General features: G+C 64.2%; 46 protein-coding genes and 2 pseudogenes (1 of these 48 running past the window's edge). 32 read left to right on the top strand and 16 right to left on the bottom strand.

What is annotated here, in order from left to right:
- Positions 1-1,096: the 3' portion of a glycerate kinase gene (locus tag E1809_RS15555; protein WP_205754207.1), read on the top strand. 17 nt of this gene lie to the left of the window's left edge; only the last 1,096 of its 1,113 coding nucleotides appear in the window; the start codon falls outside the window, past its left edge; the stop codon is at positions 1,094-1,096.
- Between the two features lie 65 nt (positions 1,097-1,161).
- On the opposite strand, the gene E1809_RS15550 is transcribed toward E1809_RS15555, so the two are convergent.
- Both E1809_RS15550 and E1809_RS15545 read right to left on the bottom strand, forming a co-directional pair.
- Complete coding sequence (locus E1809_RS15550; protein ID WP_133205148.1) at positions 1,162-2,832, bottom strand: ABC transporter substrate-binding protein; 1,671 nt, start codon at positions 2,830-2,832, stop codon at positions 1,162-1,164.
- 329 nt (positions 2,833-3,161) lie between these two features.
- Entirely contained in the window at positions 3,162-3,941 is a 780-nt protein-coding gene (locus tag E1809_RS15545) for an alpha/beta fold hydrolase (protein WP_133205147.1), read from the bottom strand.
- Positions 3,942-4,025: 84 nt separating this feature from the next.
- On the opposite strand from E1809_RS15545, the gene E1809_RS15540 reads away from it, so the two are divergent.
- The gene (locus E1809_RS15540) at positions 4,026-5,792 is read left to right on the top strand and encodes a GNAT family N-acetyltransferase (RefSeq protein WP_133205146.1); all 1,767 of its coding nucleotides are present in this window, start codon (positions 4,026-4,028) and stop codon (positions 5,790-5,792) included.
- 223 nt (positions 5,793-6,015) lie between these two features.
- On the top strand, positions 6,016-6,594 hold the full coding sequence (locus tag E1809_RS15535) for a VanZ family protein (protein ID WP_133205145.1): 579 nt from the start codon (positions 6,016-6,018) through the stop codon (positions 6,592-6,594).
- A 217-nt stretch (positions 6,595-6,811) separates the two neighbouring features.
- On the opposite strand, the gene E1809_RS15530 is transcribed toward E1809_RS15535, so the two are convergent.
- Genes E1809_RS15530 through E1809_RS15515 form a run of 4 tightly spaced genes read right to left on the bottom strand, consistent with a single transcriptional unit; the run spans position 6,812 to position 10,577 of the window.
- Positions 6,812-7,534 carry a maleate cis-trans isomerase family protein gene (locus tag E1809_RS15530; protein WP_235835626.1) on the bottom strand — a complete coding sequence of 241 codons (723 nt, stop codon included), beginning with the start codon at positions 7,532-7,534 and terminating at the stop codon, positions 6,812-6,814.
- Between the two features lie 2 nt (positions 7,535-7,536).
- Positions 7,537-9,072, bottom strand: a complete 1,536-nt coding sequence (locus tag E1809_RS15525) for an amidohydrolase family protein (RefSeq protein WP_133205144.1) — start codon at positions 9,070-9,072, stop codon at positions 7,537-7,539.
- Positions 9,065-9,880: an aspartate/glutamate racemase family protein gene (locus E1809_RS15520; protein ID WP_133205143.1), complete on the bottom strand. Its 816-nt coding sequence runs from the start codon at positions 9,878-9,880 to the stop codon at positions 9,065-9,067. The genes E1809_RS15525 and E1809_RS15520 overlap by 8 nt, the downstream gene beginning before the upstream one ends.
- Positions 9,881-9,929: 49 nt before the next feature.
- Positions 9,930-10,577, bottom strand: a complete 648-nt coding sequence (locus tag E1809_RS15515; RefSeq protein WP_133205142.1) for a GntR family transcriptional regulator — start codon at positions 10,575-10,577, stop codon at positions 9,930-9,932.
- Between the two features lie 382 nt (positions 10,578-10,959).
- Between E1809_RS15515 and E1809_RS15510 the strand changes: the two genes are divergently transcribed.
- The 5 genes and pseudogenes from E1809_RS15510 to E1809_RS15490 all read left to right on the top strand — a co-directional run.
- Positions 10,960-12,537 carry a nucleobase:cation symporter-2 family protein gene (locus E1809_RS15510; protein ID WP_133205141.1) on the top strand — a complete coding sequence of 526 codons (1,578 nt, stop codon included), beginning with the start codon at positions 10,960-10,962 and terminating at the stop codon, positions 12,535-12,537.
- A complete protein-coding gene (locus E1809_RS15505) occupies positions 12,537-13,763 on the top strand; it encodes an MFS transporter (protein WP_133205140.1) in 1,227 nt (408 codons plus the stop codon). Before E1809_RS15510 ends, E1809_RS15505 begins: the two co-directional genes overlap by 1 nt.
- A 60-nt stretch (positions 13,764-13,823) precedes the next feature.
- The gene (locus E1809_RS15500) at positions 13,824-14,738 is read left to right on the top strand and encodes a fumarylacetoacetate hydrolase family protein (protein WP_133205139.1); all 915 of its coding nucleotides are present in this window, start codon (positions 13,824-13,826) and stop codon (positions 14,736-14,738) included.
- A gap of 31 nt (positions 14,739-14,769) precedes the next feature.
- Entirely contained in the window at positions 14,770-15,870 is a 1,101-nt protein-coding gene (gene atzD, locus E1809_RS15495; protein WP_133205138.1) for a cyanuric acid amidohydrolase, read from the top strand.
- 64 nt (positions 15,871-15,934) lie between these two features.
- Positions 15,935-16,262, top strand: a pseudogene (locus tag E1809_RS15490) (TIM barrel protein); the annotation flags it as partial.
- Between the two features lie 349 nt (positions 16,263-16,611).
- Here the strand turns inward: E1809_RS15490 and E1809_RS15485 are convergent.
- Positions 16,612-18,858, bottom strand: a complete 2,247-nt coding sequence (locus tag E1809_RS15485; RefSeq protein WP_133205137.1) for a CBM35 domain-containing protein — start codon at positions 18,856-18,858, stop codon at positions 16,612-16,614.
- Between the two features lie 237 nt (positions 18,859-19,095).
- Between E1809_RS15485 and treS the strand changes: the two genes are divergently transcribed.
- Positions 19,096-21,378, top strand: a complete 2,283-nt coding sequence (gene treS, locus E1809_RS15480) for a maltose alpha-D-glucosyltransferase (protein ID WP_133205136.1) — start codon at positions 19,096-19,098, stop codon at positions 21,376-21,378.
- A gap of 131 nt (positions 21,379-21,509) precedes the next feature.
- Here treS and E1809_RS15475 read toward each other — a convergent pair whose 3' ends face one another.
- The 6 genes from E1809_RS15475 to E1809_RS15455 form a co-directional block, all read right to left on the bottom strand.
- Entirely contained in the window at positions 21,510-22,721 is a 1,212-nt protein-coding gene (locus E1809_RS15475; RefSeq protein WP_133205135.1) for a Gfo/Idh/MocA family protein, read from the bottom strand.
- A gap of 206 nt (positions 22,722-22,927) precedes the next feature.
- The gene (locus E1809_RS15470; RefSeq protein ID WP_133205134.1) at positions 22,928-23,677 is read right to left on the bottom strand and encodes a ThuA domain-containing protein; all 750 of its coding nucleotides are present in this window, start codon (positions 23,675-23,677) and stop codon (positions 22,928-22,930) included.
- Entirely contained in the window at positions 23,677-24,795 is a 1,119-nt protein-coding gene (locus E1809_RS15465) for a Gfo/Idh/MocA family protein (RefSeq protein WP_133205133.1), read from the bottom strand. Before E1809_RS15465 ends, E1809_RS15470 begins: the two co-directional genes overlap by 1 nt.
- Positions 24,796-25,126: 331 nt before the next feature.
- A complete protein-coding gene (locus E1809_RS27750) occupies positions 25,127-25,252 on the bottom strand; it encodes a hypothetical protein (RefSeq protein ID WP_268908703.1) in 126 nt (41 codons plus the stop codon).
- 490 nt (positions 25,253-25,742) lie between these two features.
- The gene (locus E1809_RS15460) at positions 25,743-26,180 is read right to left on the bottom strand and encodes a hypothetical protein (protein WP_133205132.1); all 438 of its coding nucleotides are present in this window, start codon (positions 26,178-26,180) and stop codon (positions 25,743-25,745) included.
- A 977-nt stretch (positions 26,181-27,157) separates the two neighbouring features.
- Positions 27,158-27,385 carry a type II toxin-antitoxin system death-on-curing family toxin gene (locus tag E1809_RS15455; RefSeq protein WP_235835625.1) on the bottom strand — a complete coding sequence of 76 codons (228 nt, stop codon included), beginning with the start codon at positions 27,383-27,385 and terminating at the stop codon, positions 27,158-27,160.
- Positions 27,386-27,718: 333 nt separating this feature from the next.
- On the opposite strand from E1809_RS15455, the gene E1809_RS15450 reads away from it, so the two are divergent.
- From E1809_RS15450 to E1809_RS15440, 3 genes are all read left to right on the top strand, one after another.
- Positions 27,719-28,393, top strand: a complete 675-nt coding sequence (locus tag E1809_RS15450; protein WP_133205131.1) for a fasciclin domain-containing protein — start codon at positions 27,719-27,721, stop codon at positions 28,391-28,393.
- Between the two features lie 306 nt (positions 28,394-28,699).
- Entirely contained in the window at positions 28,700-30,286 is a 1,587-nt protein-coding gene (locus E1809_RS15445; protein WP_133205130.1) for a molybdopterin-dependent oxidoreductase, read from the top strand.
- 16 nt (positions 30,287-30,302) lie between these two features.
- Positions 30,303-30,584 carry a phosphodiester glycosidase family protein gene (locus E1809_RS15440; protein WP_133205203.1) on the top strand — a complete coding sequence of 94 codons (282 nt, stop codon included), beginning with the start codon at positions 30,303-30,305 and terminating at the stop codon, positions 30,582-30,584.
- On the opposite strand, the gene E1809_RS15435 is transcribed toward E1809_RS15440, so the two are convergent.
- A complete protein-coding gene (locus E1809_RS15435; protein WP_205754206.1) occupies positions 30,581-32,143 on the bottom strand; it encodes a CehA/McbA family metallohydrolase in 1,563 nt (520 codons plus the stop codon). The genes E1809_RS15440 and E1809_RS15435 overlap by 4 nt on opposite strands.
- A gap of 388 nt (positions 32,144-32,531) precedes the next feature.
- On the opposite strand from E1809_RS15435, the gene E1809_RS15430 reads away from it, so the two are divergent.
- Complete coding sequence (locus E1809_RS15430) at positions 32,532-32,831, top strand: hypothetical protein (RefSeq protein WP_133205129.1); 300 nt, start codon at positions 32,532-32,534, stop codon at positions 32,829-32,831.
- A 291-nt stretch (positions 32,832-33,122) separates the two neighbouring features.
- On the opposite strand, the pseudogene E1809_RS15425 reads toward E1809_RS15430, so the two are convergent.
- Positions 33,123-33,905, bottom strand: a pseudogene (locus E1809_RS15425) (serine hydrolase domain-containing protein); the annotation flags it as partial.
- 48 nt (positions 33,906-33,953) lie between these two features.
- On the opposite strand from E1809_RS15425, the gene E1809_RS15420 reads away from it, so the two are divergent.
- The 8 genes from E1809_RS15420 (at position 33,954) to E1809_RS15385 (ending at position 42,189) form a co-directional block, all read left to right on the top strand.
- Positions 33,954-34,844, top strand: coding sequence for a MurR/RpiR family transcriptional regulator (locus E1809_RS15420; protein ID WP_133205127.1), 891 nt, complete (start codon positions 33,954-33,956; stop codon positions 34,842-34,844).
- A 208-nt stretch (positions 34,845-35,052) separates the two neighbouring features.
- Complete coding sequence (locus E1809_RS15415) at positions 35,053-36,153, top strand: ABC transporter ATP-binding protein (protein WP_235835624.1); 1,101 nt, start codon at positions 35,053-35,055, stop codon at positions 36,151-36,153.
- An 82-nt stretch (positions 36,154-36,235) separates the two neighbouring features.
- Positions 36,236-37,588: an ABC transporter substrate-binding protein gene (locus E1809_RS15410; RefSeq protein WP_205754205.1), complete on the top strand. Its 1,353-nt coding sequence runs from the start codon at positions 36,236-36,238 to the stop codon at positions 37,586-37,588.
- Between the two features lie 31 nt (positions 37,589-37,619).
- Complete coding sequence (locus E1809_RS15405) at positions 37,620-38,405, top strand: tyrosine-protein phosphatase (RefSeq protein WP_165962335.1); 786 nt, start codon at positions 37,620-37,622, stop codon at positions 38,403-38,405.
- 26 nt (positions 38,406-38,431) lie between these two features.
- The gene (locus E1809_RS15400) at positions 38,432-39,379 is read left to right on the top strand and encodes a phosphodiesterase (protein WP_133205124.1); all 948 of its coding nucleotides are present in this window, start codon (positions 38,432-38,434) and stop codon (positions 39,377-39,379) included.
- 31 nt (positions 39,380-39,410) lie between these two features.
- Positions 39,411-40,367: a carbohydrate ABC transporter permease gene (locus E1809_RS15395; protein ID WP_133205123.1), complete on the top strand. Its 957-nt coding sequence runs from the start codon at positions 39,411-39,413 to the stop codon at positions 40,365-40,367.
- An 11-nt stretch (positions 40,368-40,378) separates the two neighbouring features.
- A complete protein-coding gene (locus E1809_RS15390; RefSeq protein WP_235835623.1) occupies positions 40,379-41,359 on the top strand; it encodes a carbohydrate ABC transporter permease in 981 nt (326 codons plus the stop codon).
- A gap of 194 nt (positions 41,360-41,553) precedes the next feature.
- Positions 41,554-42,189 carry a hypothetical protein gene (locus tag E1809_RS15385; RefSeq protein WP_133205122.1) on the top strand — a complete coding sequence of 212 codons (636 nt, stop codon included), beginning with the start codon at positions 41,554-41,556 and terminating at the stop codon, positions 42,187-42,189.
- Between the two features lie 201 nt (positions 42,190-42,390).
- On the opposite strand, the gene E1809_RS15380 is transcribed toward E1809_RS15385, so the two are convergent.
- The gene (locus E1809_RS15380) at positions 42,391-44,253 is read right to left on the bottom strand and encodes an ABC transporter ATP-binding protein (protein WP_133205121.1); all 1,863 of its coding nucleotides are present in this window, start codon (positions 44,251-44,253) and stop codon (positions 42,391-42,393) included.
- A gap of 121 nt (positions 44,254-44,374) precedes the next feature.
- On the opposite strand from E1809_RS15380, the gene E1809_RS15375 reads away from it, so the two are divergent.
- The 11 genes from E1809_RS15375 to E1809_RS15325 all read left to right on the top strand — a co-directional run bounded on the left by E1809_RS15375 (position 44,375) and on the right by E1809_RS15325 (position 57,098).
- Positions 44,375-44,761, top strand: coding sequence for a MarR family winged helix-turn-helix transcriptional regulator (locus tag E1809_RS15375; RefSeq protein WP_205754204.1), 387 nt, complete (start codon positions 44,375-44,377; stop codon positions 44,759-44,761).
- 216 nt (positions 44,762-44,977) lie between these two features.
- Positions 44,978-46,075, top strand: coding sequence for a LacI family DNA-binding transcriptional regulator (locus E1809_RS15370; protein WP_133205119.1), 1,098 nt, complete (start codon positions 44,978-44,980; stop codon positions 46,073-46,075).
- A gap of 160 nt (positions 46,076-46,235) precedes the next feature.
- Complete coding sequence (locus E1809_RS15365; protein WP_133205199.1) at positions 46,236-48,404, top strand: glycoside hydrolase family 36 protein; 2,169 nt, start codon at positions 46,236-46,238, stop codon at positions 48,402-48,404.
- Positions 48,405-48,445: 41 nt separating this feature from the next.
- Complete coding sequence (locus E1809_RS15360) at positions 48,446-49,714, top strand: ABC transporter substrate-binding protein (RefSeq protein ID WP_133205118.1); 1,269 nt, start codon at positions 48,446-48,448, stop codon at positions 49,712-49,714.
- A gap of 91 nt (positions 49,715-49,805) precedes the next feature.
- Positions 49,806-50,741: a carbohydrate ABC transporter permease gene (locus E1809_RS15355; RefSeq protein WP_133205117.1), complete on the top strand. Its 936-nt coding sequence runs from the start codon at positions 49,806-49,808 to the stop codon at positions 50,739-50,741.
- Positions 50,741-51,610 (top strand): carbohydrate ABC transporter permease, encoded by an 870-nt coding sequence (locus tag E1809_RS15350; protein WP_133205116.1) that lies wholly within the window; start codon positions 50,741-50,743, stop codon positions 51,608-51,610. Before E1809_RS15355 ends, E1809_RS15350 begins: the two co-directional genes overlap by 1 nt.
- Before the next feature lie 43 nt (positions 51,611-51,653).
- Positions 51,654-51,887: a GntR family transcriptional regulator gene (locus E1809_RS26720; protein ID WP_165962334.1), complete on the top strand. Its 234-nt coding sequence runs from the start codon at positions 51,654-51,656 to the stop codon at positions 51,885-51,887.
- A gap of 71 nt (positions 51,888-51,958) precedes the next feature.
- Positions 51,959-53,662 (top strand): ribulokinase, encoded by a 1,704-nt coding sequence (araB, locus tag E1809_RS15340; protein ID WP_133205114.1) that lies wholly within the window; start codon positions 51,959-51,961, stop codon positions 53,660-53,662.
- Positions 53,659-54,354, top strand: coding sequence for an L-ribulose-5-phosphate 4-epimerase (locus E1809_RS15335; protein WP_133205113.1), 696 nt, complete (start codon positions 53,659-53,661; stop codon positions 54,352-54,354). Before araB ends, E1809_RS15335 begins: the two co-directional genes overlap by 4 nt.
- Before the next feature lie 29 nt (positions 54,355-54,383).
- On the top strand, positions 54,384-55,904 hold the full coding sequence (gene araA / locus E1809_RS15330; RefSeq protein ID WP_133205112.1) for an L-arabinose isomerase: 1,521 nt from the start codon (positions 54,384-54,386) through the stop codon (positions 55,902-55,904).
- 183 nt (positions 55,905-56,087) lie between these two features.
- Positions 56,088-57,098, top strand: coding sequence for a LacI family DNA-binding transcriptional regulator (locus tag E1809_RS15325; RefSeq protein WP_133205111.1), 1,011 nt, complete (start codon positions 56,088-56,090; stop codon positions 57,096-57,098).
- Positions 57,099-57,671 lie beyond the last annotated feature (573 nt).

Here is a 57,671-nt window from a genome sequence, read left to right as displayed (position 1 = left end):
CGCGTTCAAGTCATCGCTATCGGCGGCGGAAGCCGCCCGCCACCTTGCCGCAGGCGTGGCCGGGGCAGGGGCGGACTGCACAACGGTCCAATGTCCCATCGCCGACGGCGGCGAGGGCACCATCGCTGTCCTGGAAAGCCTGGGCGCCGACATACGGCGCACCGTAGTCAACGGTGCGCTGGGGCACCCGGTCCCGGCGTCCTGGGCTGCATTTGACGGAACCGCGTACATCGAGGTGGCCCAGGGGGCGGGCGCGCACCATGTACCCGTCCGCACCGCGCAGACCTGCCTGAGGGCGGCGAGCACCGGCGTCGGGCAGCTGATCTCCGCGGCCCTTGACGCCGGGCACCGCAAAATCGTCCTGACCACGGGCGGCAGTGCCGTGAGTGACGGAGGAGCCGGCATGCTCCACGCCCTCGGCGCGGAATTCTCCCCTGATGACGCGGGCAGCGCCGGCGGAGGGGCGCTCTCCTGGATCTGCGGCGTGGACCTGTCGACCCTGGATCCGCGGCTGCAGGAAGCGGACATCACCGTGGCCGTGGACGTGAACAATCCGCTCCTCGGGGACGCGGGAGCAGCGAAGACGTTCGCCCCGCAGAAGGGGGCAGGACCCCGGGAAATCGAACTCCTCGAGGCAGGTCTGGCCCACTGGGCGGATCTCATCGACCGTGACGGCAGCAACCGGTCCCGGGAGCCAGGCTCGGGAGCCAGTGGCGGCATCGGTTTCGCGGCGATGTCGGCTTTGGGGGCCAGGCGCGTTTCCGGCGCCGATATGGTGCTGGACCTTCTGCGGATCGACGCACTGCTGGGCGAAGCCGACCTCCTCGTTACCGGCGAAGGTTCGCTCGACAGCCAGAGCCTCTTCGGCAAGGCCCCCCTGTCCCTGGCGGCCCGGGCCGCAGCACATCGTGTCCCGGTCGTGGTCGTCGCAGGCCGTGTGGAACTGCCACCGTCGGAGCTACTGGCATACGGCATCAGCGCCTCCTGGAGTCTGGTCGAACTGGCTGGCTCGACAGCAGCCGCGCTTGAGGATCCTTGTCGATGGCTTCAGGAGGCGGGCCGCCTCGTCGCCGCGCAGGCGTCGCAGCTGGCCTGACCGTCCGGGCATGCGTCGGCGGCCGGACGAAGGAACCCCGTCCGGCCGCCGGTCCGCCCTCCTTATCAGTGATGGGCGGGGGCCAGCCGTGCCGCGATGTCGACCACGGAAGGCTTGTTCGCCGTCGGGAGCCCGTACGGATCCTGCTCCGAGGGCCAACCGGTGAACGCGGCGGTCCTCCAGACGCCTGCCGCGGCGGGGTTGCCGAGCGGAATCACCGGTGCCTCGTCGACGAGGATCGACTGGAGGCCATCCAGGGCCTGCTTGAACGCCGGGCTCGAACTATCCGAGGAAGCCATGGCGTTCAGGAGCTCCCCTGCCTTGGGGTTGCTGTAGCGCTCCCAGTTGACCACCGCCTGCTTCCCCGCGGTAGGGACAGGCTGGGAAACCAGCCTGCTGAGGTTGTCGTAAAGAGAGCCGGCGCCGCCGGCAGCCCGCATCGACAACTGGAAATTGCCCAAGGCCACATCCGAACGCCAGGACTGCTGCGATTCAGGCTTGACGGTCAGCTTGATCCCCGCCGCCTTGAGGCTCTCGGTCATCAGGGTCCCTGCCCGGACCCAGTCCCCGTACGGATTTGTCGTGGGAACGGTCAGCGTCAGGGCGAGCTGCTTGCCGTCCGGCGAGACAAAGTAGCCGTCCGAACCCATGGTGTAGCCGGCCCCCTGAAGGGTCTGCTTCGATGCCGAGGCATCTCCGGTGCCCAGCGAAAGGTTCTTGTACTGGTCCGCAATCATGTCCGTGGCCCCCGCACCGTCGAGCCCCGTCGGGGACTGGACAGGCTGTGCACCCGGCCCGAAGGCCAGCTTCGCCAGGTTCGGCCGGTCGATCGCCTGGCTGATCGCTTTCCGGACCGCCGCGTCATTGGTCGGAGCCATGGTCGCGTTCGGCAAGAGGTAGATGGAAACCCCGAACGTTGATGCCCATGAGGCTAGGGTCGACGGCGAGTGCTGCGTGATCTGCGTGGGATCGGTGTTCGATGACACGATCCAGTCCACCTGGCCGCCCTGCATGGCGGCTACCATGCTGCTTTCGGAGTCGTAAGCAAGGTACTGGATGCTGTCCACCGCGGGTTTGCCGGCATCCCAGTAACCCGGGTTCTTGTCGAGGGTAATCACCTGCGGCGTGAAACTCTTGAGCATGAAAGGCCCGGTGCCGACAGGCTTCGGATTCGCGTAGGTCACCGGATCCGCCACCGAGGACCATTGCTTCTTCTGGACCGGCTCGGTCACGTACCAAAGAGTCTGGAACGCCGGAGCGGTGAAGGACACAACAACCTGGGTCGGGCTGGCCGCCGTGGCGGACTTGATTGGCAAGCCGTTGAAATTCAGCGCTTTGAACTTGGTCATCAACTCAAAGGTGAAGGCCACATCATCGGCCGTGAACGCAGTGCCGTCTGACCATTTCACCCCCGGACGCAGATCGATCGTCAGCTGCGTGCCGTCCTGGTTCCACTTGGAACTCTGTGCCAACCACGGCTTGGTGGTGTCCTTGACATAGTCGACGAGCATCAACGGCTCATAGATCACGAGCCCCGAATAGCCGCTCGAGCTCCCGGACGCCTGCAGGAACGGATTGAACTGGGACGTGAACGGCCCCGTCGCACCCGCAGCCATTCTCAAGGTGTGCGTGCTACCGCCCTGGCCCGAACTTCCCCCACCACAGGCGCTCAGAGCCAGCAGCAAGAACATGCAAACGCCGACAACGAACTTCTTGGACAGCTTCATCAATCTCATCGCGCACCCCGTCGTGGCTTGGGCCGCATCCCCACAGCGACCCTCAGTCAGAATCGTCAATCACAAAATGTATCAACTGTTAGATTTGAGAGTATCAATCGCCTGCCAATCTGGTCAACGGACAACAACATGCAATCGGACAGTTCTGGGTACTGGCACCGCGCCAGCGTGCAGCACACAGGCAGTCGCGGCCGCCGGCGGCCTCGGCATGCTGCCGATGGGGCTCGGCCTGCCGTCCCATCCCGGGGGCGCCCTGGGCATGGGGCATCCGCCTCGAACAATGACATGCTGGCAGGGTTCCGCTTATCCGTGAGCAGGCGAATTGTCGCCTAGCCCCGACGAGTGACATCCTGGCTCAGAATGCCCGGCCAGGTTTCGACATCTTCCGGGGTGCGGGCGACCGTTAGTGTTGCCTGCGGGAGCAGTGCGGCAAGGGAGTCCGCGGTTGAGAGCGGATGACCGGGATCATCGATCCACGCCAGGATTGTTGTCGGCACGTCGATCCGCGCGATGGACTCAGGCGCAGGCAGATCGCTCAGTGCTGCGCCTCGAAATAACGAGGGCAAAAGGGCGACGGCGACGTCGGGCACCGTCTCCGGCGCGCCGATGGTGGCCGGTGGCGGTGTTGCCTGGCGGGTGGTGGCGAGGAATGCCTCGATCCCGGCAGATTCGATAAGCTCCGCGGCAACCCGGTAGTTTCCGGCCTGGGCAGCCCGGGTTTCCCACGCGGTAGGTGGCACCATCAGCGTGAGCCCGGTAAAGCGGTCCGGCTCGCGGGAAGCTGCGTGCAAGAGTGTACCGGCACCCATGGAGGGACCGACTCCGTGCACACGTTCGCCTGGGAACCAGTGATCGAGCACCCGAAGGAGGTCCTCGGCGAGGCTTTGCCATTGATAGTCTCCGGGGACTTTCCGCCCCGTCGACCGGCCATGGCCTCGCGCGTCGTACCGCAGCAGCCGGGTTCCGCTGAGCCCCCGACCGAGGTCGAGGTTGAGCACCCGGTCGCGCGCGCGGCTTGAGGTGAGGCCGTGCAGCTGGACAACCGGGTGTCCACCTTCGTCGCTCAAAGAAACCGCAAGCTCGGCTCCGGGAACCTCAAATACGGGCATCAGGCTCCTCGTTTCGTCACTGACCGCCTCACCTCGAGCGGCTGCGTTGGGCGTTCAACCTATCTGGGACGATAGGATACCGCCATGCGGCTGACCAACGTCTCGCACCTGCGCCTACCGTTCGGACGACTTTGGGGCTACGACGTCAGTGTGTCTGCGCCCAAGCGTCGTCTTCCAGTGTCCTTTGACCAACGGCTCCATGTGAGGGCAGGCGAACGCCCCGGCTCCTGGATGGCGTTGTCTTTTCGGCTGCCTGCACCAACCCGTCGTGAGTCAATTGCCGACGCCTGGCTGGCGGTCATCGCCCGTCATGGCACTCTGCGGACGGCATTCGTCGCCGGTGCTGATGGTGAGCCGGAGCTTCACGAAATCGAGATTGGTCCGGGAACATGGGTTGAGCATCAGATCTCTCCCGGTCAGGCCGTCAATGACGCGGCGCGGGACATTCTCGACGCGGCATGTTCCCCCTACGCACAGCCCTCCCACCGGCTGTGCGTATTGGAGACTGCCGCTGGACTCACCGTCGTGATTGCGGCCGACCACGCCCACGTCGATATGTGGTCCATGTTGGTGATCGCGCGCGACCTGCTGTCGGCGCTCGATGCCGGGAAGGCGGGCCGCGAACCGTTGCCCGGGCAAGTGTCGGCATTCGAAGAACACACGCAAGCACTGCTGGATCGCAATGCGGCGCCGGACGACGTCCGTCAACGCTGGAAAGACATCATCGGTGACAGCGGCGGCGTCATGCCGCAGTTCCCGTTGCCCCTAGGCGCGCCCGCTCCGCATCGCGAGCGTGTGGAAGTGCGCGATGTGTTCGATCTCGACGACGGTGCCGCCTTTGCTGCGCAGGCCCGCGACGACGGTGTCTCGACGCTCGCCCTCGCAGTTGTTGCTATGACTGCGGTAACCCGCGAGTTGGCGGGGAGCCCGCTACGGGCAGTCTTTCCCGTGCACAGCCGCTTCGAGGACAAATGGCATGACTCGGTCGGCTGGTTCATCACCAATTCGGTACTTGAGTCGGCGGTCGCTGAGCCGCGCGCCGCGGCGGCTGCTGTAAAAGAAGCTGTGCGGCTTGGCTCGTGGCCGCTCGCTGACGTGCTGGCTCCATGGGGCGGCATGCCCGTGGCTCCCGGCATGTTCGCGATCTCCTGGCTGGACCTGCGCAGGCTGCCGGTACGGATCGATTCCATCGGACTCGACGCGCAATACGTGAGCGCGGCAATCGACACCGACGGCGTGATGCTTTGGTTCATCCTGGACGAGTCCGGTCTTCACTTGAGATGCCGCTATCCCGACACCCTTGAGGCTCGAGCCAACGTCGGCGGATGGCTCGACCTGCTGGTCGCTCGTTTGCAGGCGGATGCACGATCCTCGGTCCGAGGACTGCTGAGGGTGGCGGGCCGGACCTTCAGGCTGGAACGGGCGAGCCGCGATGACGTTGGAGCCATCGCCGGGCTGCTATCCGATGATCAGTTCGGTCCCGATCGTGAGTGCGTCGAGCTCGAACGCTACGAGGCGGCCTATGACGCGGTTGTCCGCGACAAGTCCAACTATCTGGGGGTTGTCCGCAATGGTGCCGACCGCATCGTCGCCACGATGCAGTTGACCATCATTCCGGGTCTTTCCCGGGGCGGTTCTTCCCGGCTGCAGATCGAGGGGCTTCGGGTCGCGGCCGCGGAACGTTCACGTGGCCTGGGCACCGCGATGCTTGAGTGGGCACACGATTTCGGGCGTGCCCGCGGAGCACAACTGGCACAAGTGACCACCGACGAAGCACGGGAACGGGCCCGGGCCTTCTACACCCGGCTCGGATATCGGACTGCCCACGTCGGGCTGAAACGGAGCATTTAAGCAGTTCAAACCCCGGGCCGGACGCGGGTCTGGTTGAATCGGTGTATCCATCGTCAGCATTGAAGCGAGTGCAACGACCCACGGAGTGTTGCTAAACCCGGTATCGTCGCGGTGGCTTTCGTGGGACAAGGATCCACGGTCGGCAGCGTTGCGCTCTTCGGCGTCGGTTGTCGAGTCCAGGTCTCACAGGAGCACGACAGGTTCCCTCTGTACCGTCCTGGGGATGGGTGTACAACCGAAACCCGCCGCGGTCGCAGATGATGTGCCGAGTCGGCGACCCGCCACGAAGCGGGCGAAAGCGGAGACCGTCGCGATCGTCGCCGTCTTCGCCCTCTACGCGGCTTTCCTGCTGAGGCTGCTTCTCTTCTCCCGTGCACCGGGTTCGGAGAGATCGATCAATCTCATCCCGTTCGCAAGCATCGCCGAATATGCGTTCAGCCACTCGCCAGGGACCGCGAGAGTGGCGTTCGCCAACGTCGTCGGGAACATCCTGATCTTCATCCCGCTCGGAGCCTACGCATCGTGGCTCCGACACCGGGCGGCCGCATGGCTGACCATGCTCACGGTCGCCTCGGTCAGCGTCGCCGTAGAGATCATCCAGGGCGTGTTCGCGGTTGGAGCATCGGACATCGACGACGTGATCCTGAACAGCGTCGGAGGACTCATCGGAATGCTCGTATTCCGGCTGCTCTCAGCGATCCTGCGCAAGCCATCCCGGGTACGGACTGCAATGGCCGGGTTGTCACTGCTTTCGATGCCCGTCTGGTGCTACTTCCTGTTCATCATCCGACTACACATGTGAACACAATCCCCACCCCGCAGCCTCCCGGCAGAGCGGCCTCCATCCGGAACGGCATAGACGACGTCGATGCCCACATTTCGTAGGTGCTATGTCATTGATCGCCACGACGGTAGGAGGTGCCGCCGTCGTTATTGCGCTCTGGCGCTGAGGTCTGATCCCCCTGCTCCGGTCCCGGCACGCCACTTCGGGCCGTTGCCTGAGGGTGCAGCTGGTCCGGTCACGTGAGCAACTTGCCCCAGCGCGGAGATAGCAGCGGAGCGCCGGCGATCTGGAGGCAGCGCCAGAGTGTGACGGCTACCGAGTCGAGGGCCGGGATATGCGCCTGATTTTCAATGTCCGCGACAATGGGTGCTGCGTACAGGTTCGTGCAGAGGTACACCAGAGCGTCCGGGCTCTGTGCAGCGAGTTCCAGGGAGGGGCCCACAAGGTCGGAAGGTGCGACGCGTGCGAATGACTCGTTGTCGATGAGACCGAGTGCGTGGTGGCCGGTGACTTGCACCCCTGCTTCCTTGTATCGCTCGATCACCTGGAGGTTGACGTCGGCCGTATACGGTGTCACCAGGCCGATTGTCTTGATGCCGGAAGCTTCGAAGGCGTCGAGGTAGGCCAAGGTGGATGTCGTGGCGGGGATGTCTGTGGCAGCCGTGATCTCTGCGACGATTTCACGGTCGTGTTCGGGCCCGAGCCACGAACCCGAGGTGCCGTTCCAGGCAATGACATCGACATCGGCGGTTGCGAGCATCTCGGCGGCGTTCCGCATGCCCTTTACGTCGAACTGCTGGTCCGAGCCGGAGTCGAGCGCTATGCGGGTCACAGGGATGCGTGTTGAGTGGATGGTGACGTCTTCTCGGTCGCCTAGGAGCCTGTAGCTCATCGGTTCGAGGCATGTGTTCGATGACGGGACGATCATGCCGATCCGTGTCGGGCGGGCGGTTGCCATGATCATTTCGCCTTTGCGCCGACGTTCGGTCGGGCGCTGTGGGCTGCGGCCTGCAGCCCTGGAAGGAGTGGCGCCGACGCGTCCATGGTCCCTGGGTGCGTGGCGGTCTCGCGGTAGCCGAGGCGGGACAGGAAGCGTCCCACCGGTCCGGGGTCGTGGAAGCCTGCTTCGTCGAGGACAACGGTTCCCGCGGCGACGACGACTTGGGGCCATCCGTGTAGCACTTTCCCGTCAAATGGGGAGAAGTCCGTTCCCATGTGCAGGGAGGATGCTACGACAGTTCGGGCTTCGCCGGGATCGAAGATCACGAAGTCGGCGTCGTAACCGGGGGCGATAACCCCTTTTCCGGGAATGGCATTAATGCGGGCCGGGGCCGTTGAAAACATCTCGACAAAGCGGCAGAGCAGGGCTTCGTTGTCCATGGTGGCTGCAGTGCCTGGCGCGGTTTCAACGCCTGTTCTGCTCTCAAGGAATGCCTCGCTGAGGGCGGTGAAGGCGACTGGCATCCGCGTTTCGACGCCGGGGAGGCCGTGTGGCATTTGGCGGATGTCGTCCGTGCGTTCGCGCTTTTGGGTGAGGTCGTAGCAGGAGTGGTCGCTTGAGATCGTGTGGATTGAGCCGTCTGCGAAGCGGCCGCGCAGGGCCGAGACGGTCTTCCGGGAACGCATTGGCGGGCAGCAAGCGAACCATTCGGGGAAGCGGGAGGCATAGACGCCGTCGTCGAGCACGAGGTAATGCGGGCACGTCTCGGAGTGGGCATCAAGGCCACGTGCCCGGGCGTCGGTGACGAGATCGACTGCGCCCGGCGTGGACTGGTGTACGAAGTACACGGGCGCTCCGGTGTATTCGGCCATCGCGAGGACTTCGCGAACGGATGCTTCTTCGGTCAGCTCAGGCCGGGTCTCGTGGAGGTGCTCGATACCGATCCGGTCAGCCTCGGCGTGCTCCCGGGTGCAGTGGACGATCATCGCGTCGTGCTCGGCGTGAATGTAGGTGAGGCCGTCGAGCCGGACCATCTCTTTCATGACTTTCAGGACCGTGTCGTTGTCCGCCATGGTCGAGCCGCGGTTGGTCATGTACATCTTCACGGAGCGGATGCCGAGCGCGGCGAGCTCCTCGAGCTGCGCGGGGACGGTATCGTCCCACGAGACGACGGAGCCGTGCAGGGCGACGTCGCAGCGGGACTCCTTCGCGAGTGCGAGTTTATTCCGTGCGGCCTGGAGGGGGGTTTCGGAGTCGTCCCGCGGGATGCCGAAGTCGACGATGGTCGTTGTGCCGCCCCACAACGCGGCGGTTGAGGTGATGGCGAAATCGTCGAGCGTTCGGTAGCGTCCCGTGACCTGGGCAACGTGGCAGTGCCCGTCGACGCCTCCGGGGATGACGGCCCGACCGTCGGCATTGATCACCCGGTCTGCAGCCGGAACGGGCTCGGTGGCGTCAAGGATAGCCGCAATGCGGCCGTTCTCGACCACTACGTGCGCCCTCCGGGCGCCGGAAGCGTTGACGACAAGACCGTCGGCGATCACCAGATCAGCCATGGGATGGTACCCCTTTCGATGTAAGAGCCTGAGCCAGGCTCGGTGTGCTGAATTCGTCCGCGGCCCGGCTGACGCCAGGTACGGCATTGATGGCCGGGCTGGGTCCAACCCTGCGTTTGGGCGGCGAAGCGGTGAACGATCCTGCGCGGCGGGATCCGGAGTGCAGCCCGACGATCGCTTCCGCGAATCTGATTCCGGCTCCTACCCCGTCCACCACGGGTACCTCGATTTCCGGCCGGATGTCCCTGGCGAGCCCGGCCAGAGGCGCCCCGGCCAGGATGACGACGTCGGCGCCGTCCTCGGTCACGGCCAGACGGGCCAGCTCGACGAGGGTCGGCCTGAAGTGCTCCTGTACTTTGCCCATGCCGCGGAGGGGTTCCCTTATTCCACGGATCGAGGCCAGCCGACGGCTGAAGCCGAAGTACTCGACGCTGTCCCGGTAGCGCGCCGTGAGACGCTCCGAGACGGTGACGATGGAGATCCTGCGGCCCTGAAGGGCCGCAGCGCAAAGCGCGGCCTCCGTCATACCCAGCACAGGAACATCGATGAGTTCCTGCAGTTCGGGGATCCAGGTGTCGCCGAAGGAAGCGACCAAGACGCCGTCCACGTTGCCGCGCTGCGCTGAAATGAGTTCCGCGACAGCTACTGCTGCCGCGAGTGATCCAAAACCGGTCTCGATGTTCCCCGGGCTGCGCGTGGCCGCACGCAACGTCAGTGCAGTGGTGGGTGCTTTGGATCTTTCAGCCTCGACGCGGACTAGTTCCGCCACCTCGTGGCATGCGTTCGGGCTGACGACAAGGAGCCTCATGTTCGGTTCTCCTTGGCAGGTGAGGTTGGCTGCGCACCGGCGGGCATCGTCAGACCGTATCCGGATACTGTTCGAGGTACTTCTGAATGTGCAGGGCCGATTGCTTCGCGGCACGGTCCGCGTCCCCGCTTGCGATGGCAGTAAGCAGGTCGCGGTGCTCCTGTACGAGTTCAGGCAGGTCGGTGACATGCCTGAAGATCCAGTGCATGCGCCCCTGCAGCGGTTCCAGGGCCGTCCGCAGGAAGCCGTTATCGGCGATGCGGGTGACTTCGTCATGGAATTCGCTGTTTGCACGGTGCGCTTCGTTGATGCTGCCTCGAGCCAGCGCATCCGAGGCGCGGGCGAGGAGCGAGTCGAGCCGGGCGATGTCGGTCGGTGTCGCACGTTGGGCGGCCAGCCGGCACGCCAGCACCTCCAGTGAAAGGCGCACATCGAACAAATCTGCGACATCCTTATCGCTCAGACCCGCGACCACTGAACCGCGCGGGGCCCGTTCGGCGAGGATGCCCTCCTGGATCAGCATCCGCAGCGCCTCCCGGACCGGGAGCCGCGACACACCGAACTCCGCCGCCAGATCCCGTTCAACAAGGCGCGTCCCCGCTGCATAATGTCCCTCGAAGACCCGGGTCCGGAGGGTATCGCGGATCGTCTCGCGCAGTGGTCGTTCACGCTGTGTTTCCTCGAGCTGCTGGGCCATGTGTCCCCCTTGAGAGTCGGATTCAGAAGCTCATAGTTGTCAGAGCCCGGATCTCAATTGGGATCCCAAAAATGAGCTTAAGTCGGCGACGCTAAATGAGTCAATAGTCCCGCGAATCCGGATTTTTAAAGTTCTCCAGACCTCTTGACTCGTGTGCCATCTCACATTTACCTTGATCTTGGGATCCCAAATTGGGATACCATCCTTGCTTCGATTGCATATTGCCGGCATCAGGCTGAGAACACTGATCTGTTCGCCTCGGGCCGGATTTCACACACCAGAAACTCAAGACTCAGGGATTCGCGGTAATACCCCGGCGCCGTGTCGGTCCGGTCCTGATCCGTTTGGCCCTCAAAACGTCTCTACCAAGAAGGAGAGCACCATGATGAGTCGTCTCAAGACGCTCAGGAGCCGCATGAACAGCGGCCCGGAAACGCACCCGGTCGATGAACTGTTGCCCCCGGGCAAGCTGTTCACCCTGGGAGCACAGCACATGCTGGCGGCCTACGCGGGCATCATCGCCCCGCCATTCATCATCGGAACGGCGCTTCACCTCCCACTCAGTGACCTGATCTTCCTGATCAGCGCGAGCCTGCTGGCCTCCGGGCTGACCACCTTGCTTCAGACTTTGGGGATCTGGAAGGTCGGGGTTCGCCTGCCGCTTGTCCAGGGCGTTTCCTTCTCAGGAATCGCATCAATGATTGCCATCGGCAAAAACCATCCTGACGGAGCGGTCGCCATGCAGGTGATCGTCGGCGCGGTGATAGTGGCGGCTGCCGTGATGTTCTTCCTGGCGCCTGTCTACAGCAAGCTGCTGAAGTTCTTTCCCCCGCTCGTGATGGGCTCCGTGGTGACCGTCATCGGTCTGAGCTTGATACCGATCTCGATCGGGTGGATGCAGGGAACGCCGGGAACCCCCGACTTCGGTTCCATGAAGAACGTCTTCGTCGGGATTGTCACCCTGGTGCTGACCCTGTTGATCGTGAAGTATGTGCCCGGTTTCACGAAGCGGGTGGGCATGCTGGTCGCGATGGTGCTGGGGACGCTGATCTCAATCCCGCTCGGGCTCACGGACTTCAGCCAGATCGGCACGGCAAAGGTCTTTGAAGTGCCCAGCCTCTTCCACTTTGGCGCCCCGAAATTCGACGTGGCCGCCATTATCTCGATGCTGATCGTCATGCTGGTGATCATGACCGAGGCCACAGCCGATATGCTCGCGATCGGAGACATCGTCGAGCGGCCCGTCACCGCCAAGGATGTCGCCAACGGGCTGCGGGCGGACTGCCTCGGCTCCGTGGTCAGCGGCGGTCTGAACGGGTTCCAGGCCAGCGCCTACGGGCAGAACATCGGGCTGCTCATCATGAGCAGGGTCAAGAGCCGTTACGCCGTGGCCGCCTGCGGGATCATCCTTATTGTGCTCGCGCTGTTCCCGATCACGGCCGCTGTCGTTGCCACCGTGCCGCTGCCCGTCCTCGGCGGTGCCGGTATCGCCATCTTCGGCCTCGTCGCAGTCAACGGCGTGCACACGCTGAGCAAGGTCGACTTCCACGACAGCGAGCAGGGGGCAGTCAACGCCCTGATCGTCGCGGCTACGCTGACCATGGGGATTCTGCCCATCGCGGCCCCGAACTTCTACGCCCAATTCCCCTCGGAGGTGCAGACCGTTTTCAGCTCGGGCATCGCCTCAGGCGCAATCACCGCCATCGTACTGAACATTCTGCTGAACGAGCTGAGGATCGGCCGCCGCCGCCGGCCAAAGAACGGCGCCGAAGCCGGGACAGCAGAGCCGCTGATGGCCCCGACCATCGCCGCACCCCGCGACCTGCCTGGAATCTCAATCGCACACACCGACGAGAATCAGGTGGGGATGACCGGAAGCGCTGAAACCTTCTCGAACGCGGCCGGGAGCGCCGCGGCCAACGGCGCCTACACCGGACCCCAGGCAGAATACCCGTCCTGATGAACAAGCCGGTCGAACGTGTCGAGCCAGTCGAGGAGCAGGGCAGGACTGGCACAGTATCCACTGCCCTGCTCCTCACCGGTGTGCTGCTGCTGGCTGCGAACCTTCGGCCGTCCATTGCCGTGCTGGGCCCCGTTCTTGGTCAGGTTCGGCTTGCCCTGAACCTGACAGGCGGGGAAACCTCTCTCCTGGCTGCGTTGCCCGTCCTGATCTTCGGGGCCTTCGCCCCGGCCGGGCCGATCCTGATCCGGCGCATGGGAACTCATTCCACCGTCTTGACGGCCTTGTCCGTCATGACCCTGGGAGCGGTTGTTCGTCTTGCGCCGGGATGGCCGGCGCTGCTTGCAGGCACTTGCATTCTGAGCGCAGGGATCGCCGTAGGGAACGTTCTCTTGCCCGTGTTGGCGAAGACCCACTTCGCCGCCCGGATCGGAACCGTGACGGGCCTGTCCACGATGAGTCTGAATGTCGCCGCAGCGGCTGCCGCAGCCACCATCGTCCCGCTGACACTCCTCGCTGGAGGCGATTGGCGCGAGGGATTGCTGGTGTGGGCGGCCCCCATCGTGGCGGCACTGCTTTGCTGGAGCATCATCCTCACCCGGCCCCGCGCCGGCATCGTCCGTGGGGATGCAGGTTTGGGCAACGGCGGCATGGCAATACTCCGCGGGCGCCGCCTGCCGGTCCGTGACATCGTGATCTTCACCGCATCACAGTCGGTGATTTACTACTGCATGCTCTCGTGGTTGCCGTCGATTTTTCAAAGCCATGGAGAACCCGCCGCATACGCAGGGCTCCTGCTCTCAGTCGCGACGGTTGTCGGTGCACCCATCGCCCTCGTCGTGCCGGCCTTGGCGGCCCGGATGGAGGACCAGCGGATCCTGGTCCTGGGCGCTGTCGCCTGCGCCGCCACCGGACTCTTGGGTTTGCTCTTTGACCCTGTCGGGGCGCCTATGCTGTGGGCGGTCCTGCTGGGGATCGGCCAAGGGGCAGCGTTCGCCCTCGCCTTGGCATTCTTCGCGCTGAAGACCACCAGCAGCGCCCAGACCGCGAGCTTGTCCACGGTGGCACAGACGGTCGCCTACCTTGTTGCTGCGCTTGGCCCCTTCTGCCTTGGCCTTCTGCACGATGGCTCGGGAACCTGGGCGCCGGGCATAGCCCTGCTGCTGGGTTGCCTGGTTGCCGAATGCATTGCGGGGCTGAGAGCCGCCCGGGCGCGCTCGGCCTGACATTTGTCCAAGCACCTTTCAACCACAAACCATTCCCTATAACGAAAGGCAACCTTCCTCATGAAATTCGTGACCTTCGCCCATATCGATTCCGGGCCCCGGCTCGGTGTCCTCGCCCCTGGTGACGCGGTCCTGGACCTGTCCGGAATCTCGGGAGAGAATCCGGTGTTCAGTTCGATGCTCCAGTTGATCGACGGCGGCGAGCCTGCACTCAAACAAGCAAAGCTCTGGGCCGATCAGGCAACCTCCGGCGAGGATTCAGCAGCACGGCACCTCATCCAGAGCAGCACAGCCAGGTTCCTGGCTCCCATTCCACGGCCACGCAAGAACGTGTACTGCGTGGGACTGAACTATCTTTCGCATGTCGAACAGAACGCGACCGCCCTGGGGCAGGAGATCGAGATCCCCGAAGTCCCGCTCTTCTTCTCCAAACCCGTCACGGCAGTGATCGGGCCGGACGAACCGATCCTTCTGGATCCGAGACTAACAAGCCAGCTCGACTACGAGATCGAACTTGCACTGGTCATCGGCCGCCGCGGCAAATGGATCAGCCCCGAAGATGCGATGGACCACGTCTTTGGCTACACGATCGCCAACGATGTGAGCGCGCGGGACCTCCAATTCCGCACCAGCCAGTTCCTGTACGGCAAGGGACAGGACTCTTACTGCCCGGTGGGTCCCCTCATCGCAACAAAGGACGAAATCGAAGACCTGAACCAGGTGACGCTCGAGCTACTGGTCAATGGAGAACTGCGCCAACGGGAGTCCGCAGGCAACATGCTCTTCTGGCCCGCTGAAGTCATCAGCTGGCTCTCCCAGGGCATCACCCTGGAACCCGGGGACGTCATCACCCTCGGAACACCCGGTGGCTGCGGATACCAGCTCACGCCGCCCGCATTCCTTCAAGCCGGGGACACCGTCGAATGCCGCGCCACCGGGCTCGGGAGCCTCATCAACCCCGTAATAGCTGTCTGACTTTCAGAAGTCAGCGAAAGGAGAAAAAACAATGCGCGTAGAAGTGCACCGGCTATCCATGGCCCACCCCGGCGACGTGAGCGGCCTGCAGGAACTGGTATCAACGGGCCAAATCGAACCCACAAAAATTGTTGCCACCATCGGCAAAACCGAAGGCAATGGAGGCGCCAACGATTTCACACGGGCCCTGGCCACCACGAGCTTTGCCAACTACCTCGCCAAGGTCCGTGATCAAACGCCTGAAGAGGTTACCGAACAAATCGCTTTCGTCTGGTCCGGCGGCTGCGAAGGCGTCCTCTCACCGCATGTGACTGTCTTCACGCGCGATGACGGCGCGCCGGGGTCACCGGACGGGCAAAAGAGACTCGCAATATCGGTGCAGCGTACCCGGGATTTCCTGCCCGAAGAGGTCGGCCGGATGGCCGAAGTCAACGAAGTGGCCGATGCGGTCCGCCGCGCCCTCGACGATCTGGGCTCGGAGACCGAAGACGTCCACTACGTACAGGTCAAGGGGCCCCTGCTCACCCCGTCCGGAATCGCTGACGCACGGGCCCGAGGAGTCGATGTCGTGACAACCGACCCCAACAGGTCCAAGGCCTATGCACGCGGAGCCACGGCTCTTGGCGTCGCCATCGCCCTCGGCGAGGTCAGCGCCGATCAGGTCAAAGACGAAATCATTGCCAACGACATGACGCTCTACTCCAATGTCGCGTCCACGTCCGCCGGTGGAGAGCTCACAAGCTGTGAAGTCATCGTCTTTGCCAACTCCCTGCATGCCTCAAGCGACTACCGGATCGGCCATGCAACCCTCCAGGATCCGATTGACATCGACGGTGTCCGCTCGGCGCTCCGGAACGCCGGTCTACAGATCGAATGCGATCCGAAGCCTGCCGAGAAGGAGCGCATCGCCGCGGTATTTGCCAAGGCCGAGGCACCACTAGGCGGTGTCCTCCGCGGAGCCCGGACTACGATGCTCTCCGATGCCGATATCAACTACGAACGACATGGCCGTGCCGCCGTGGGAGCGGTGATCGCAAGCCAAACCGGCGATCCCCGCATCTTCGTCTCGGGTGGAACGGAGCACCAGAGCCCTCCCGCCCAGGCCCCCATCTCAGCCATCGCTCGTATCTGACCGACCCCGCGCTTGAGTGTGCCCGACGAGGCAGGGCACACTCAAGCCCCGCAGGAAGTCCGCGCGTGGCCTGGTGACCTGGCCCGCACTCTCCGCTGAGTTCCAGGACAACATCGATGTTGTCGCGGGCATCGGTCAGCGGCGCACCGAAGTACCCGCTCCTCACCGCCGAGGACGCGCTGAAGGTCATTGCCCGCGTCAAGGCCGAGTCCGGCGTCTCGAATGTGAAGCTCCTCGCGGACTTCTACCACCTGGCGGTCAACGGCGACGACGTCGAATCGGTCATCGAAAACCACGCCAAGGACTTTGGCCACATCCAGATTGCCGACAACCCCGGCCGCGGCGCCCCCGGAACCGGCACCCTTCCCCTCGGCGAATGGATCGCCCGCAGCCCCAGCCCGCCCATCTAAATGCCTCTCAGCGCTCCTGACCTAAGCAACGCATGGACCTGCACCTCGCTCACGTTCAGTCCCCTTCGGGAGATCAGCATCCTTCCCGCACCATTCGTGGCGATACCGGGGATTCCGCTTGCTTGCTTCACGCGCTGAGTTCCAGAGTGCCGAGCTGGGCTCAGGGATGCGTTCGGCGTCTTTCTCCTTCCCATATGCCCCGGACGCTGCGTCGGCAGTGTTCGGGCGGGTGTCGGGGCGCATTTTCCGATTGATGGTGGCACACACATGCCCGCTCCGGCCGCGGCGGCGGTCGGAGCGGGCTCCGGTGTGCGCGTTTTCCTGGCGTCTCCTAGCTTCCCGGTGCGATTGTCGGCGTTCCTGCGACGAACTTCGCCAGGGCGACGTTGTTGATGTCGGGCGTGAATGCGGTGGGGTTTCCCAGGACGAGAGTTCCGCCAGATGTTGCCAGGCTGAGCGGGATGGTTTTGTCCCAGAAGCTGTTCCACGCGTAGTTGTGGCGGAAGGACGCCGTGGTGGTGCCGGCACCGGTCTCGGTGATGTTGAGGAAGCGGCTGATGACCTGGGGGTTGTAGTTGATCGAGTTGGATTTGTCGGCGTTCGCTGCTGCGATGACGAGTTGGTAGTCTCCGGCTCCGAACCCGGTTGGGCGCGGGATGCTGAGGGTGTTGCCCGCGCCGTTGCCGATGAATCCGACGTCCTTGACGGTGCCGGAGGTATCCGGCGAGCCGTTGGAGCCTGCTGCAACAGTCTGCACGACGGCGGTGCCGGCCAGCGGAAGCGTGTCGGCCAGTGCGCGGTACACATTGGTTGTGTCGGCGTCGGAGGCCTTCTGGGCGGCTCCGCGGATCGTGGTGATTGAGGTTGCGGCCGCCCCGTTCGGTGCGGTGACCACCAATTCGTTGACGCCTTGGGGAAGGAAAACGCGTGCGGTTGCATTCCACGTGCCCGCTGTGGTGGCTGCGGGGAGTTGGACGCTGCGGCCGTTGACCGAAAGGCCAAGCGTGGAGGCTCCGGTGGTCTGGAACTGCGTGGTGACGTCGTAGTAGCCCGTCTCTGCTGCACTGGCGAAGAAGGTCGCGCCGGCCGATCCCGAAAGGGATGCCGCGCCTGTCGTGGAGATCGTCGCTCCGCCGGTGAGGCGGGCGTCGATGGCCGGGTAGGTGGCCTGCTCGCCGTTCGTGATGTTGTAGAGGTCGAAGCGGTCTAGGGTGATGTCCGCGCCGGGGAGCACGGTGGTGCAGTCTTGGCTGGCCCGGACCGAGAGGGTGTGGGTGCCGGCGGTGAGGTTCACGGTGGCGTCGGTGGTGCCGCGGTAGGTCCAGTTCAGGTCGGCGGAGTACTTGAGGAGCTGGTTGAAAGCTCCGTCGACGAAGAGGGCGTGCTGGCCGGGGTTCTGGTTGGCGCCTGCCAGGACGCTGAGCCGGTAGGTTCCGGTGGCGGGAACGTTCACCGTCCAGGTCGCGGCGGAGTCGGCTTTGTTGAAGGCACCTACGTCTTTCCCGCCGGATGCCATGGTGTTCCAGGCCCGTAAGGGGTCCTGGGTATAGACGGTCGCGTCGGTGAGGGTGGTGTTCTCGGCCTCTGTGGTGTTGACGAGATCGGTCGCGGCGGTTTGGGCAGCCATGGTGGCTGGGGTGATCTCGACCTGGTAGGCGGAGTAGCGGTCGCTGTTGGGGACCGTGACTGAGATTTGCCCGCCGACGACGGTTGCCGTAGTCGAGAGGACTACGGGTGGCTGGAGGGAGGCGCCTTCCGTGCCGTTGAGGCGGTCCTGCCGGACCTGGACGTTGACGCTGGTGCCGAACGTGGCGGTGCTGATGCCTGCAACGTTCAGAGCGATGTTGTTGGAGCCTCCGCCGAGCAGGACGGTGGCCTTCTTCTTGGCGGTGTCGACGCCGGCCATTCCTTGAAGGGTGTCGGTGACGTTCAGGTGGGGCGGGGTGACCTTGGCGGTCTGGGAGCCGGCGAGGTCTCCGTACCATTTGTACATCCACCAGCCGCCGTTGGCGCCGTTGTTCCGGGAGGTGTTGTCGTTGAGGTTGCCGGCGTAGTTCCAGTACGCGGTCTGGGCGTCGACTTTCTCGTCTTCGAACATCGACAGCCACTGCACCAGCTGGCCGGGGACGCCCATGTCACGCAGCATCCCGTACTCGGTGATGTCGACGGAGATGTCTGCGATACCGAGGTTCTGCAGGATTTGCCGGTATTGGGTGACGTTGCCGCGGAAGGTGCCGAGGTTGCTGGTGCCGAGCTCGTGCCAGATGAAGACGTCAGGTAGCTGGTTGTTGGCCTTGGCATAGGTCAGCAGGTCGGTGGTGCGGTCGGCGTGCCAGGTGGAGTCGCCGGGGCCGCCGATTTTCGCGTGGCCGAGACCGTGCGAGGCGTATACCTGCTGGATCGTGTTGTACGCGGCGCTCCAGTCGGCCAGGAATTGTGCCTTCTGGGTGCTCCAGTTCGGGTACCAATTGCCGCCGTCGGGCTCGTTGAACGGAATGAAGATGTAGTCCTCGGGGTGCGCCGATGTCGTGGCGATCTTGTCCACGGCGGCCTGGAGGATCGGCAGGTAGTTCCACACCCCGTTGGTGGTGCCGGGGCGGGCGCCGCCGTTGTAGGGCCAGTCCGGGTATTCGTCCTGGACGTAGACCGAGTTCCACCGCCTCGGCGTCCGCCCGGGTAATGACGTCCGCTTGTAGCCTCAAACGTGAGGGGTTTCTCGAATACTCCGAACGGCTCGGGGTACGGTGAAACTGTGCGCAAGGTGTCCTTGAGCATTATCTCAAGGGCATGGAACCAACCTTCGGGAAGAGGAACCATGAGCGAATCGATCACCAGCGAGGGGATTTTTGCAGCGGACGCCCTCCACGGCAACGACGTCCGGGAAGAGGTCACAGCGTCCGATTCTGCTGCCGAGGCGGAAATCAGCTATGACGAACAGTTCTATCCTGCACGACCCAAGGCCCTAAGGCCCGTCGCCCGGCGTCGCCAGTACCTTGGCACCCGGCCGTCCTTCGAGTTCGACGGGCGCAACGCGGCGTACGTGGACTGGCTGCGCAACCAGGCGATGCTCGGCGACGCCACCAGCCTTGCCCGGCAGCTCTCGGGCCAAGCCAGCATGTGGCAAAACTCGTACGCACACCCAAACCCGCGCGCCGCCGTCGAACGGGCCGCGGTCTGGTTCACTGCCTATCCCCTGTCCTTCATCACCCGCCCCGGCCAGTCCTTCCTCGGCGCCCTGGGCGACGAAACCATGTGGGAGGCGTTCCGGGAGATCGGCATCCGCGCCATCCACACCGGCCCCGTCAAACTGGCGGGTGGCATCAGCGGATGGATGCAGACCCCCAGTGTCGACGGCCATTTCGACAGAATCAGCATGGCCATCGACCCGGTATTCGGCGATGAAGACGAGTTCCGCCGCATGTGCCAGGTCGCCACGGACCACGGCGGAACGATCATCGATGACATTGTTCCCGGCCACACCGGCAAGGGCGCAGACTTCCGCCTGGCCGAAATGAACTACCGGGATTATCCAGGGATCTACCACATGGTCGACATCCCCGAAGAGGACTGGCACCTCTTGCCGGACGTCCCGGACGGCACGGACTCCGTAAACCTGAGCCCCGACGCCGAACAGGCACTGCAGAAAGCCGGCTACATCATTGGCCGGCTGCAGCGGGTCATCTTCTACGAGCCCGGAGTCAAGGAAACCAACTGGAGCGCCACACGGGCCATCGTGGACACCACGGGAAAGGCCCGCCGCTGGGTCTATCTTCACTATTTCAAGGCCGGCCAACCATCGATCAACTGGCTGGATCCCACCTTCGCCGGCATGCGACTCGTGGTCGGTGACGCCCTGCACTCACTGCTGGACCTCGGCACTGGAGCCCTTCGGCTCGACGCCAACGGTTTCCTCGGCGTAGAGAAAAGCGCTGAAGAGCAGCCCGGTTGGTCTGAAGGCCACCCACTGTCCGAGGCTGCCAACCAGCTCATCGGGTCCATGATCCGCAAGGTGGGTGGGTTCTCCTTCCAGGAACTGAACCTTACGATCGACGACATCAAAGCGACCTCGGAGTCCGGCCCCGACCTCTCCTACGACTTCATTACCCGCCCCGCATACCACTTCGCACTGACGACAGCGGATACCGAATTCCTGCGGCTCACACTCCGCCTCTCGCAGGAGATCGGCGTAGATCAAGCCTCTCTCGTCCACGCCCTGCAGAACCACGACGAACTCACCTACGAACTGATGCACTTTGCCGCAGGGCACCGGGACGACGCGTTTGAACTCAACGGCCAGAACATGACCGGCTCCCAACTCGCCGAACACGTTCAACAGACCATGCGCGAACGGCTCACCGGGGAAAACGCCCCCTACAACTCCGCGTTCACAACGAACGGCATCGCGTGCACGACCGTGAGCTTCATCATGGCCGCATTGGGGATCCAGGACCCAGAAGCAACGACTCCGGAGCAGGAAGCACAGATCCTGGACGCCCACATTCTGCTGGCCATGTACAACGCGCTGCAGCCTGGCGTTTTCGCACTGTCCGGCTGGGACCTGACCGGCGCCACGGTGCTGGACCGCGGCAGCGTCGCAGAACTCATAGCCCAAGGCGACACTCGCTGGATCAACCGCGGCGCCCACGACATCATGGGCACAAGTCCCGACGCGAAGACCTCCTCTGCCGGGATGCCCCGCGCCCGAAGCCTGTACGGGCCCCTCCCCGAGCAACTCAACAACGAAAATTCCTTTGCCCGCCGGATACAGCGCATCCTGGCCGTGCGGGAAGAGAACGGCATCGCCACCGGAACCCTCCTTGATGTGCCCGACGTTTCCCACCGTGGACTCCTCGTCATGGTCAACAGGCTGCCCGGCGGGAAGCTGGAGATCACCGTGCTGAACTTCTCCGGCCAAGACATCTCCGGCAGCATCCGATCCACACACCTTCCACCGGGCGCCGCCGTGCACGACCTGTTCAGCGGCGAAACAGTCGGCCAAGTCGATGACCTGCACAGCTTTTTCCTTGACTTGTCCGCCTATCAGGGCACGGCACTGCTACTGGAGGTAAAAGACACAGGCGATCAGGGCCGCCACTAGGAGGCCCGTCCGCGCGCAGCCCCCTCACGTCGATGACTATTTCGGGGGCGGGCAGGAACATGGCGATCGCGAGCTTGGACTCGAGGAAGCCTGGTTCGTCCCAGCGCCAGGAGCGTACGGGCGGGGCACGATCAGACACCTGCCTTTAGCGACGGGGCAGATGCCGCGGACGACGATGAAAGGGCGGTGAGGGTGCTGCGGTTGTTCGCCGAGGTCTCGATCGCGGCAAGGACGCGCTGGATCTCTAGACCGTCCTCGAACGAGGGCACCGGCGCGGTTCCGTCCTGGATGGCGGTGAGGAAGTCGCGGATCTGGTGGGTGAAGGTGTGTTCCCATCCGATGATATGGCCCTGAGGCCACCACACGTCCATATAGGGGTGTTCGGGTTCGTTGACAAGGATCCGGCGGAAACCCTGCTCCCGGACAGGGGCACTGGCATCCATGAAGTTCAACTCATTCAGGTTTTCCAGATCAAACAAGAGGGTTCCCTTGGAGCCATAGACCTCAATCTGGAGCCGGTTCTTCTGCCCCATTGCCATACGGGAGGCTTCCACGGAAGCCCCGATCCCGCCGGTCAATCCCAAAGTCGCCCACGCCGCATCATCGACCGTGACCTCCTCCAGACCGGCCGGCCCCGGACGCTCCGATACAAAGGTCCGCAACGTCCCGGTGACTTCCGTGACCGACTCGCCGGTGAGGTACTGGATCTGGTCGATCGCGTGGGAGGCGATGTCGCCCAGGGCGCCGGAGCCGGCAGTTTCCTTGCGCAGCCGCCAGGTCATCGGGGATTCGGCGTCCGAAAGCCAGTCCTGCATGTACGCGGCGCGCACGTGCCGGATCGTCCCGAGGCGGCCTTCGGCGATGAGCTCGCGGGCCAACGCAAGGGCCGGGACGCGGCGGTAGTTGAAGCCGATCATGGACTGGATGCCGCGCGCGCGGGCTTTGACTGCCGCAGCGGTCATAAGTTCGGCTTCGGCCACGGTGTTGGCCAGGGGTTTTTCGACCAGGACGTGTTTGCCCGCTTCGAGGGCCGCGATGGCGATTTCGGCGTGCATCCAGCCCGGCGCGCAGATGTCCACGATATGGATGTCATCGCGGGCGATCACGGCGCGCCAGTCCGTGGCGTACTCCGCCCACCCGTACCTGGCGGCGGCTTCGGCCACTTGCTCCGGGTCCCGGCCCACGAGCACTTTCTGCTCGAAGGCCGGGACGTCGAAGAAGCTGGCCACGTTCCGCCACGCGTTCGAGTGGGCTTTGCCCATGAACGCGTAACCGATCGCGGCAACACCCAGGGGACCTTGCCTCGAAGCGGGGCTCTGGTCAGTCTTGGCGGGGGTGCTCATGATGTATTTCCTCGCTGCTTCTAGAGAGTAGCTATCTGGGGTGTCCAGCCCTCAGGGTCTGTCTCCGAGGCGGGTGGATTGCTTGTGATGTCCAGAAAGAATTCGGATTCCACGTGCTTGGCGGTTGAGACCATCGCGTACAGCACGTGGGAGGGGATGCCTCCCCGTCGGATTGATCACACGCTATCCCCGGAAACCACTCGGCCTCAGTGTTTTTCGAAGTACTCGCGGGCAGGGTTTGATACCCCTGGGGCTTCGCGGAACTGTTCTGGCTGTGCCACCCAGCCCACGCCGTTGGCGATGACCTTCTGGATCTGCGGCTGATGGTACACCGGGTATTCCTGGTCGCCGGGGCTGAAGTAGAAGATCCGGCCTTTGCCGCGCGAGAAGGTCACGCCAGAGCGGAACACCTCGCCGCCTTCGAAGGCGCTGATGAAGATGAGGTCATCGGGCTCCGGGATGTCGAACAGTTCGCCGTACATCTCCTGCTTGGGGATGACGATGGGGCTTTCGACCCCGGCGGCGATCGGATGAGAGGGCTTGACCGTCCACACCAGTTCGCGTTCGCCGTCGTTGCGCCACTTCAAGGAGCAGGTAGTGCCAAGGAGACGGGTGAAGACCTTAGCGAAGTGCCCGGAGTGCAGCACCACCAGACCCATACCGCCCAGCACATGCCGCTGCACCCGATCCACGACGTCCTCGCTGACCTCGCCGTGGGCGATGTGGCCCCACCACAACAGCACGTCCGTGCGGGCGAGCACCTCCTCGGACAGGCCGTGTCCGGAGTCGGCGAGGGTCGCCGTCGTGATGTCCGCGTCCGGATAGTAGGACCGCAGTCCGCTGGCGATGGCCCCGTGCATGCCTTCCGGATACATTTCGGCCATGGTGACGGGATCGTTGTTGGCCTCGTGGACGCCTTCGTTCCAGACGACGATGTTCAGCTTCCGGTCGGACATCAGAGAAGTACCTCCCGGCCCTCGAGGGCTGACCGGTAGCAGGCGTCGATGACCAATGCACGGTTCAGGGCAAGCGAGCCGTCGTGCCGGGCCCATTCCGCTTCACCGCCGCGCACCGCGGCCACGAAGTCCTCCACCACCTGCTGGTGCATGCCGTTGCTGCCGATCACCGGAACGTAGTCGGCGTTGTCCACGCCGTTGTCCTTGAACACGTGGAGCTGGTTCTTCTCCAGCCCCCCGTTGCCGGTCACCTTGAGTTCGGCGCCGCCGTCGGTGCCGTAGACGAGGAAGCTGATTTCGTCCTCCGGGTTCCGGTAGCTGGCCCAACCTGCCTCGATCACCAGCGTGGCGCCGCCATCGAGGCGCAGGAACGCGGAGGAGAAGTCCTCCACTTCGAACTTATTGGAGGTAGAAGACGCCTTGTATCCCACCATGCCGCCCAGGCCGCGCGGGCCCAGCTCGGCGTGCGTGCTGGCCGAAACCGCCAGCACCTTGGGCTCGCCGAGCAGGTGAAGGGCGTAATCGAGCACGTGCACGCCGATGTCGGCTAGCGGGCCGCCGCCGGCCAGTTCCGGGTTGGTGAACCAGCTGCCGAGCGTGGGGATGCCCCGGCGGCGCAGCCACGCGGCCTTGGCGTAGTACGGACGTCCGAGTTCGCCTTGGTCGATCACGGACTTAAGAGCCTGGATGTCGCCGCGGCGGCGGTGGTTGAAGGCCACCTCCAGCACGCGGCCGGCCTTGCGGGCCGCATCGACCATGGCCTGGCCTTCGACGCCGTTCCGCGCGATTGGCTTCTCACTCAGGACGTGGATGCCCTTCTCCAGCGCAGCGATCGCGATCGGTGCGTGCAGGAAGGTGGGAACCGCGACACTGATGGCGTCCAGACCGTCCAGCTCGATCATGTCTTCCCAGTGTGCGAAGGTATGCGGGATGCCGTACTGCTCCTTCATCGCAGCCATTAGCTCTTCCTCCATACCCGCAGCGGCCACGATCTCGACGCCGCTGATCCTGCTGTAGGCCTCAAGATGCTGCTGACCGGCCCAACCGATGCCGACGACGCCTACTTTCAGGCTCACGGACCTAGCGTTCTTAGTGCTCACGGCTTCCTGTTCTTTCATCTTGACTCTCATTGGTCGTTACGGTGATCCGGTCTGGCCGTCAGCCGCTGCCGGCTTTCGGCGATCAAGCTTCGTCTACGCACTTGATTTAGAATCTAAATTTAGATCCTAATTCATTAGAAGTCATCACGTACAGTCGTACTTATGCCGTACTTTGGCAGGGCTGCGATCACATCGAGGAAAGCCACTGGGTCACCGGGCTCTGATCCCAGCGTTTCAGCAGCCGTGTCGACGAACGCTCTCATAGTCGGCCTATTGCGAGAGACCGTGACCGCAGCAACCAGAACCGGAAATCGCGTTGCAGCCTTCAGCTGGGACTGCTCGGCAGCGGCTAGGGACCGCCCACGAGATTGCACGTGTAGGTGGTCCTGTCTGTCTTGATCACGATCCAAGTCGCGGTGCCGTTTCCCGGTGCGATCGCGTAGATATCAGCTCCGCCGGCTGTTTTGCTCTGCACGGTCAAGCCGTCGAAAGAACGGGTGAATGGTACCGGGTTCGGCCCGCATTGGTAATCACGACTGGCGAACGGGACCTTGGAGGGAACCGCCTTGGGCCAAAGCAGCCAATCAGAGGTTAGCTGATGCACGTTCCAGAGCTGAACCCCTACTGAAATGAGAACGACAACAAGCAAGGCGCCCAGCACTCCACCAGCAATCCGATTCCTCCGCCTCCCCATGCCGCAACTATCGCACGGCTGCATCCGCCAGGCTCAGCCGCCGGCCTCCGAAGACAAGCAAAGTGCCGAAGCCTCCGGCAGGCGCCGTTAAGTTCCGTCATCGAAGGACGAGGGGCTCCAACAGGATGTCCTCAAAGCAGCCGCCATCGTCGCTCAACTGGATCCCCAATCGGAAGGCACCCCAACAGCTGCGCGTGCAGGTCCGATCGATGTTCATCACCTGACTGTCAATACAATCCCACGCCGCTTTGACCGACATGGACCACTCGCCCTACCTGGCTTGATACGAATTCACTGCCCGTTCCAGGACTGGAGCATAAAGAGGCCAAGATTCGGCGGGGGCCGCCGCTATCAGGACGCTGCCGCCCCGGCTTCCCACCACAAAGCAGGCGATCTCACGGTAGCGGTTGTTGCCGATGTGAGTCACATAGCTGTCGTCCACGCACGAACCCGTCCCTCCGCGGAAAGCCATTCCGGTACGGGCACTGAACTTGGTCGGCGATGAGGAGTTCTCATCCGTCAGGTGGTCGAGCCGGAAGGTGTTCCAGTTGTCCAGCGACTCATCGCCCTGCTGCGGGGTGGCATTGAGGTATATCCGCAGTTCGCCAGTGGAGGATATGACGGTTGCGGATACGCTCCCGGGGTCGTTTTCCGCTGCCCTGGCATCGGGTGGGATTGAAAGGACTCCGTTGCCGTCTGCAAGATCCATGGTTTTCCACCCCGTCGGTGCCGGGGACGCGCTGAACCACGCAAAAGGGATATCCGTGGACCGGGAAGTCGGCGGCGGGGTCCGGGCAGCGGAACTGCACCCGGCGATTGCCATGATCCCGGCCGCAGACATCACAAACAGCCGCGCGGATAGCGTTGACCTCAGCCGAACCCAGGCGTTACCTGTTACCATCGCCGTCCTCCGGTCCACCGTTATCGTCACCGTCATGGTCGCCGCCATTGGGGTGCCGCGGGGGCGGCGGAACCATACGGGGCGGGGCGGGCGCCGGGACCCGCACCATGGGCGGGGGCGCCTGCACGGGGGGTACCTGTACCGGGGGCGGAACAACGGCTGGCGGGACTGTGGCCGATGGGACTGCCGGCGGTGCGACCGGCGTCGACGGCGTGGGCGGAGTCCCGGTGGTGACGTTAGGCGAAGGTGACACTGGGATTGGAGCGCGTGTGGTGCTCACCGGGGACGTGGGGGGCGCCGGAGCGGCGGGCTGTCCGCCGAAGCAGGCTCCGAGCAATAAGGTGGTGCCCAGCGCTGCCACGGCAAGCGCGGGGCGAGGAATTTTCACTGTAACCATCCTCAAGAAAGGGCACACGCGGAGTGCGGGCTTGCAACTAAGGACGATTGCGGCATGCTCCTGGTTCAATCCAATCCCGGGCTGGCGAAGCCGACGTCGTCGAGGTACGTCGGGGTCCTCGGCGGAGCGCGGTGGTGCCCGAAGGGCAACGTTGGATGTCCCGGTCGCCGGTAGGGCCATAGTCCGTGCCGGGCTGCTGGCACGAAGGCTTCGTTGCTCTTCCGGCACCCCGACACGAATGGTTGCCGCAGGGACTTCACGCAGCTGGGCAACGGCATAGTCCCTCAGGGAACATGCAAATTTTGGGGGTGCGCGTGGACGCGTCTTTGAGATTGTCAGCGTGGCTGGCGTGGGTGGAGATGCTTTGAAATCGCCGCGGCGGATTCACTCAGGTCAATGTCGCCGGCGGCCACCCCACCACGAGGCCGAAGCCTTCCTCGGTCGTGAAGTCGTGGCGGTATCCATTGATCCACAACAGCAAGACCATCAACGTCCAGGCGGTGCGCTTGTTGCCGTCGATAAGCGGACGGAATCGTGCCACCGATTCAAGGAGGGCAGCCGCCTTCACCGCCAGACCGGAGTAGGCTTCCTCCCCCATGACTGTGACGGGTTGCATTCCAAGCCGGACGCATCCTCGGAAACCAGACGGCTGACGTCCCCCGGGCAAAGCACTCAGCAAATGCCTCTTGAGTGCTCCCCCTCGCACGGCACACGGAAAGACCAACGAGCGACAACCACCCTTCACGCCGGCAGAGCACGGGTGCTGGGACCGCCTGCGCCGCAGATCGCATTGGCCCGCGAAGTTTCTTTGGCCGTGACCCATCCACCTCCTTGCCTGGGCCGAATAGCGAGTAAGGCACCGGACACGGCTGGGGTTGTGACGAACCTGCGAAAGCAGGCACCTGGATCCGGTCCGGCGCAGCACCCGACTATTTCAAGGAGAACTCAGATGCGGACCATCAAGCGCACTACCCTCACTGTTACGGGCATCGCAGCCGCCGCGCTGCTCAGCCTGACCGCCTGCGGCGGATCGGCGACGACCGCTAATTCCTCTGCTCCGGCTGCTTCCAGCCCAGCACCGACCATGTCAGCGAGCAGCTCAGCCAGCGCGTCAGCCGGCAGCATGGACCCGGCGGCGAATCTGGTCGGTCCCGGGTGCGCCGCTTATGCCCAGCAGGTCCCCACCGGCGCAGGCTCGGTGGCAGGCATGGCCTTGGACCCGGTGGCTGTCGCAGCATCCAACAACCCTCTCCTGACCACGCTCACTTCGGCTGTGTCGGGCAAGCTCAACCCGAAGGTCAACCTGGTCGACACCCTCAACGGCGGTGAATTCACCGTCTTCGCACCGGTTGATGACGCCTTCAAGAAAGTGGACCCGGCCACCCTTGCGAGTCTTAAGACCGACGACGCGCTGCTGAGCAAGATCCTGACCTACCACGTGGTCCCCGGCCAGATCACTCCGGACAAGATCGCCGGCACCCACACCACCGTGGAAGGCGGCTCCGTCACGGTCACCGGCAGTGGAGACAACCTCAAGGTCGACAACGCCAACGTCATCTGCGGCGGGGTCAAGACCAAGAACGCCACCGTCTACCTGGTCGACTCGGTCCTTATGCCCAAGTAATCGGCCGGGCTAAGCCCGTCACCACCGGAAAGACACTGGCTGGTCCCGCGAAATATCGACCAAGTCAGGACCAACAAAAGCCTCTGGGCCTGAGCACGGTACCGCACCGCTCTCAGGCCTCGGGGCTTTTAAGGATTTTGTCGCAAATGCGCCGTTTTGAATTGCACAGGCGGTGGCATTGGCTCCTCGTTCTGTCCCGCAGCCAGGAGCAGGCTGTTCCACGCATCAGGTCCCGGTCGGACAGGTCACTGTGTTTTCGTCGCCCGGCCCGTCAATCCCCACAGCCTGTGGCTCCGAATCACCGGCATGACAAAACTTCGAGGCCGGTCCACAGGACCCGACGGTTTGGCCGCATTGGCAGGCGTGGTGTCAGCCGCCGTCGTGCTTTCCGTTGCGGAACTGATCGGCGCATTCTTCACTTCCAGGGCGACCCCGCTGTTCGCGCTGGGGTCCACGTTCATCGACTTCACGCCGCCCTGGATGAAGGACTTTGCGGTCACCACGTTCGGCACGAACGACAAGGCTGCACTGTTTGCGGGCATGGGACTGACCATCGCCGTGCTGGCCTGCGTGCTGGGCGTGGTGGCTTACCGGAACTGGGCCCTGGGTGTGCTGGGAGTGTTGTTCATGGGAGCCGTGATTGTGGCCTGCGTCGTGACCCGTGCCGGGGTGGGATCCGCCGATGCCATCCCTTCAGTGCTGGGAACCCTCGCCGGCCTCGTGGTCCTGCGCCGCCTCGTGGTGCTGTTGTGGAGACTGAAGGCGCGGCCGGAAGCTCCCGCAGGCACCGACGCCGACCCCAACAACCAAGGCCAGAGCGTCGGCACCAGCCGCCGTCGTTTTTTCGCTGCTGCCGGGATCACTGCAGTAGCTGCCGCGGTCACCGCAGCGGGCGGGCGGCTGCTCAGTGCCGCGCGCAGCAATGTCAGCCAGGCGCGTCAGGCACTGCGCCTGCCGTCGCCGGCGAAGGCCGCAGCCCCGGTGCCGCCCGGAGTCCAATCGTCCGTGCCGGGCGTCACGCCGTGGCTGACGCCCAACAACGCGTTTTACCGGATCGACACCGCCCTGAGCGTGCCGGAAATCAACGTCAATGACTGGAAGCTGCGCGTCCACGGGATGGTGGAACAGGAAGTAACCCTCACCTTCGAGGACCTGCTTGACGCCGGCCTGATCGAATCGCACATTACCCTTACCTGTGTGTCCAACCCGGTCGGCGGTGACCTTGTCGGAAACGCCACATGGCTTGGCCTGCCCCTCCGCGACGTCCTTGCCCGGGCCAAGCCCACAGGTGGGGCAGACATGGTGCTCTCCACCTCCGTCGACGGCTTCAGCGCCTCCACTCCCCTGGAGGTCCTGCAGGACGGCCGTGACGCGATGCTGGCCATCGGTATGAACGGGGAGCCGCTCCCGCTCGAGCACGGCTACCCCGTGCGGATGGTGGTCCCGGGCCTCTACGGGTTTGTCTCGGCCACCAAGTGGGTGGTGGACCTGGAAGTAACCCGCTTCGCCGACAATAAAGCGTACTGGACCACCCGTGGGTGGTCCGAGCACGGCCCCATCAAAACCATGGCCCGCGTGGAAGTGCCCAAGTCCTTCGCGAAAGTGCCCGCCGGGAAAGTCGCCGTCGGCGGGACAGCATGGGCCCAGACGCGGGGCATCAGCAAAGTGGAAATCCAGATCGACAACGGCCCGTGGGCCGAAGCCACCCTTTCCGCCGAAGCCTCCACCCTCACCTGGCGGCAGTGGTCCTACGAATGGGACGCCACCCCCGGCCCGCACTACATCAAGGTCCGGGCCACTGACGGCACCGGGCAACTCCAGACCGAACAGCGCGCCGATCCGGTGCCCGACGGAGCCTCCGGGTGGCAGTCGGTGATGGTCACCGTGCAGTAACGGCCACGGTCCAGTAATTGCCAGCGGAACCCCATGGAACCTTCCCCCACCGAAGCAGCGCAATCCGTGCACCATCGCCGACATCGACGCCCCGGGCCGCACACCGATCGTCACTGCCGACGACCGTCAGACAGCGTTGCCGGGCCTGAGCATCAAGGAGGCAGCCGATGTCGCCCGTTCACTGGGCATGGTCAGTGTCATCAACCTCGACGGCGGATCCACCAAGATGGCCCAAAAACAAAACCGGCGCTGGCTCTCACGAGATCCCAGCGCCGGTTTCAGCGGATCAGGTTGCTAGTTTTTCCCGAGGAAGATCGGATTGGTGAGGGCGGCCATCGGGCCCAGGAGAAGTGTTGTGCCCATGTTGGTGCCGTTGCTGGGGGATCCGTCGGGCATCGGGTGGCGGACCTCGACGCGCACGTACGCCGAGAGCTGCGCGGTCGTGACCCAGGCGTGGGTGCCCTGGCCGGAGGCCGGAAGCGTGACTTGCTGGGTCTGGCCTTCATCGGTGATGACCCGCAGGACGCCGTTCGGGACGCCCGCGACGTCGACCTTCACCGTGACGGGCACGTCCGGGGCGACGTCCAGCCGGTCCCCGACACCGGCTTTCCGTCCGCCGGCGGCAACGGTGAGGTCGAGCGAAATGTCAGCGGATTCGGCGATCCAGCTGCGTCCGTTGCGGATACCTTCCAGCAGGGCGTCCCGGGACAGTGCTGCCGCGTTGACCACGTTGTGCGGCAAGCCGATGACCTGCGGCGCGCTGTGCGCGTCGCTGTTGCCCATGGCCGGAACCCAACGGCCGCCGGTGCGGACGGAATGGGCGAGCATGGAGTCCCAGGTGTTGATCGCGTACTCGTCGTCGGCGGTCCACGGTCCGGTCCACACTTCGACGGCGTCGGCGTCGTCGTAGCCGAACTTCCAGCGGCACGCGACGTACGGGCAGTAAGGATGGGCCGGCACGACGAGCCCTCCGGAGGCGTGGATGTGCTGTGCTTCCTGTTCGAAGCCCTTGTCGCGGGCCCGGTAGCGCCAGTCGATCCAGTCCCCCGGTTCGATCCCCAACGCGAGGTAGTGGCCGTTGCGGGTGGTGACTTCTTCGCCCGTGAGGATGAGCAGGTCATCCCCCGCCAACGGGCCCCACACCCCGTGGGAGGCAGGGGTGTTGTGATCGGTGCTGATCATGAAATCCAGCTTCGCCGCTCGTGCGCCGGCCGCTACCTCGGCCGGGGTGCGCTTGCCGTCGGAGTAGACGGTGTGCAGGTGCGCGTCGCCCCGGTACCAGCCCGCTCCCCGGCCATTGACCTGCGTCGGCGGGTATTGCGGACGGAAGGCCGCACCGTCCGGCCCGTAGTCGAGGGTCACGTTCACGGTGTAGTCCATGCCTTGCTCGGCGACCTGATAGGGGCCCAAGGCGATGTTCCAGGTGCCTTTGCCGACCGGACCCGGGAGGTATCCCGGGGTGGCCTCGGCGGCGCTGATGAAGAACTCGGTCCGGAAGCCGCCGGACCAGCCGCGGAAGCCCTTGCCGGCAAGGTCGGTGCCCTTTTCGTCAAAGACACCGATATCGCAGGAGTTGGACAGCAGCCCCGAAGCAACCTGGGGCTTGCTGTAGGTGTAGGAGACGCTGATCTTATTGACCCCGGCGGGAACCTGGACCGGCAGGTACACGAAGTCCGCAGCACCGGGATCCAAATGCCCGGTGATGGTCTGGGTCTGGCTCGTGCCCGTGTCCGCGGCCGCGAAGGACATCGGCGACAGGGTCACTGCCGCACCGGTCAGCGCGGCGGCCAGGAAACCACGGCGGGAAGGAGACAGGGAAACACTTTCGGCCTCGTGGGCCTTACATGGTGAAGTCACCGATAGAGTCTCACGATGCGGACTTAACCCGGGGCGGCAGGGCAATGAACGGAGCCTGAACCGAAATGATTAATTGAGAGCCGCCTAGCAATTAAGGTCAACGGCGCCGTTCCCTGCGCTCATCACGCCACGGCAGCGGCACTTTCGGAACATTCCGGCGTTTCCACTTGCGCTCGTCGCAGACGTTCCGCCAGACTGTCCTTGGATCCACGAGACAATCATTTCTCCGGTCCCGCCCGCCTGATATTCACGGCCGGCCACCGCCCCATCATCGAATGCCGGGCACACTCACGAACTCCAAGTATTTCCGCCTCCCTTGCCCAGCCGTGCGCGGAGCGACCACCTTTGACTTTCCCGACGCGGCCCGAGCCTCGAAAGTGAGAACACCATGATCAAGCACCTCCCCGACCTCGTTCTGGAGATCACCGCCCGCGAACCTGGCATCATCGAAACCGAACTGAACACCGCCGTCGAGACCGTCCTCCAGCAGGCCCTGCGGGAACGCTCGTGCGGCATCCTGGTCACCCAGCACGGATATGACCGCTACACCGTTGCCCTCAGCCCCGATGTCCCCTACGGCGAGACCCGCGAACGCCGAAAATGGGATACCCCTGCCAACACCCCGAACCATGCCGATACCCCGCAGGTCGAGGCCTCGGCACGCCAACCCATACAGCGCGCCGCATAGGCCACCGGGTGGGCACTGCCGCGAAACCGGCAGCGTCCCCAGGTTGCGATACGAGCTGATCGATCAGATTCATGATGGTGAATAACCTATGGTGGGCTCTTGTCGATGACCCCCGTGTAAGCGCCGGGTCGGAAGTTCGGGCTGGAACAGTACCTCAATGACCGGTCACGGACCTTCGTCGACGCCTTCAAAGCCTTGAAGTGAGGATGGAAGGACGTGCCCACCAGCTGCGTGCCTCATTTCCGTCCGGTGTCACGGCCCGGTCCTTCGCCGGACGCCCAGATGTCGGGCCTAGAGTTTGTGCGCCCAGTGCTCAAGTTGGGCGGCGATCTGGGGTTCGGTGGCGAGGTTTTCGTAGCCGGAGTCGCCGAGCCGGACGATGACGGTGTCTGTGGCGGGGTCGGCGATCATGACTTCGCCGTGGTAACCGAGGGCGGCGTAGGCGGGTTGGTCGGTGTCGTGGAGGATCCAGAGTCCGTTGCCGTACCCCATCGGTACGCTGCCGTACCCGGGCGGAGCGCCCGGGCCGAGCGAGACGACCGGGGTGCTGAGCGCAGCAGCGCTGCGGCGGGTGAAGTCGCTTGCCGGGCTGTCGAGGAGAAGCTGTCCGATCCGGGCGATGTCGCTGGCGGAGGCGACGAAGCCGCTCTCCTGCCACGGGAAGCCGTACGCGTCGACGAGCCAGTGCGCCGGGGTCTGCGCGCCGAGGTCCGACCACAGGGCAGCTGTGGCAGGACCACTCATGAGGTGTCCGGTGGCGCGTTGGTAGGCGATGCCGAGCAGGTTGGGTGCCCAGTCGTTGTAGGTGAACGGGCCCGGCATTGACTCGATCTGCGGGTACTTCAGTGTCGCCGCTTCCAGATCGCTGGCGTAGTAGACGCGGGGGGCGCCCTGGTCGAACCACGGAAACGACGCTGACACTTGGAACTCGATCCCGGACCGCATGTCCACCAACTCGCCGAGCGTGATGTGCGTGAAGCGCGGATCGCGCCGGGCGAGTTCCGGAATCCATTTCGTGATCGGGTCGTTCCAGGACATCATCCCGGCCTCGATGGCGCGGGAGACGATCAGGGCGGTGACGGTCTTGGCCGGCTATTCAAGTGGATCTGGTATGAAGGGCCAATGACCCCGTACAAGTCCGAGCCGCCTTTGGGTGGTTCGCGTGCCCATATCAAGTCAATGTTCCCGTCGCTGGTTCGAAGCGAACAGCGGGTGGCACAGTTGTGCCTTGATTCGCCGGAGACCGTGGCGAGAATGTCGGTCGCGGATCTGGTCGCACGGACCGGGACTTCGCCAGCGACGATTGTGCGGGCCTGCAAGAACATGGGTTTTGACGGGTTCCAGCACTTGCGCCAGGTCCTGCTGCGCGACCTTGGGGCGGCGGCCCGGGACGGCCTCCATGACGGGGAGATGGGGGCGACGGGTGAGCCCGGGTCCTCCGAGCATCTGGTGACCGGGATTTTCTCCCGGGCGGCACACGATATCCGCGGGTCTTTGGGGTCCCTGGACTTCGCGGCGTTCGATGCCGCCGTGAAGGCGATCCGGACCGGGGGGCGCCTGGTGGTGGTCGCCAATGGGGCGTCCTTGTTTCCCGCGCAGTCCCTGGCGCTGCGCTTCCTCGCCTCGGGGGTGGGGTGCGAGGCGCCGTCGGACATCGTGTCGCAGCACATCACCGCGAAACTCCTCTCGGAGCGGGATGTCTGCATCGCGATCAGTGACAGCGGCATGAACTCTTTCACGATCGGTTCGGCGCGGATCGCAGCCGAACGCAAGGCCACGGTGATCGGGGTGACCAGTTACGCCAAATCCGAGCTCGCGGACCTGGCGACCCATACCCTGGTCGCCGGGGCGGAATTCCATTCCTGGAACGACCAACTCCCGATCGGCAACATCGTCCAGATGCTCGTGCTGACCGCCCTGCATGCGGCCGTGACAGCCGATTCCCTCGACGTCGAACGGGCCCGCTCGGCCGTTTTCGAAGAAGTCCTGCACATGGTGGAAAACCCGGAATAACTGCCTCAGACCGGGGATGGCTTCAACTGTTTCCAGTCCACCCACGGGGAGTTCACGCGCCGCCCACCGCCTGTTCATCATCGGCCACGACCCTTCAAGGGTAAGACGTTTCCTAAATGATCAGAGTTAGGAAAAATCGTTTCCCCCGGAGGTGCTCGTGGGCCGACTTGTGCTCAACCAGCTGTCGCGTTCGTTCAAGAACGTGCCAGTGGTAAAGAACGTATCGCTCACCGTTGAAGACGGTGATTTCCTGGTCCTGCTCGGCCCCAGCGGCTGCGGCAAGACCACCCTGCTGCGCATGATCGCGGGTCTGCTGGAACCCACGTCGGGCTCGCTGGAACTGGACGGGGTGGACATCACCACCGCTCCGTCCAAGAAACGCGACCTGGCCATGGTCTTCCAGAGCTACGCCTTGTACCCGCACCTGAGCGTCGCGAAGAACCTGGCCTTCCCGCTGAAGGTGCGCCGCGCCGCCAAGCAGGACATCACAAAACGCGTCGAAACTGTGGCTGGAATGGTCGAGATCGGCCACCTGTTGGAGCGCAAACCCAAGGAATTGTCCGGTGGCCAGCGCCAGCGTGTCGCCGTGGCCCGTGCCCTGGTGCGCGAGCCGAAGGCCTTCCTGATGGACGAGCCTCTGTCCAACCTCGATGCCAAGCTCCGCACGGCGACCCGGCAGGAACTGGCTGCCCTGCACCAACGCCTCGGCGCAACGTTCATCTATGTCACGCACGACCAAGTCGAGGCCATGACCATGGCCACCAAGATCGCGCTGCTCAACGGCGGCCAGCTCGAGCAACTCGGCACTCCCGAAGAGCTCTACGACACGCCCGCGTCCGTGTTCGCTGCGGGGTTCCTTGGCTCACCGGCCACCAACCTGATCGACGCGGAGCTTTCCACCAGCGGCGGCTCCATCACGGTCATGGCCCCGTCAGTCGAGGCAGTGCTATGGACCGGCGAAACACCCCGGCGCGACGTCGTGCTTGGGATCCGACCCGAGCACCTGAACCTTCACGCAGCCGGGTCGTCCGCGGCCGCGCCCAGTGCCGGAGCGGCCCTCCGGGGCACCGTTGAGCTCTCCGAGAACCTCGGCAGCGAACAGGTGATCTACTGCCGCATCGGGGAAAAACGCGTCGCCGTGCGCGCCCCGCGGAACCAACGCTGGGAGACGGGAACCGCCGTCGTACTCAGCGCCGACACACCCCACCTGCACCTCTTCGACCGCGCAAGCGGCCGGCGCCTCGAGTGGCAGCCCGACGCGACACCGGCGCACACAACCGCCCCGGCACAGCCCGCAGCGGCCCTCTAGCTCCTCCCCCGGTTCCGGACCCCACCCGAAACCGGGCTCCCCCAGCCCAGTCACCATTCCACCCCTGAACCCAAGGAAAAACGTGCGCCCTCTCCGTTCACTTGCACTGACCCTCGCGGCCGGCATGGCCGCCGTGGCACTCGCCGGGTGCTCCGGCACCTCCCAGGCCAGCACCGTGGCCAAACAGATCCCCGAACTGTCCCCGGACCAACAAGTCAACATCACGTTCGAAAGCTACAACCTGGCCCAGGCCGGTGTCTGGACGGACACCGTCAAGGGCCTCGTGGCCGACTTTGAAAAGGCCCATCCGAACATCCACGTCACCTCACAGGCACCGCAAGGAGGCGGCGCCGTCGGGTCCAACACCGTCAGCAGCGTCCAGACCCAGCTGCTCGCCGGCCACGCCCCCGACGTCGCCCAACTGACCTTCGATTCCCTCGACTTCGCCGCCACCCAGCTCGGCGCCCAGCCCATCAGCGACCTCGTCGGCCAAAAAGCCGTGGACGACGCCCTCGGCGGAGCCCACCCGTTCCACCCCAACGCCAAGCACCTGACCGACTGGAACGGCAAGACCTACGGCATCCCCTACGTCTTCTCCACCCCCGTCCTGTTCTACAACGCCACCAAACTCGCCGAAGCCGGAGTGACCAACCCCGACTTGTCCACCTGGGACAAAGTCGAAGCCGCGGCGAAGGCCGTGTCCGCGAAAACCGGAAAACCTTCCCTGGACATCTCCTGCACCAGCATCGGCGGGAACTGGTGCATGCAGGGCATGTTCAAGTCCAACGGCGCCCAAGTCCTCTCCGATGACCGCAAAACCATCGGTTTCGGCTCCGACGCCGCCGTCGACACCGTCACGAAACTCGCGCAGCTGACCAAGGACGGGGTGCTGCGCAACGCCGACTCCAGCGCCCAGTCCGAAGGACTGGCAAAGGGCGACACCGCGTTCATCCTCACCACCTCGGCGCTGCAGGGATCGTTCATGGCCGCCGCGACCAAGGGAGGCTGGGACCTCAAAGCCGCCGGAATGCCCTCCTTCGGCGACAAGCCTGCCGTGCCCACCAACTCGGGCTCGGCCCTGTTCGTCCTGTCCCAGGACCCCGCGAAACAACGCGCCGGATGGGAACTGATCAAGTTCATGACCAGCGACCACGCCTACGAACAGATCTCCACCAAGATCGGCTACCTGCCGCTGCGCACCTCCCTGACCGCGCCCGGCGGCTCCCTGCACGACTGGGCCCAGAAGAACCCCCTCCTGGCCCCTAACCTCGCCCAACTGGACCGCCTCCAGCCCTGGGTTTCCTACCCCGGCAACAGCTACGTGCAGATCGACGACATCCTCGGCAAGGCCGTCGAGAACGTCGTCTACTACGGCAAAGACCCCAAAACCACCATGGCCGACGCCCAGAAGCGCGCCCAGGACCTGATCCCCTAACACCCTGACCCATCCGGAAGGACCCGACCCCGTGACAAGCACCGCCGAAGACGCCGTCTTCGGAACCCGCAACCGCCCCTACCCGATCGAGGGCACCTACAACTTCCGCAGCACAGCCGGCCATTCCCCGACCGCCGCCGGGACCCCCGCCCGGGCCCTCCGCGACGGCAAGCTCTACCGTTCGGACGCGCTCCACGCACTCACCGACGCCGGACGCCGCCAGGTCTCCGAACTCCGCATCCGCCTGGTCATCGACCTGCGCGACCACACGGAACTGGCGAGCTCGCCCAGCAGGCTCTACGGACTCGGCATCACCACCCACCACCATCCGGTCTTCGAGCAAGGCAACGTCCCCGGCGCCGCGGCTATCACTACCCTGCCGGAGATCTACCGCCTCATGATCACCCGCCACGCCCGGCGCCTCGCCGACGCCGTCCGCCTCATCGCCGACTCCGGAACCGACCCCGTCCTGGTCCACTGCACCGCAGGCAAAGACCGCACCGGCCTCGTCGTCGCCCTCGCCCTCCTCGGCGCAGGAATCGACCGCGACCACGTAATCCTGGACTACACCGCCAGCGAAGAAAACCTCGCCGGCGAATGGGCCGAAACCATGATTACCGCCATGGCCGGACACCCCGGCCTCGGCACCGGTGAGGAACTGCGCCAAATCATCACCGCGAGCCCGGCCACCGTCCTGGCGACCACCCTGGACCTCGTGGACGAACTGTACGGCGGCGCCGCCGGACTGCTGAAGGCCCACGGCTTCAGCGACGCCGATCTCGCGCGGCTCACCGACGTCCTGACCACCACCCGCTAACTCCCTCAACTGTCAAGGAGACACCCATGAACACCGAAGCCCAGCACCCCGCCCCCGAACACTTCATCCTGCACATCAGCGACACCCATTTTGTCGCCGACAACGACCTCCTCCACGGCAGCGTGGACAGCGACGAAAACCTCCGCCAGCTCTTCCACGACTTCGCCAAAGCCCAGGTCAAGCCCGAAGCCATAGTGTTCACCGGAGACCTCGCCGACACCGGACGCCCGGACGCCTACGTCCGCCTGCGCAACATGGTCGAACCCGTGGCAGAAGAACTCGGAGCCAAGATCATCTGGGTCATGGGCAACCACGACGAGCGCGCAGCCTTCCGCACCGGCCTGCTCGACTCCGACGCCGGCCAGGAATCCGTGGACATCGTCCACGACATCAACGGCCTGCGCATCATCGCCCTGGATTCCACCGTCCCAGGCAAGCACCACGGTGAAATCACCGACGAGCAACTCACTTGGCTTCAAGACATCCTGGCCACTCCGGCACCGCACGGCACGCTCATCGCCCTGCACCACCCGCCCGTCCCCAGCCCGCTTCCCATCATGGCGAAGTTCGAACTGCGCGAACAGAGCCGTTTCGAAAAGATCATCGAGGGTACGGATGTCCGCGGCATCCTGGCCGGCCACCTGCACTACTCCACGTTCAGCACCTTCGCCGGCGCACCCGTGACGGTCGCCTCCGCCACGTGCTACACCCAAGACCTGAACGTTCCGGAAAACTCGATGCGCGGACAAGACGGCGCCCAGGCATTCAACCTGATCCACCTCTACCAGGACCGGATGCTCAGCTCCGTCGTCCCAATCGGTGAATTCTCCACCGTCTACACCGTCACCGCGGAGCAAATGGCAGCGTTCGAGAAGATGAGCCTCGAAGAGGCCACCGCCGCGATGACCGCCCCCGGTGAAGAGTCCGACGGCGAAGCCTCCACCGGCGTCGAACTCACCGGAAGCGTCCGCTAACCCGGGCGGCATCGGAAGGAAACCACACAGCATGTTCATCGAAACGGCCGGGCCGGCAGCAGGGATCACCCCTGCCGGCCCGGCCGGGCGCCCGGAACCGCAACGAAAGCCCCGGCGCGCCCTGAGCCCTTACCTCTACATCCTGCCCGCCGTCATCCTGCTGCTCGTCTGGACCTACTGGCCGTTGGGGCAGACCGTGAACCTGTCCTTCAACGACTGGAACCTGATCCCCACCCGGCCCAAACAGTACGTCGACGTACAAAAATACGCGAAGGTCCTCAGCCGGCCCGAACTACACCAGGCACTGGTTAACACCGGCCTGTACATCCTCGCGTTTCTGGGCATCTCCGTTGCCCTGCCGCTCGTGTTCGCCCTGCTCTCCCGCAAGGTCCAAGGCAAAGCCCGCACTGCCTACCAGGCACTGATCTTCGTTCCCTTCCTCATCACTCCCGTGGCCAGCAGCGCGATCTGGCGCTGGCTTTTCGCCCCCGACGGCGGAACCATCCCGGCCATCGCCGCCGCCCTCGGCGCCCCGATGGGCAACGTGTTCCGCGACCCGGGTGGATCCATGACCGCCGTGATCGTCATCGTCGGCTGGCAAATGCTCGGTTTCGGCGTCCTCGTCGTGTCCGCCGGCCTGGCCGGCATCAGCCCCGACTACGCCGCCGCCGCATCGATCGACGGCGCCAGCGGAACCCAGATCACCTGGCGGATCATCATCCCCCTGCTCTCTCCGAGCCTGGTGTTCCTCTCCCTCATGACCATCCTGCTCTCAGCACAGTGGACCTACCCGATCATCGACCTTGTCACCCAAGGCGGGCCGGGGAATTCCTCCACCAACATCTACTACCTGCTCTACCAGTTCGGCTTCAGGAATTTCGACGCCGGCCTGTCCTCCGCAGCCGGCACCCTGTTCTTCCTCGGCTTCGGACTCATCGCCCTGGTCTTCGTGGAACTCTCGGAACGACTCAGCTTCTACGACAACTAGAAAGAACCACCATGGCCTTCATCACCATCGCCCCACCATCCCAACCCGTCACCCCGGACACTCCCAGGGCCCCGGAACCGTCAGGCGTCTCCGGACAGCCCGGCCTCGCCGGTCCGCCGCTTCGTGCGGGGATGACGACGGCGGACCCCACCAACGCCGGGCGCCCGCGGACCGGACCCGCTTGGACTCTTAAGCTTCGCACCGTCCCCAGCCACGTCCTGCTGATCGCCCTGGCGGTCGCTTCGATTTTCCCGGTCTACTGGATGTTCGTCACAGCCTTCCGGCCCTCCTCGGGCGCTCTTTCCGTCAACCCGCTGCCCGGCCCTCTGAGCCTGGAAAACTTCCAGTATGTCCTCACCACCATCCCCATCGCCGGGATGCTCGCGAACACCTTCGGAATGTCCCTGACCCTGGCAGCGTCCCAACTGCTCGTGGCCATCCTGGCCTCCTACGGCTTCGCCCGCTGGGACTTCGCCGGGAAAAAGGCGCTCTACCTGCTGTTCGTCGGCTCGTGGCTCGTCCCGTTCCAAGTCACCATGATTCCCAACTACCTGCTCATCTCCCAGCTGGGACTGCTCAACACGATCACCGGGGTCGTGCTTCCCCAACTGTGCTCCGCGTTCGCCGTCATGATGCTGCGCCAACACCTCGAGGCCTTCCCCCAGGACCTCCTGGACGCGGCCCAGATGGACGGACGTTCCTCCTGGAGGAGCCTCTGGGAAGTCGTGGTGCCCAATCTGCGCCCTGCCCTGGCCGCCCTGGGCATCATGCTGTTCATCAGCGCCTGGAACGAATACCTGTGGCCCTCCCTGATCATGCAGAAATCCGACGCCCTCATCCAGGTCGGCATCCGCGCGTTCCTCGGCGCCGAAGGAAACAACTGGGGCGCCATCATGGCAGCATCATCCTTGGCATGCCTGCCGATCTTCCTGATCTACATCTTCCTGCAACGCTACGTCGTGGACGCCTTCATCCGATCCGGACTTAAATAGGGCGCCAACCTCCGGGCCCCCTCGCCGGGAACCGCCGCCCGGGACCTTGCCCGACGCGGCCGCAGCAACAACCCCGGGCCTCAAAACGCAGACCCTGACATGAATCTTGCGCGGGCTCTGGACACTGTGGCTGGGTGTGGTTTCATTCTGGTGGGAGGGCTCCCGGGGCGGGGTCCGGAATCAAGGGGGTGGCCATGAACCTCTGGGGAACTTTCCGGCGGATCATCACACGGCCGAACACCTCCAGGACTGCGGAGTCCGGTCGTCGCGAATCTCCCGGACGGCTCCGGGCCGTCGTCGAGCCCGCAGTGGCTGGACTCGTCGGCGCCGTCGTGGCCGAACTCAGGGCCCAAGGCCGGACACCGCTGCCGGTCACGGACCCGGCCGGGCGGCACTGGGCCCCGGCCTACGTGCTGGGCACACTTCACGTCCCGGCCCGCCATGACGGGCACGCCGTGGCCGAACTTGTCATCGACGGTTCCGGACGGATGGTGCTGGACCACCCGGTCGTGGTCACCGGATCCAGGACGCATCCGTTGCCCGTCAACTGCCCCAGCCTGGCCGACGCGTACGAGCACCTCATCACCCGGATCACCCCGGGCCACGACCCGGCCCACGGTCCGGTGTTCCTGACCACCGGGGGCACCCTCATGATCGACGCCCCGGTTTCAGGGAGCATCCCCCTGGCCGACTACCTCAACGCCCTCATCCAACCACCCGTCCTCTTCCCGGACGACGCACCCTTCCCGGGTCCGGACACCGATAGCGAGGTGTCCGGATCTGCCCGCCCCGACGGCGGGGACGGGGCCGGTGTACATTCGGGGGCGTGACCGACCCGCCCGCCACGATGGACGTCCCGTACAACTCGCGTCCGCGAAGAACTTCGCCGCACTCATGCGCGATCATCGGCGTCGCCGATCGATATTCTGCCGCTGGGGATGCTGCCCTTCCACGGAACACTTCCCGCCTTTCCGGTGAGGGCGGTTCGGCTTGGGCCAAAAGATGCACGGTCGCTTGGGACTCGGCCCAGCCTATTTACGTGCGGCGGGTTGGGGCGCCCGGCGCACGAGCGCCGCATAGAGTCCGTCCTTGCGGAGCAACTCGTCATGCGTTCCTAGCTCCGCCACGCGTCCGCGGGCCAGGACCGCAATTTGATCGGCATTGCGCACCGTTGAAAGCCGGTGCGCGATCATGATCGTTGTGCGCCCTTCAGCCAGTCGCTCGAGCGCTGCTTGGACCTGCGACTCGGTGTTGTTGTCGAGGGCGCTTGTGGCTTCATCCAGCACCAGGACGCGGGGGTTGCGCAGCAGCGTACGTGCGATTGCCAGGCGCTGCTGTTCGCCTCCGGAGAAGCGATACCCACGACTGCCCACGACCGTGTCATAGCCGTCCGGCAGTGAAATGATGAGGTCGTGGATCTGAGCGGCCCGTGCTGCCGCGATAAGTTCAGAATCGTTGGCGTCGGGTTTTGCATAACGCAGATTTTCACGCACTGTCGCGTGAACGAGGTACGTCTCCTGGGTGACAACGCCGACGGCGGAGGCAACGTCGGCCAGTGAAAGGTCGCGCAGATCGACGTCGTCCAGCAGGATCCGTCCGGCCGTCGGGTCGTAGAGCCGTGCGACAAGACCCGCAAGGGTCGATTTACCGCTTCCGGTGGCGCCGACCAGGGCGAGGCTTGTTCCGGCCGGTATCGACAGATCGATTGCGTCAAGGACGGTTTGCTTGTCGTAGGCGAAGCTGACTCCCTCGAAGCGGATGTTCCCCTGCACTTTTTCAGGATGCCGCGCCTCAGCCGGGTCTGCGATATCAACCGGCAGGTCGAGATATTCAAACACGCGGCTAAAAAGCGCAAGGCTTGAGTTGACATCGATGCCGACGTTCAGAAGGCCAATGAGCGGGCGAAAAAGGGAAGCCTGAAGCCCCACGAAGGCTACGAGAGTGCCAATCGTTATGCCGCCGCCCGTCACTGGGACACCAGCTGAGAGGTAAAGAACCGCAGGAACGGCTGCGAACATCACCTGCATGGTAGCCATCCGCCAGCGTCCAGCCAGCTGGGAACGGACCTCAAGATCGATCAGTTCGTGGCTCGTGTCCTCAAACCTTCGGCTCAACGCAGGGCCAGCGTGGAGCGTCTTACTCAGCCGGACAGCACTGATGCTCAGTCCCTCCTCGATCTGCACGTGCAGATCCGCGAGCTTGGCTTGGCGCAGACCGGTGATCGCGTGGCGCACGCGAGCGACAGCACGCGTTGTCACGGCAGCCGGTGGAAGTACCAGCAGGCTGACAACGGCCATCCGCCAATCGAGGGTAAACATCGCCGCAACCGCACCAACGACAACGGTCACGTTTGCAGCGATGCCAGTGGCCGTGCTCGTCACAACGGACTGCATGGCCCCGATGTCGTTGACGATGCGCGATTGGATCTCTCCCCCGCGGGTTCGGACAAAGAACCGCATGGACTGACGCTGAAGATGTCCGAAAACATCGCTACGGAGCCGGTGCATGACCTCTTGGCCCACTCGCGTCGCCACGAGGGTCTGCCCCACTCCCAAAGCTGCAGTCAGTGCGGCAACGGCAACCATTCCGCCAGCACAGATCAGCAGGAGACCCAGGTTCCGGTCGGGAAGAGCCCGGTCGATGATAAGGCGAACGAGGAAAGGCTGCGTCAGTCCGGTAAAGGAACTTGCGGCCACGAGAAACAGGACAAAGGCAACTTTCGCGATGTGAGGACGAAAGAGCCGCCCGACGCGACGGAATTCAACCGGGTGCTCCGCCAATTGACGCTTGTCGGCCTCCGCGGCGCGCGTCCCACGGCTGCTCGCACTGCCGGGGCCACCGGGAGCACGGCCGCCCTGAGGTCCTCCCCCGAACGGTGTCAACAGACTGGTCATGGTCTCCTTGCATCAATGTCGACTCTCAGTGTCAGAAACACGTTAAACTGAGGTTACCTCACTATGAGGAAAATGACATACCGGTAGAATGAGTCAGGTGGAAAGCACAGGAGAACTTCTTATGAACGCAGCCAAAGGGTTGCGGCGCAGCTATGCCCGTGTCCTGGCGGAGTGGGACGTTACCCTGGGGCAGGGCCGGGCGCTGCGTGTTGTCAGTACGACGCCCGGGGTAAGAATCTCTTCCGTCGCCGATGTCCTGGGCATAGCTCCGCGCTCTGCCACTGAGGTGATCGATGGTCTTGAGGCGCGGGGGCTCGTGAGCCGTGCAGCCGATCCCCATGATAGACGCGCTACGTCTGTCCTGCCGACTCAGGAAGGACTGCGGGTGCACAGGCTCATTGCCGAGGCCCGTGAGCGGGCAACGGTTGAGTACCTCTCCCGCCTCGTTCCGGAGGACCACGAAGAATTGAGGCGCCTGCTCGGCCTCCTCGTCCACGATGGGGCTTAACGGGCAGGATCGACCTCACCTTCGCCGAACGGTTGCGCGAACAAATCCTCGACGACGGCAACTACACCGCCGGAGTCCGCGCACATTCAAAATGCGGCAGCTGAATCTGGTGGGGCGACTATTGGTACTGTGGATGATCAACGTATTCATGGCGTGTTCCGGTGCCAAATATTGAACGGACATGCTTGTAAAACATCTGGAAGGCGGGGTCCTTAGATGCTCGGGATACCGGAAGGCGACGTGCCCGCGGCAAGCGGGACGGCAAGTGCAGTGCACGGCAGCCCACTGGGGTCAATCGCGCATGGTGAGCGCAGGAGGCCGCCGACGATTGCTGATGTCGCGCGCGTTGCCGGTGTTTCGCAGCCGACCGTTTCCCGAGTGTTGACCGGAAATATTCCGGTGCGTGAGGTAACGAAGGATCGGGTCCGGGCTGCCATGAAGAGTTTGGGTTACCGGCCGAACGGAGCAGCGCGCGCGCTGGTTCAGGGGCGCCAGCCCATCGTCGGGGTCATTACGCGGGATACCTCGCTGCACGGCTACAGCCGGATGCTGGCCAATATCGAAAGCCGGGCTCGTCAGGCTGGCTATCTCGTTGCCATAGTCGCCCTTGACCCGGCCGACTTGCAAACGTCAATGTCGGCGCTCGACGTGCTGTTGGGACAACCGATCATCGGGGTCGTAGTCCTTGACTACACCACATACGACGTTCGCCTGAAAGACAGCCTGGGAAACCTGCCCATCTCCACCGTGATCCACGGCGATTTGACCGACATCGACGTGCCCCATGTACGGGTCGATGACAGGAAAGCTGCGTACGAAGTCACCAACCATTTACTCTCCCTCGGCCATCGGACCGTACACCACGTCGCCGCCCCAAGCCGTAACGGCGAACCGCATATCCGTGAAGCAGCCTGGCGCCAGGCCCTCCTCGATGCCGGCGCGCCCGTCCCGGAAGCGCTTCGAACGGATTGGTCCATCGCCGCCGCCCGTGAAGCTGGAACCGCCTTGGCCCGCGACCCCGGGGTCACTGCGATCTTCTGCGCCAATGACGAGATTGCGTTTGCTGTCATGCGCAGCATCCATGAAGCAGGAAAACGTGTCCCCCAAGACATCAGCGTCGCCGGCATCGACGACGAACCCCTGGCGGCCACGTGGGTTCCGGGCTTGACCACCTACCGGCTCGATTTTGACTGGGCAGGAGCGGCAGCCCTGGAACTGCTGATGGAGCCCGACGAGCCCGTCAGCACTGCCGGCACGCCCTCGTACGGTCTTGTTACCCGGGAAAGCACCGCCCCTCCGCCCGCCACGGAATAAGCGGCCCGCAAGGTGCGGAGAAGGCCCGGAATGACTTCTCCAACTTAAAAATGATCAACGCTTGCATGCGGTCATGTCAGGACATATGCTTTTCTTCAAGCAATTCTGATCAACGCTATCATTTGGCGGACCGACGCAAAGGAGCATCGTTTTGGACAACATGCAGTCCACTCCCGGCAACACAGTTGTGGAGCAAGACGCGGAAGAATCCGCAGCCGCGGGGCCCTTCCGCTTCGAGTGGAATACCGGCAGATTGCGTCTGAATTTCATCGCCGATGCCGACCTCCCGGTAGTTCTCAGCGGCATCAGCGATTCCGGTTCTGCCTGGACGAATACAAGACAGCCGATTGTTGAACTCATGGCAACCGGCGATGGGCGGGCCCGGACAACAACGCGTTTCACCAATACCGGAGTCGGTGCTCGACTCCGCTATGAAGGCCATTCCACGCGGATCGAGGACGGGACTGCGCGGCTGGATGTTGTCCAGCGGGATCCCCTGACGGGACTCGAAGTGACGACATTTTTCAGCGCGTCCCCGGAACTGGCCGCATCCCGCGTGACGACTACCGTGATGAACACCTCCGGTACTCCGGTGATCCTTGAAGCGGTCAGTTCCTTTTCGGCGGGGGCATTCGTCTACCCCGGGGAATCAACGAAAGACTTGCTGCTGCACTCGGGCACCGGAGAGCAACTGGCGGAATTCCGATGGACGACCGAGGCCCTATGGAGCCAGGACAACCTCGCCGACTTCAACTCCGCGAACATGAACCAACCCGGTCGCGGCGGGGTTGAGAAGATCGGCACATCCACCTGGTCGACAGCCCGCGCCCTCCCGACCGGTGCCCTTGAGAACAAGGTCACCGGCCGCTCGTTTGCTTGGCAGATCGAACACAACGGCGGATGGCGCTGGGAAGTCGACAACATCCGCGAAGACGAAGACTCTGTGGCTCTCGTTCTCCTGGGTCCCGAGGACCTCGACCACCACTGGTCGCACAAGCTTGAACCGGGCGAATCATTCATGTCCGTGCCAGTGTCCTTTGCAGTCAGCGGTGCCGGGTTCGAGGGTGTCATAGCGGAGCTGACCCGCCACCGCCGGTGGTTGCGCCGCCGCAGGCATGCCGACGCCGGTTCGGTGCTGGTGTTCAACGACTACATGAACACCATCAATGGTGACCCGACGACCGAGAAGCTACTCCCCCTCATCGAGCAGGCAGCGGCCGCTGGTGCAGAGTGCTTCTGCATTGACGCGGGCTGGTACGACGACACGGTGGCCGGCGATTGGTGGCCCTCGGTCGGCGAATGGGTCCCTTCCGTCCGGCGTTTCCCTGACGGCGGACTGGCGCGGGTGGTTTCGGCGATCAGGGAAGCCGGCATGGGAGTCGGAATCTGGCTTGAGCCTGAGGTCATCGGCGTCGACAGCCCTCTGGCCAAGCAACTCCCGGACGGTGCCTTCCTGCAGCGCCACGGCCAGCGCGTCACCGAGCACCAGCGCTACTTCCTCGACCTGCGGCACCCCGCGGCCCGCGCACACCTGGATGCAACCTTCGACCGGCTCATCGCGACGTTCGGCATCGACTTCTTCAAGCTGGACTACAACGTGACCCCCGGGCCGGGAACCGACTTCGAAGCCTTCTCCGTCGGCGCCGGCCTGCTCGGCCACAACCGGGCCCACCTTGAATGGTTCACCGAGCTGCGCCGGCGCCACCCGAACGTGATCTTCGAGAACTGCAGTTCCGGTGCCATGCGCGCCGACTTCGCCATGCTGGAACTGTTCGATTTCCAGTCGACCTCCGACCAGGAAGATTTCCGCCTCTACCCGGCGATCGCCGCCGGCGCCCCTGTGCAGATGCTTCCCGAGCAGGCAGGAAACTGGGCGTATCCACAGTCATGGATGACCCAGGAGGAAATCGCCTACACGATGGTCACCGGCCTCAGCGGCCGCCTCTATGCTTCCGGCTACCTCAACCGGATGAACCCGGATCAGCTTGAGCTTGTGCACGATGCCTACCGGCAGTTCAAAGCGATCCGTAACAACATCGCCGCGTCCACTCCGAGCTGGCCTGCGGGCCTTCCCCAGTGGTACGCCGACACAATCGCGCTGGTGCTCTCGGGGCCTGAGGCCGACCTCCTCTACGTCTGGAACCGCGGCGATGAAACCACCGAGATCTCGCTGGGCCTCGGCACCGGCGTCACGGCCGCGAACCTGGTTGAAATCTATCCCCGGACACTTGCCCGGTGGGACGTCACCGACAGCCCCGGGAACACGGTTCTCCTGCGACCCGGAACCAGCGGCCCGACCGCCAGGGTCTACGCGATCCAGCGCGGCTAACTCCAACTCATCTGCAGCAACCCACCTATGAAGGACAAGCAATGAAGCTTTCTCGGAACACGACACGGGCGGCAATCGCGGCTTTCGGTGTCGCCGCTCTCCTGATCAGCGCAACCGGATGCGACCGCGGAACCTCCGCGTCCAGCAGCAGCGAGGTCCAGTTCTTCCTCAACGGCGGCCCCGACACTCCTCAGTACAAGGAGATGACGGATCTCATCGCCAAGTTCAAGGCAGAGAAGGGCATCACGGTCAACATGACGGCGGCGTCCACGGACTACGAAGACCAGATGAAGGTCAAGCTCGCCTCCGGTGACATCCCCGATGTCTTCACCACCCACGGCTGGTCGCTGCTGCGCTACAGCAAATTCCTCGAGCCTCTGACCAACCGGTCCTGGGCATCGAAAGTCAACCCGGGCCTGAACTCCGCCATGCGGGACAGCGACGGCAATATCTATGCCTTCCCCGGCGCGTTCGACACCGCCGGGATCGCCTACAACAAAGACGTCCTCGACAAGGCCGGCATCGACCCGGCCACGATCACCACCTGGGATGCCTTCAACAACGCAGCGGCAGCGGTAGCTGCCAAGGGAAGCACGCCGATCTTCTCCAGCGGCAAGGCCCAAGGCCCGGCAGGCCACATCGCCGACTACCTCGCCGCAGACACCTTCACGGACTCCCAACTCACCCAGATGAAGCAGGGCACCTTCGTCGACTCCGCCTACGCCAAGGTCCTGGACCGGGTGAAGTCCTGGCAGAGCAAGGGTTGGTTCAACAAGGACTACTCCTCGGCCTCCGAAGATGACATGGCCCACGCCCTCGCCAACGGAACCGCCGCCTTCGAAATCTACAACAACAGCATCCTCGCCTCGGCTAGGACGTACAACCCTAATGCCAACGTCGGATTCATCCCGCTCCCGCCCACCAACGGCTCCACCCCGTACCTGATCGGCGGTGAAGGCGTCGACTCGTTCGGCGTCTCCAAGACCAGCAAGCACAAGGACGACGCCCTGGCGTTCCTCGACTTCCTCGCCCAGCCGGACAACGCCGCGGCCCTCGCCGAAGCCAACGGCGCGGCAGCCGGCCTCGTGAATGTCAAGGTCGACTTCGGCAAACTCACCTCCAGCTTCGACAAGTACGTCACAAGCGGATCGACCCCGGTCAAGCCATATTTCGACCGCGTATACCTACCCAACGGGTCATGGAACACCATGGTCGCGACCACGGACTCCGTGATCTCCGGACAGTCGGACGTGGCCGGCGCGGTTGCCCAAATGAAGAACCAATTCGCCACGCTGTACGGCCAAAAGTAACACGAGGGGGGCCTGCCCCCGGCCAGGAGGCAGGCCCCTATCCGCACCACCCTTCGGCATTGCCGATCCAAAACCTCGCGAAAGCAATGACATGAGCCAACAAATCACCCTCCCCCAAACCACCAAGGGGGTCGAAGCCCCAACGGAACGCCGACCGCGGCGTCGCCGTGGCGGATCAATGAATCTGATGTACGTGCCTGCGATCGCCATGGTCGCGATCTTCATGATCTACCCGCTCGTGCAAGGGGTCGGACTCGCGTTCACGAACTGGGACGGATACTCTCCGACCAAGGCCTTCGTCGGATTCGACAATTTCGCGAGGCTCTTCAACGACAAGACGTTCCTGACCGCGCTGATCAACACCCTCATCTACGGCGTCGGCTGCACCGTGCTGCAGCAGATCATCGGCCTCGCGCTGGCTGTCGCCCTCGACGGCGCCGGCCGGAGCAAGGCCTTTGCCCGGGCGTTGATCTACCTCCCTGTGCTGGTCTCGCCCGTCGTGATGAGCATGATGTACTACTTCCTCTTCCAATACGACCGCGGCGCCCTGAACGACATCCTCGTCGCGCTCGGATTTGACCGGATCGCCTGGCTTTCCACCGGCCCCGGAACAGTCACCATCGTCGTGCTCATCAACACCCTTCAATTCGTCGGCATCTCGATGGTCATCTACCTCGCCGGCCTCCAGGGCATCGGCCAGGAAATCAACGAGGCCGCCGAAGTCGATGGCGCCCGGGGGCTCCGCCTCTTCCGTTCGATCACCCTGCCCCTGCTGCGCCCGGCCATCATTTCCAGCATGATCATCAACCTCATCGGCGGACTCAAGCTCTACGACGTCGTTCAGGTCCTCACCGGCGGCGGCCCCGGCTACTCCTCGCATTCGGTCTCAACCCTGATCGCACGAAGCTACTTCGGCCAGCAAGCCGCAGGATACGCCTCAGCCATGGGCGTCGCGCTTTTCGTCCTGATCGCAGTAGTCTCAATTTTCCTCGTCACACGTATGGACCGCACCGGAAAGGACATCTGATGGCCACCACAATCGCACCCCAACGAACCACCTCTGCACGCGTCAGGCGAACTTCCCGCATCGGACAACTCGGACGCTGGACCTTCATCGCCATCGCCGTCATCACCCAGGTGACCCCGTTCTATCTGGCCCTGACAACAGCCTTCAAACCCATCACCGACACCACCTCGCTATGGCTACCGCCCCTCAGTGGCGGAACGCTGGACAACTTCTCCACCGCCTGGAACTCAGGACACCTCGAATGGGCCCTGGAGAACGGCCTGATCGTCACCGTGGTGAGCACCGCGCTCACCTGCATTGTCGGCGCCATGGCCGCATACCCCCTCGCGCGGCGCAGCACGAAGCTGAACCGCTTCGTCTCACTGCTTATCCTAGGGATGCTCATGGTTCCGCCACTGAGCATCCTCGTTCCCCTCTACACCATGCTCGCCCAGCTCGGCCTGCTGAACACCTACATCAGCCTCAGCCTGGTGCTCACAACCATCCAGCTCCCCCTCGCGGTATTCCTCTTCACCCAGTTCATGCGCACCCTGCCCCTCTCACTCGAAGAAGCAGCAGCAATCGACGGCGCCGGACTCACCACCACCTTCCTGCGCATCGTGCTGCCCTCGCTCAAGCCCGTCATCGCAACAGTCGTGATCCTTACCTCGACCAACGTCTGGAACGAGTTCGCGATGAGCTCCTACATCCTGAACCAACCAGAAGTCCGCACCCTCGCGCCCGCCGCAGCCAGCTTCTTCGGATCGCAGGGAAACAACATCGGTGCCGCGGCCGCCGCCGCGCTCATCGGGCTGCTCCCCATCCTCATCGCCTACCTCTTCCTCCAGAAATACTTCGTCAAAGGCGCCCTCGCCGGAGCCGAAAAATAACCCGCCACACGAGCTGCAGGCAGCGAAAGGAACACGGCCGGCGGTGAATATTCAACTCGTCAGGAACTCGCCGGTGCCGTTGTATTTCCAGATCGCCGAAGGGATCCGCGCAGACCTGCGGCGAAACAACATCCCCGCAGGTTCCAAACTCACAACCGAGGGCCATTTGGCCCGGGAATTGAACGTCGCCCCAGGAACCGTGCGCCAAGCCATGCAGTTCCTGGCCAAGAACCAGATCGTGGTCCGGGTCCAAGGATCCGGAACCTACGTCGCCTGACACGAAGGCTTCCTCATCATTATTGTTAGCGCTAACATAGCTCTATTACCGTTCCGAATGGAGAAATACACATGACGGCAATACTGGATCCGTCCGATAGCTGTGTCATCGGCGTGGACTACGGCACCCTGTCCGGCAGGGCGGTGGTGGTAAGGGTTTCCGACGGCAAGGAACTGGGCAGCGCGGTGCACGAATACCCTCACGCCGTCGTCACCGACGCCGTTCCAAGCGCACCGGAGATAAGGCTTCCGGCCGACTGGGCGCTTCAGGTGCCGGAGGACTACCGGGAAGTGCTGCGCCGCGCGGTGCCCGCCGCAGTTGCCGCTGCGGGGATCGATCCGGCCCGGGTGGTGGGTATCGCGACGGATTTCACGGCTTGCACGATGGTTCCGGTGAAGGCGGACGGGACCCCGCTCAACGAGGTCCCCGGCTTCGCGGACCGCCCGCACGCGTATGTAAAGCTGTGGCGCCACCACGCCGCGCAGCCCCAGGCGGACCGCATCAACGCCCTCGCCGTAGAACGCGGTGAGGCATGGCTTCCCCGTTATGGCGGCCTGATCTCCTCGGAGTGGGAATTCGCCAAGGCCTTGCAGCTGCTGGAGGACGACCCGGAAGTCTATACGGTGATGGACCGTTGGGTGGAGGCCGCGGACTGGATCGTGTGGCAGTTGTGCGGGAACTACATCCGCAACGCCTGCACGGCCGGGTACAAGGGCATCTACCAGGACGGCACCTATCCGTCGGAGGATTTCCTGGCCTCACTGAACCCGGACTTCAAGGGCTTCGTCAGCACCAAGCTCGATCACATCATCGGCCGGCTCGGCGACGCCGCCGGGTACCTCACCAAAGAGGCTGCAGCGTGGACCGGTTTGCCTGAAGGCATCGCGGTCGCGGTGGGCAATGTGGACGCGCACGTCACCGCCCCGGCAGCCAACGCTGTGGAACCGGGCCAGCTCGTGGCCATCATGGGCACCTCGACCTGCCACGTCATGAACAGCGACGTGCTCCGTGAGGTCCCGGGGATGTGCGGTGTCGTCGGCGGCGGGATCGTGGACGGGCTGTGGGGATACGAAGCCGGCCAATCCGGCGTCGGGGACATCTTCGCCTGGTTCACCAAGAATGGCGTACCGCCGGAGTACCACCACGCTGCAGCGGAAAAGGGCGTAGGGATCCACGAATACCTCACCGAACTCGCCTCCACCCAGGAGATCGGTGAACACGGACTCATCGCCCTGGACTGGCACTCGGGCAACCGTTCCGTGCTCGTGGACCACGAACTCTCCGGCGTCATCGTCGGCCAGACCCTGGCCACGAAACCCGAAGACACTTACCGGGCATTGCTGGAGGCCACGGCGTTCGGCACCCGCACCATCGTGGACGCCTTCCGGGACTCCGGGGTGCCGGTGACGGAGTTCATCGTAGCGGGCGGGCTGCTGAAGAATAAACTCCTCATGCAGATCTACGCCGACGTCACCGGACTGCGCCTCTCCACGATCGGCTCCACCCAAGCCCCGGCCCTCGGCTCGGCGATCCACGCCGCGGTCGCCGCCGGCAAATACCACGACATCAGGGAAGCAGCGGCCGCCATGGCTTCGGCACCCGGCGCGGTCTACACCCCCATCCCGGAGAACGTCGCCGCATACGACGAACTCTTCGCCGAGTACCGGACCCTGCACGACTACTTCGGCCGGGGAACAAACGACGTCATGCACCGGCTCAAAGCCATCCAACGCAATGCCACCGCGCCGCGACTCGCAGCAGGGGTTTCCGCATGAGCGCCCTCCTGGACACGGTCGCCAGGATCCGGGCCGAGGTCTGCGCCCTGCACTCCGAACTCACCCGCTACGGGCTGGTGGTCTGGACCGCCGGCAACGTGTCCGCCCGCGTCCCTGGCCACGACCTCATGGTCATCAAACCCTCGGGTGTCTCCTACGACGCTTTGGCCCCCGGCCTCATGGTCGTCACCGACCTCCATGGCGTTCCGGTCAGCGGGGACGAAACGGCCGGCGAGTGGGGCAACCCGGACCTCTCGCCGTCGTCGGACACCGCCGCGCACGCTTATGTTTACCGGAACATGCCCGACGTCGGCGGGGTCGTCCACACGCACTCCACCTACGCGACGGCGTGGGCAGCCCGCGGCGAAGAAATCCCGTGCGTGCTGACCATGATGGGCGACGAATTCGGCGGCACCATCCCCATCGGGCCCTTCGCCCTCATCGGCGACGACTCTATCGGCCAGGGCATCGTCGAAACGCTGAAGAACTCGAATTCCCCCGCCGTGCTGATGCAGAACCACGGCCCGTTCACGATCGGCAAGAACCCCCGCGAAGCCGTCAAAGCCGCCGTGATGTGCGAGGAAGTCGCCCGCACCGTCCACATCGCACGCCAGCTGGGCGAACCGCTGCCCATCGACCAGGCCAAGATCGACTCCCTCCACGACCGCTACCAAAACGTCTACGGACGCTAACCCACTTTCCAACGAATCCAGGAGCAACGATGCCCAACGCCCACGCCACCACCCTTGACCACTACGAGGTCTGGTTCCTCACCGGCAGCCAGCACCTCTACGGCGAAGACGTCCTCAAACAAGTCGCCGCCCAATCCCAGGACATCGCCGCAGCCCTCAATGCCTCTTCCGACGTCCCCGTCAAGCTCGTGTGGAAACCGGTCCTCACCGATGCCGAGGCGATTCGCCGCACCGCCCTGGACGCCAACACGGACGACGCCGTGATCGGGGTCACTGCCTGGATGCACACCTTCTCCCCGGCCAAGATGTGGATCCAGGGCCTGGACCTGCTCCGCAAACCCCTCCTGCACCTGCACACCCAGGCCAACCGCGAGCTGCCCTGGGCGGACATCGACTTCGACTTCATGAACCTGAACCAGGCAGCCCACGGCGACCGCGAATTCGGCTACATCCAATCCCGCCTCGGCGTGCCCCGCAAAACCGTCGTCGGACACGTCACCAACCCCGACGTCGCCCGCCAGGTGGGCGCCTGGCAGCGCGCCTCCGCGGGCTGGGCCGCCGTCAGGGCCCTGAAGCTGACCCGCTTCGGGGACAACATGCGCAACGTCGCCGTCACCGAAGGGGACAAGACCGAAGCCGAGCTGCGCTTCGGCGTCTCGGTCAACACCTGGTCCGTCAACGAAATCGCCGACGCCGTCCACGGCGCGCCGGAGTCCGACGTCGACGCCCTCGTCGCCGAATACGAGCGCCTCTACGAGGTGGCACCGGAACTAAAGACCGGCGGTGCCCGGCACGAGTCCCTGCGCTACAGCGCCCGGATCGAACTGGGTCTGCGGTCCTTCCTGGAGGCGAACGGCTCGGCCGCGTTCACGACGTCGTTCGAGGACCTGGGCGCGTTGCGGCAGCTTCCCGGCATGGCCGTCCAGCGACTCATGGCCGAGGGCTACGGATTCGGCGCCGAAGGCGACTGGAAAACCGCGATCCTCGTCCGCGCCGCGAAAGTCATGGGCGCCGGACTGCCCGGCGGGGCCTCCCTCATGGAGGACTACACCTACCACCTGGAACCGGGCGCAGAGAAGATCCTGGGCGCGCACATGCTCGAGGTCTGCCCGTCGCTGACCGCCACGAAGCCGCGGGTGGAGATCCACCCGCTGGGCATCGGCGGCAAGGAAGACCCCGTCCGCATGGTCTTCGATACCGACCCGGGTGCCGGGGTCGTCGTCGCGCTCTCGGACATGCGCGACCGCTTCCGCCTCGTCGCGAACGCCGTCGACGTCGTCGATCTCCCCGAACCGCTGCCCAACCTCCCGGTCGCCCGGGCATTGTGGTCACCGAAGCCGGACTTCGCGACCGCCGCCGCCGCCTGGCTCACCGCCGGCGCCGCGCACCACACCGTGCTCTCCACCCAGGTAGGCATGGACGTCTTCGAAGACTTCGCCGAAATCGCACGGACCGAACTGCTCACCATCGACGAGACCACCACCATCAGGCAATTCAAAAAGGAACTCGCCTGGAACGCCGCGTACTACAAACTCGCCAGCGGGATCTAGTCCACGGTTGAGCGTCGAGACGGGGTGTTCCAGTGATCCACCCGACACCCTTTCTCCCATTGCGGATTGGACTATGCAGCTCGATCCGGTTCGTTATTCGTCCAGCGCGTACCTCGATACTGAGACTTGTGCTTTCAGGCGCGTAATTGGTTACCACCCCTCCAGGTCGACGAAAATGGTCCCATGAAAAGTAGCAGCGGGCGCCTGCCGACGCTTGAGGATGTAGCAGAGCGAGCAGGAGTCTCCCATCAGACGGTCTCCCGGGTGATCAACAACCACCCCAACGTCAGCGAGGGAACCCGTGAACGCGTCGAGGCCGCCATTGCCGAGCTGGGATACCGCCGCAACACTGCGGCGAGAAGTCTTGTCACCCGGCGATCCCAAACAATCGGCGTCCTGGCGAGCGAGCTTGCCCAGTACGGACCGGCACGGACTTTACTCGGAGTGGAACATGCCGCCAGGGATGCAGGCTATTTCGTCAGCATTGCCGCACTACGAACCATCACCCGAGAGGCAATCCTTGACGCTGTCCGGCACTTCCTCGACCAAGCCGTCGACGGAATCGTAGTGATGGTGCCGCACGCAGACACGCTGAGCACCCTAGCCGAAGTCAATGCCGGAGTGCCCGTGGTGGCGGTAGGTTCGCTGGGAGATGCGGAGGTGAGCGGCGCGATGGTTGACCAAAAGCGCGGCGCGGAGCTCGCCGTCAGGCATTTGATCGAGCAGGGACACCGTCGGATCGGACACGTCGCAGGTCCCCGGGACTGGATTGACGGCGCAGCCAGGGCCGAGGGCTGGCGTTCAGCGCTCCGAACAGCAGGCCTGGACGATGACCTGCTTGTCGAAGGAGACTGGAGCGCCGGCAGCGGCTACGAGATCGGACGGAAAATCGCCGGCGAGAGAACGGCCACCGCGCTCTTCGTCGGCAACGACCAGATGGCCCTCGGCCTGCTTCGCGCCTTCAACGAAGCAGGCCTCCGAGTCCCCGAGGACGTGTCCGTCGTGGGCTTTGACGACCAACCAGAGTCGGGATTTTTCACGCCGCCGCTCACCACGGTGCGCCAGGACTTCGAAGAACTCGGCCGACGATGCATGGACCTTATGCTCAGCTCCATCGACGGCGGGCACAGCGTCGGCACCACTGTGGTCGCGCCGGAACTGGTGGTCCGCCAGAGTTCTTCCGGCCCGGCCTGATCGGCTGACCTTTCACTCCTCCCGCGACCCGTACCGCTCAAGGCCACAGTGAAACCACCGTTGAACTTGAACCGAAGACCCCCGCTTTAGGGCCAATAGCCCCGGCGCGCCTCGTTTCTGGCCGTTTTCGCCCGGATTCTCGGGGTTTTTGCGGTCAACGATGAGCGATGATTTGTCATTGATTGTTGCTGATTAAGGTGAGTTAAGGGTGAGTCGGTTGCAATTGCTGACCGGAGAGCCGCGCCTGTCCTGCCGCGTCCGACACCGCCTCCACCCAAGCTTCCTCCTCCAGCCTGCAGTGGACCTCAGCGGTCCGTCTGGCTTTCATGGAGGGACGCGTCCGGGAACACATGACCGAAGTGAGCCTCCATTGCGGCCAACCGCAAGTTGTAATCGGCTTCGACTTCTCCAGCTGGCGAGGCGATGAGGCACGTCGACGGTCATTTTCCACGACAGTTAATCTTATCTGTCGTAAGATATGAACATGAAGCACCAAAGCCATCTGCTGGACCGCCTGCCGCGCGGCCTGTTCAGCATCTCCGACGCCGCCCAACACGGAGTGTCTCACACGAG

It is taken from the genome of Arthrobacter terricola (assembly GCF_004354015.1).
Lineage (GTDB): Bacteria > Actinomycetota > Actinomycetes > Actinomycetales > Micrococcaceae > Arthrobacter > Arthrobacter terricola.
This window is presented reverse-complemented; position numbering and strand designations above follow the sequence as displayed.

Bases quoted from the DNA above. Each gene is read 5' to 3' on its own strand.
- E1809_RS15550 (WP_133205148.1), bottom strand. From the start codon at position 2,832: ATGAGATTGATGAAGCTGTCCAAGAAGTTCGTTGTCGGCGTTTGCATG.
- E1809_RS15545 (WP_133205147.1), bottom strand. From the start codon at position 3,941: ATGCCCGTATTTGAGGTTCCCGGAGCCGAGCTTGCGGTTTCTTTGAGC.
- E1809_RS15540 (WP_133205146.1), top strand. From the start codon at position 4,026: ATGCGGCTGACCAACGTCTCGCACCTGCGCCTACCGTTCGGACGACTT.
- E1809_RS15535 (WP_133205145.1), top strand. From the start codon at position 6,016: ATGGGTGTACAACCGAAACCCGCCGCGGTCGCAGATGATGTGCCGAGT.
- E1809_RS15530 (WP_235835626.1), bottom strand. From the start codon at position 7,534: ATGGCAACCGCCCGCCCGACACGGATCGGCATGATCGTCCCGTCATCG.
- E1809_RS15525 (WP_133205144.1), bottom strand. From the start codon at position 9,072: ATGGCTGATCTGGTGATCGCCGACGGTCTTGTCGTCAACGCTTCCGGC.
- E1809_RS15520 (WP_133205143.1), bottom strand. From the start codon at position 9,880: ATGAGGCTCCTTGTCGTCAGCCCGAACGCATGCCACGAGGTGGCGGAA.
- E1809_RS15515 (WP_133205142.1), bottom strand. From the start codon at position 10,577: ATGGCCCAGCAGCTCGAGGAAACACAGCGTGAACGACCACTGCGCGAG.
- E1809_RS15510 (WP_133205141.1), top strand. From the start codon at position 10,960: ATGATGAGTCGTCTCAAGACGCTCAGGAGCCGCATGAACAGCGGCCCG.
- E1809_RS15505 (WP_133205140.1), top strand. From the start codon at position 12,537: ATGAACAAGCCGGTCGAACGTGTCGAGCCAGTCGAGGAGCAGGGCAGG.
- E1809_RS15500 (WP_133205139.1), top strand. From the start codon at position 13,824: ATGAAATTCGTGACCTTCGCCCATATCGATTCCGGGCCCCGGCTCGGT.
- atzD (WP_133205138.1), top strand. From the start codon at position 14,770: ATGCGCGTAGAAGTGCACCGGCTATCCATGGCCCACCCCGGCGACGTG.
- treS (WP_133205136.1), top strand. From the start codon at position 19,096: ATGAGCGAATCGATCACCAGCGAGGGGATTTTTGCAGCGGACGCCCTC.
- E1809_RS15475 (WP_133205135.1), bottom strand. From the start codon at position 22,721: ATGAGCACCCCCGCCAAGACTGACCAGAGCCCCGCTTCGAGGCAAGGT.
- E1809_RS15470 (WP_133205134.1), bottom strand. From the start codon at position 23,677: ATGTCCGACCGGAAGCTGAACATCGTCGTCTGGAACGAAGGCGTCCAC.
- E1809_RS15465 (WP_133205133.1), bottom strand. From the start codon at position 24,795: ATGAAAGAACAGGAAGCCGTGAGCACTAAGAACGCTAGGTCCGTGAGC.
- E1809_RS15460 (WP_133205132.1), bottom strand. From the start codon at position 26,180: ATGGATCTTGCAGACGGCAACGGAGTCCTTTCAATCCCACCCGATGCC.
- E1809_RS15455 (WP_235835625.1), bottom strand. From the start codon at position 27,385: ATGCAACCCGTCACAGTCATGGGGGAGGAAGCCTACTCCGGTCTGGCG.
- E1809_RS15450 (WP_133205131.1), top strand. From the start codon at position 27,719: ATGCGGACCATCAAGCGCACTACCCTCACTGTTACGGGCATCGCAGCC.
- E1809_RS15445 (WP_133205130.1), top strand. From the start codon at position 28,700: ATGACAAAACTTCGAGGCCGGTCCACAGGACCCGACGGTTTGGCCGCA.
- E1809_RS15430 (WP_133205129.1), top strand. From the start codon at position 32,532: ATGATCAAGCACCTCCCCGACCTCGTTCTGGAGATCACCGCCCGCGAA.
- E1809_RS15420 (WP_133205127.1), top strand. From the start codon at position 33,954: ATGACCCCGTACAAGTCCGAGCCGCCTTTGGGTGGTTCGCGTGCCCAT.
- E1809_RS15400 (WP_133205124.1), top strand. From the start codon at position 38,432: ATGAACACCGAAGCCCAGCACCCCGCCCCCGAACACTTCATCCTGCAC.
- E1809_RS15395 (WP_133205123.1), top strand. From the start codon at position 39,411: ATGTTCATCGAAACGGCCGGGCCGGCAGCAGGGATCACCCCTGCCGGC.
- E1809_RS15390 (WP_235835623.1), top strand. From the start codon at position 40,379: ATGGCCTTCATCACCATCGCCCCACCATCCCAACCCGTCACCCCGGAC.
- E1809_RS15385 (WP_133205122.1), top strand. From the start codon at position 41,554: ATGAACCTCTGGGGAACTTTCCGGCGGATCATCACACGGCCGAACACC.
- E1809_RS15380 (WP_133205121.1), bottom strand. From the start codon at position 44,253: ATGACCAGTCTGTTGACACCGTTCGGGGGAGGACCTCAGGGCGGCCGT.
- E1809_RS15375 (WP_205754204.1), top strand. From the start codon at position 44,375: ATGAACGCAGCCAAAGGGTTGCGGCGCAGCTATGCCCGTGTCCTGGCG.
- E1809_RS15370 (WP_133205119.1), top strand. From the start codon at position 44,978: ATGCTCGGGATACCGGAAGGCGACGTGCCCGCGGCAAGCGGGACGGCA.
- E1809_RS15365 (WP_133205199.1), top strand. From the start codon at position 46,236: ATGCAGTCCACTCCCGGCAACACAGTTGTGGAGCAAGACGCGGAAGAA.
- E1809_RS15360 (WP_133205118.1), top strand. From the start codon at position 48,446: ATGAAGCTTTCTCGGAACACGACACGGGCGGCAATCGCGGCTTTCGGT.
- E1809_RS15355 (WP_133205117.1), top strand. From the start codon at position 49,806: ATGAGCCAACAAATCACCCTCCCCCAAACCACCAAGGGGGTCGAAGCC.
- E1809_RS15350 (WP_133205116.1), top strand. From the start codon at position 50,741: ATGGCCACCACAATCGCACCCCAACGAACCACCTCTGCACGCGTCAGG.
- araB (WP_133205114.1), top strand. From the start codon at position 51,959: ATGACGGCAATACTGGATCCGTCCGATAGCTGTGTCATCGGCGTGGAC.
- E1809_RS15335 (WP_133205113.1), top strand. From the start codon at position 53,659: ATGAGCGCCCTCCTGGACACGGTCGCCAGGATCCGGGCCGAGGTCTGC.
- araA (WP_133205112.1), top strand. From the start codon at position 54,384: ATGCCCAACGCCCACGCCACCACCCTTGACCACTACGAGGTCTGGTTC.
- E1809_RS15325 (WP_133205111.1), top strand. From the start codon at position 56,088: ATGAAAAGTAGCAGCGGGCGCCTGCCGACGCTTGAGGATGTAGCAGAG.